Here is a 48336-nt window from a genome sequence, read left to right on the forward strand (position 1 = left end):
AGGCGGCCGGAGTCGAGGCCGGCGAGGGCGATCTTGAGGCCATCGCCCTCGGCGCCGAGGCGCCGCTCGACGGGGATGCGGACGCCGTCGAGGCGCATCGTCGTGGTGTGCGAGCCGGTCAGGCCCATCTTGCGCTCGGGCGGGTCGGCGGACAGGCCGGGGGCGTCGCCGGGCACGAGGAAGCACGAGATGCCGCGGGAGCCCTCACCGGTGCGGGCCATCACCTTGTAGAAGTCGGCCTGGCCGCCGTGGGTGGTCCACGCCTTGGCGCCGTCGAGGACGTAGTCGTCGCCGTCGCGCCGGGCGGTGGTGCGCATCGCAGCGGGGTCGGACCCGGCGTGGGCCTCGGAGAGGCAGTAGGCGCCGAGCAGGTCACCGGCGAGCATCTCGGGCAGCCACGCCTTCTGCTCCTCGGTGCCCTGGGTGTAGAGCCCGAAGCACGACAGCGCGTGCACCGAGACGCCGACCCCGACGCTGGCCCAGACCGCCCCGATCTCCTCCAGCACCTGCAGGTAGACCTCGTAGGGCACCCCGCCGCCGCCGACCTCCTCCGGGTAGGGCAGCCCGAGCAGGCCGGTCTTGCCGAGCACCCGGAACGCGTCGCGCGGGAAGGCCTCGGTGGCCTCGGCCTCCGCTGCCTGCGGCAGCAGCTCCTCGGTGCAGATCTGGCGCACCAGGCGCAGCAGGTCGGCGTGCTCGTCGGTGTCCAGGACGCGTCGGGCGGGCATGTCCCGACGATAGTCCGCGGGGGCGCGTGCTCGGATCTGGTCTGATGACGGCCATGAGCACCGAGGAGCAGGTCGTCCTGGTCGAGGCGCGCGACGGCGTCCAGGTCATCACCATCAACCGGCCCGCGGCCCGCAACGCGATCAACGGCGCCGTCGCCCACGGCATCGCGGCCGCCGTCGACGAGCTCGACGCCAGCGACGAGCTGCGGGTCGGCGTGCTGACCGGCGCGGGCGGCACGTTCAGCTCGGGCATGGACCTCAAGGGCTTCCTCAGCGGCGACCTGCCGCTGGTGGAGGGCCGCGGGCTCGGCGGCCTCACCGAGCGGCCGCCGCGCAAGCCGCTGGTCGCCGCGGTCGAGGGGTACGCCGTCGCCGGCGGGTTCGAGCTGCTGCTGGCCTGCGACCTCGTCGTCGCCGCCGAGACCGCCCGGCTCGGCGTGCCCGAGGTCAAGCGCGGACTGGTGGCCGGCGCGGGCGCGGCGATGCTGCTGCCGCAGCGGATCCCCCAGGCCATCGCGCTCGAGATGCTGCTCACCGGCGACCCGATCACCGCCGCCCGCGCTGCCGAGCTCGGCCTGGTCAACCGGGTCGTGCCCGAGGGCGGCGCCCTCGACGGCGCCCTCGCGCTGGCCGCCGCGATCGCCGCCAACGGACCGCTCGCCGTCGCGGTGTCGAAGCAGGTGGTGCTGCAGTCGTCCGACTGGTCGCTCGCCGAGCGCTGGCAGCGCCAGGGCGAGCTGATGATGCCGGCCTTCGTCTCGGCCGACGCCCAGGAGGGGGCGGCGGCGTTCGCCGAGAAGCGGCCGCCGAGGTGGACCGGTAGGTAGCGGCGGTCACCCCGCGAGGTGACCGGCGGGGTCGTCTCCTCTGCCTAGGTTCGGAGGCGTGACCCAGACCGACTCCTCCGGCGGGCCCGCCCCGCACGTCGTGGTGCTCTTCGGCGCCAACGGCGACCTCGCCCAGCGGATGATCTACCCCGCGCTGGCCGCCCTCGGTGCCGCCGGCCGGCTGCCGTCGGCGTACGCCGTGGTCGGCACGGGCCGGCACCAGCCCGACGACGACTACGCCGACATCGTCCGGACCTCGGTCGCCGACGCCGACGGCGACGCCGGGGACCTGCCCGACCGGGTGCGCTTCCAGACCTCCGACGCCGACGACGGCAGCGACCTCGCCGAGGTCGTGCGGAAGGTCGAGCAGGAGGTGGCCGAGGAGGCCGGCGTCGACGTCGACGACGTACGCCGGCTGATCTACCTCTCGGTGCCGCCGGCCTCGATGCCCGACATCGTCGCGATGCTCGGCCGCGAGGGTCTCGCCGAGCGGGCCCGGCTGGTGGTGGAGAAGCCGTTCGGCGTCGACCTCGAGTCGTCGCGCGAGCTCGACCGGGCCATCAAGGACGTCGCCGGCGAGGACGACGTCTTCCGCGTCGACCACTTCCTCGGCAAGGAGGCGGTGCAGAACGTGCTGGCCCTGCGGTTTGCCAACCGCGTCTTCGCCACGTCGTGGAACCGGGAGAACGTCGAGTCGGTGCACATCGAGGTGCCCGAGGCGCTCGGCCTCGAGGGTCGCGGCAGCTTCTACGAGACCGTCGGCTGCCTGCGCGACATGGTCACCACCCACCTCTCCCAGATCCTCGGGTTCGTGGCGCTCGAGCCGCCGGCCGACCTCACGGCCGACGCGGTCCGCGACGCCAAGGCCGCGGTGTTCGAGGCGCTGCGGCCGTTCACCAAGGACGACACGGTCTACGGCCAGTTCGACGGCTACCGCGACGACGAGGACACCGCCGACGACTCCGAGGTCGAGACCCTCGTCGCGCTCACCGCGTGGGTCGACACCGACCGCTGGCGCGACGTCCCGTTCCACCTGCGCACCGGCAAGGCGATGGCCGCCGACCGGCGGACGGTGACGGTGCGGTTCCGCGAGCCGGACCCGGGCCTGTTCGGCGACGCCGGCGACGAGCACCACCCGCACCAGCTGGTGCTCGACCTCGGCGACGAGCCCAAGGTCGCCGTCGAGCTGCGCGGCAAGAAGCCCGGTCCCGAGCTCGAGGTCGCGCCCGCGACGCTCACCCTCGACTACGCCGAGCACCCGCCGTCGGACGGCGGCCCGGTCGAGCAGCCGCTGGCGGCGTACGAGCGGATCCTGCTCGACGTCTTCCACGGCGACCAGCTGCTGTTCGCCCGGGCCGACGAGGTCGACCGGCTCTGGCAGGTGTGCGCCCCGCTGCTGGAGGACCCGCCCGAGGTGCAGACCTACGAGCCGGGCTCCTGGGGCCCGACGCCGCCGTGGGACCGCGCGTGACCGCCGACCCGGCCGAGCAGTGGCGCCCGATCGCCGCGCACGGCCTGATCGGTGACCTCCGCACCTGCGCGCTCGTCGCGACCGACGGCACCATCGATTGGTTCTGCGCGGGACGCTTCGACTCGCCCAGCGTCTTCGGCAGCCTGCTCGACCCCGGCGCCGGGTCGTGGTCGCTGGCCCCGGCCGACGGTGCGAGCGGCGGGACGACCCACCAGTTCTACCTGCCCGACTCCAACATCCTCATCACCCGCTTCCTGACCGAGGGCGGCGTCGCGGAGGTGCAGGACTTCATGCCGGTGCTGCGCGCCGACGACGTCGACCACCGCCAGCGGATCGTGCGCCGGGTCGTCGGCGTGCGCGGCACCACGGCGATGTCGATGCGGCTGTCGGCGCGTCCCGACTACGCCCGCGCCACGGCCGAGATCACCGAGCACGACGGCCGGCTGCTGCTGGCCGGCGACGGCGTCCGGCTGGGGCTCGTGGCGTCGGTGGCGCTCGACGTCGACGAGCACGACGTCCGCGCCGAGTGGGAGATCGCCACCGGCGAGACCGCGCTGTTCGTGCTCGAGGTGCTCGACCCCGACGACAACGTGCCCCCGCAGACCGACGTGGCCGAGACCGAGGAGCTGCTGGCCCGGACCACGGCGTACTGGCGCGACTGGCTCTCGCGGTCGACGTACCGCGGCCGCTGGCGGGAGATGGTCAACCGCTCGGCCCTGACCCTCAAGCTGCTCACCCACGAGCCCACCGGTGCGATCGTGGCGGCGCCGACGACCAGCCTGCCGGAGGAGATCGGCGGCTCGCGCAACTGGGACTACCGCTTCGTCTGGATCCGCGACGCCGCGTTCAGCCTCTACGCCCTGCTCCGGCTGGGGTTCACCGACGAGGCCGCCCGGTTCATGGAGTGGTTGTCGATCCGGATGGGCGAGGGCAACGGCGGCGAGTCCGAGCACCCCGAGCTCGGGCCGCTGCGGGTCGCCTACGACATCGACGGCAACATCCCCGAGGAGATCGAGCTCCCGCACCTGCGCGGCTACCGCGACTCGGCGCCGGTGCGGATCGGCAACGCCGCGACCGGCCAGCTGCAGCTCGACATCTACGGCGAGCTCATCGACTCGGTCTACCTGTTCAACAAGTACGGCCCCGGCATCAGCCACGCCGCGTGGTCGGACCTGCAGCGGGTGCTCGAGTGGGTGATGGACAACTGGGACCAGGACGACTCCGGGATGTGGGAGATCCGCGACCAGCCACAGCGGCACACCACGTCGCGGCTGATGTGCTGGGTCGCCGTCGAGCGGATGATGCGCACCGCCCGCCAGCGCGGCCTGCCCGGCGACATCGCCGCGTGGTCGCGGGTGCGGGACGAGATCTACGACCGGATCCAGGAGCACTGCTGGGACGCCGAGGTCGGCGCCTACATGCAGCACGAGGGGGCCGACAGCGTCGACGCCGGCGTGCTGCTGATGCCGATGGTCAAGTTCGTCGCGCCCCACGACCCGAGGTTCCTCTCGACGCTCAAGGTGATCGAGGAGCGGCTGGTCTCCGACAGCCTGGTCTTCCGCTACGACGTGGAGAAGTCGCCCGACGGGGTCGACGGCGCCGAGGGCACGTTCTCGATCTGCTCGTTCTGGTACGTCGAGGCGCTGACCCGGGTCGGCCGGCTCGACGAGGCCCGGCTCGCGCTGGAGAAGATGTTCACCTACGCCAACCACCTGGGGCTCTTCGCCGAGCAGGTCGGGCTCACCGGCGAGCAGCTCGGCAACTTCCCCCAGGCGTTCACGCACCTGAGCCTGATCAGCGCGGCCACCAACCTCGACGCCCGGCTCGGGTGAGCGACGGTTACGGTTCGCTGCATGGCTGAGTCGTTGTCGCGTGAGCTGATCCTGCCGGCCCGCCGGTTGTCGGTGCCGGAGAGACCGTCGGACCGTCAGCTGGCCGCGGCCGCGGCCCGCAGCGCCGAGGAGTGGAGCGTGACGCCGCGCGAGTGGCTCACCCAGCAGGTCGTCCGGCTCGCCGTGGCCGCCGTGCTCTCCTCGCAGGTCCAGCGCTCCGGCGAGGCCTACGCCGACCAGGCGACCCTCGGCCACGCCGCCCAGCTCTTCCGCCCGCACGTGCGGCTGGCCGAGCAGGCGTTCCGGATCGGCGTCATCGAGGCCGTCAACGCCGGCGTCCCGGCCGCCGCCGACCCGCTGCGCGAGGCGCTGCGCCGGCTCGGCGTGACCGGCCGCGAGCCCATGGTGATGGTCGCGCTCGGGCTCGACCGGGTGCCGACCAGCGCGACCGAGGAGTTCTGGAAGGCCGTCCGCGGCTCCACCACCGTCACCGCCGTCGTCGACGCGATCGCGGTCAACCACCACGGCGCCGTCGACATCGGCAAGCTCGACCGCCGCCAGCTCGCCCGCGCCGACGCGCTGGTGCTGGCCGGCGGCAAGGTCACGCCGGTGTGCCTGGTGCACCCGCCCGCGGGCAAGGGCGGCGGCTGGCTGCAGGTGCCGGTCGCGCTGACCAAGCCGCGGCGGCGTACGGCCGAGGAGCTGGCGCGCTCGGGCAAGGGCGGCACGGCCGAGGTCACGCTGCGCGCCGACGGCTGGACCGAGGTCTTCGAGACCGCGCTCGACGCCGTCGGTGCGGCCATGCACCAGCTCGACGGCGGCAGCCGTCCCAAGGGCCGGTCGTCGGCCGCCACCGAGTCGCTGGTCCAGCGGCTCGTCTCGGCGCGCAAGCGGCCGGTGACCGAGGTCGTCGCGTCGCTCCGCGCCGTCGACGAGTTCGTGCTCGAGATGTTCGACCACCAGGTGACGATGTCCGACGTCCGGGTCGCCGTCCCGGTGCTCGAGGACGAGGCCCTGTCCCAGCTCTGGCTCTCGCCCGAGGCCCTCGCCGGCCCGCTCGTGACCGGTGCCGCCGACCTGTTCCTCGGCGGCCGCGCCGAGCCGCGCCTCGAGCGCGGCGCCGGCCGGCCCGGTGGTGGGCGGCCCGGCGGTGGCGGTGGTGGCCGGCCTGGCGGTGGTCGTGGTCCGTCGGGTCAGCCGGGTCAGTCGGGTCAGCCCGGTGCGCCGGGCGAGGGTGGCGGTCGCACGCGCGGCAACCGGTCCGGTCGCGGCAAGGGCCGCGGCCCGGCACCGGCGGCGCCCGTCGACGCCCCGCCCACCGACGCCCCGCCCGCTGACGCGCCGGCCGTCGGCGCCCCGGCCGTCGGCGCCCCGGCCGTCGACGCCCCGGCCGTCGACGCCCCGCCGCAGCAGGAGGCTCCGCAGCCGTCGGCGCCGCCCGCCGAGGCCGGTCCCACGGCGGCCCCCGCACCCGTCCCCGACCCCAACCCCCCGGCGCCCGAGCCGGCGCCGGCGGCTACGCCCGACGACTGACGCTGGTCGAGCCGGGCGAGCGCCAGCGAGCCCGAGTCGAGACCCGGCGAGGTGGACAGCCTGCGGTGGTCTCGAGACAGGCGCCAGCGCGCCTTCCTCGACCACCGTTGGTCGGTGACCCACGCTGGTCGAGCCCGCGGTGGTGGCCGCCACTACCCTCACCGAGGTGATCGTCCGCCGCGCCCTCAGCTCCGTCGTGCACGCCGCGTGGGGGTGGGCGCAGCGGGTCGGCGACGTCATCCCCGGCACCCGCGTGGGTGACTCGTTCGGCAGCCTCGGTGAGGGCACCGCGATCGGCTTCCCGATGGCGACCCTGATGAACCCGGGATCGATCCACATCGGCCGCGAGGCCCTGGTCGGACGGCACGTGACGCTGTCGGTCGGCTACGGCGCCGACGACCCGGGCGCGCGCCCCCGCGGCCTGGTGATCGGCGACCGCTGCGTCATCGGCGCCCGCAGCACCCTGACCGCCCACGAGTCCATCGAGCTCGGCGACGACGTGTGGTTCGGCCAGGGCGTCTTCGTGTGCGACGCCAGCCACGGCTACCAGGACCCCGAGACCCCCATCGGTCGCCAGCTCGGCCCACACGCCCCGGTGCGCATCGGTGCGGGCACCTGGGTCGGCCACGGGGCGATCATCCTGCCCGGCACCACGATCGGCCGGAATGTCGTCGTCGCCGCCGGCTCCGTCGTCCGCGGTGTCGTCCCCGACCACGCCGTCGTCGGGGGCTCGCCCGCCCGCGTGCTGCGCCGCTACGAGCCGGGCCTCGGCTGGGTCACCCCGTCCGGCGACCTCCGCCCCGAGACCACCGCTGCCCTGAGCTGATCGTCGGGTCCTAGGGTCGGGGCGTGACCGACCTGGACCCGAGGACGCCGGTGCTCGTCGGCGTCGGACAGAGCTCCGAGCGCATCGACGACCCCGGCTACGAGGGGCTCTCGCACGTCGACCTGGCGGCCCGGGCCGCCCTGGCCGCCCTGGCCGACGCCGGCCTCGACCCGTCGGTGGTCGACGTCGTGGCCGCGACCAGGCAGTTCGAGGTGTCGACGCCGCTGACCGACGTGCCGTTCGGACGGTCGACCAACGTGCCGCGCTCGATCGCGCAGCGCATCGGGGCCGACCCGGCCCGCGCCGTCCTGGAGGTCGGCGGCGGGCACTCGCCGCAGAAGCTGGTGACCGAGCAGGCGCGCGAGATCGCCGCCGGCCGGGCCGACGTCGTCCTGGTGGCCGGGGGCGAGGCGATGTCGACGCAGCGGCACCTCGCCGGCGCCGACCCCGCGCCCGACTGGAGCGAGGACCCCGGCGGGCAGCTGGACGACCGCGGCTTCGGCCTGCGCGGGATGGTCTCCCGTCGGGCGCTCGTGCACGGGCTGCACGAGATCGCCAGCCTCTACGCGCTGGGCGAGAACGCCCGCCGGGCCGCGCGCGGCGAGTCCCGCGACGCGTACGTCGCCTCGATGGGAGCACTGCTCGCGCCGTTCACCCAGGTCGCGGCGGCCAACCCGCACGCGGTCGCGCCGGAGGTGCTCGACGCCGAGACGCTCGTGCAGGTCGACGAGCGCAACCGGATGATCACCGCGCCGTACCGTCGGCTGCTGGTCTCGCGCGACCTCGTCAACCAGGGCGCCGCGGTCGTGCTGACCTCGGTGGCGACCGCCCAGCGGCTGGGCGTCGACCCGTCGCGGTGGGTGTTCCTGCACGGCCACTGCGACCTGCGCGAGCAGGACCTCTTCGACCGCGCCGACCTGTCCGTCGCGCCCACCCAGCCCGTCGCGGTGCACGCCTCGCTCGGCATGGCCGGGATGGCGCTGGACGACGTCGACCACCTCGACCTCTACTCGTGCTTCCCGTTCGCCGTCTTCCAGCTGCTCGACGGGCTGGGGCTCGACCCCGACGATCCGCGCGGGTTCACGGTGACCGGCGGGCTGCCGTTCTTCGGCGGCCCCGGCAACAACTACTCGATGCACGCGATCGCCGAGGTCGTCGCCCGCACCCGGGCCGAGCCCGGCACGGTCGGCGTGGTCAGCGCCAACGGCGGCGTCCTGTCCAAGGTCTCCGTCGGCGTCTACTGCACCGACCCGGCGCCGTGGCGCGAGGGCGACGACGCCGCGATGCAGGACGCCGTCGACCGGCGCCGCGCCGTGCCGCTGGTCGACCAGCCCGACGACGGCTGGGCCACCGTCGAGACCTGGACCGTGCGGCACGGCCGCTCCCGTCGTACGGCGGTGGTGGTGGCGCGCGACGCCGCCGGACGCCGTTTCGTGGCGGCCAACGTGCCCGGCGACGACGAGCTCGCCGACTGGCTCGAGGGCGACCGGGAGCCGGTGGGCGAGCGGGTCTTCGTGCGCGCCACCGGCCCGGCCAACCGGGTGACGCTCACCCGCGAGCGGATGGACGAGCTGGTGCCGCGCCCGCCGGTCGGCTGGCGCGACTCCTACGAGCACGTCGCGGTCGCGCGCGACGGCGCGGTCGTCGAGGTGACCGTCGGCGACCTGCCGGCCGACGCCCACCACGAGCTGGCCGGGGTGCTCGACGCGTTCGAGGCGGATCGTGCGGCGGGGGTCCTGGTGCTGCTGGCGCCGGCCGGGCTGGCCGGCACGCCCGAGCACCTGCCGACCTCGGGCTGGGCCGGCCTCACCCACCGCCGTCTCGGCAAGCCGGTGGTGCTGGCCGTCGGCGGCGACGCCGTCGGTGGCGGCTGCGAGGCCGCGCTCGCCTGCACCGTCGTGGTGCTGTCCGACGACGCCGGCCTCGCCCTCGACCAGGTGCGCGCCGGCGGGGTCGCCGAGAACGGCGGGCTGGTCCGGCTGCCACGCCTGGTGCCGCCCCGGCTCGCCACGGAGCTCGCCCTCACGGGCCGCCGGGTGCCGGCCCGCGAGGCCCTCACGCTGGGGCTGGTCAACCGCATCGCCACCGACCCCGCGACCGCCGCCCGCGAGCTCGCCGCCACCCTCGCCTCCTTCCCGCCCCACGCCATCCGCGCCACCCTGCAGGTCCTCGACGACGCCGCCACCGAGCCCGACACCCTGGCCGCCGTACGCCGCCCGCGCCAGGTGTACGACGACGTGCTGGTGGGGGAGTAGTCCGCCCCGGTGGTTGAGGAGGTTGCGCTGGCAACCGTCTCGAAACCACCACTCGGCGACCGGCTGAGGGTGGTCTCGAGACGGGCCTGGCGGCCCTCCTCGACCAGCGTGGGTCGTCGTGGGTGCGTACGTCGCCGGGTCTCGACTCGGGCTCGCTGGCGCTCGCCCGGCTCGACCAGCGTGGGTGGCGGGAGGTGCCACCGGCGATTCCGGAGGTTGCGCCAGCGACCGACACCCCACGGTGGTTGAGGAGGTTGCGCTGGCAACCGTCTCGAAACCATCACTCGGCGACCGGCATGGGGGTGGTCTCGAGACGGGCCTGGCGGCCCTCCTCGACCAGCGTGGGTCGTCGTGGGTGCGTTCCTCGCCGGGTCTCGACTCGGGCTCGCTGGCGCTCCCCCGGCTCGACCAGCGTGGGTGGCGGGAGGTGCCACCGGCGATTTCGGAGGTTGCGCCAGCGACCGACACCCCACGGTGGTTGGAGGTTGCGCTGGCAACCGCCTCGAAACCACCACTCGGCGACCGGCGTGGGGGTGGTCTCGAGACGGGCCTGGCGGCCCTCCTCGACCAGCGTGGGTCGCCGCTGGCATGACCGCAGGTGGCTCACCCCGTGGTGGGTCTCCACCGACCTGCCAGGGTGGGTGGCATGGAGAAGCGCACCCTCGGCAGGACCGGTCGTGACGTGTCGGTCGTCGGACTCGGCACGTGGCAGCTCGGCGCGGACTGGGGCGAGGTGAGTGAGGACGACGCGCTCGACGTGCTGGAGGCGGCGGTCGAGTCCGGCGTGACGTTCCTCGACACCGCCGACGTGTACGGCGACGGGCGGAGCGAGCAGGTGATCGCGCGGTTCCTCGCTGCGCACCCGGGCTCGGACATCACCGTCGCCACCAAGATGGGGCGCCGGGTCGAGCAGGCGCCGGAGAACTACACCGCGGCCGCCTTCCGCGAGTGGACCGACCGGTCGCGGCGCAACCTCGGCGTCGACACCCTCGACCTCGTCCAGCTGCACTGCCCGCCGTCGGCCGTGATCGACGACGACGCGACGTACGACGCGCTCGACGCGCTGGTCGCCGACGGCACCATCGCGGCGTACGGCGTGAGCGTCGAGACCGCCGCGCAGGCGCTGGCCGCGATCGCGCGGCCGGGTGTCGCGTCGGTGCAGATCATCCTCAACGCGTTCCGTCGCAAGCCGCTCGACGAGGTGCTGCCTGCCGCGCACGACGCCGGCGTCGGCATCGTGGCGCGGGTGCCGCTCGCCTCGGGGCTGCTGTCGGGCCGCTACGACCGCTCCACCACGTTCGGGTCCGACGACCACCGCAGCTACAACCGCGACGGCAGCGCGTTCGACGTCGGCGAGACCTTCTCCGGCGTCGACTACGAGACCGGCGTCGACGCGGCCGCGACGTTCACCGAGCTCGTCGCCGAGGCCGGTCTCGACCTCACCCCGGCCCAGGCCGCGCTCGCCTGGGTGGTGCAGCAGCCGGGCGTCAGCACGGTCATCCCCGGTGCCCGCAACCGCGCGCAGGCCGAGTCCAACGCGGTCGCCGGTGCGGCCGCGCCGCTGCCGGAGGCGTTCCTCGACGCCGTCCGCGCGCTGTACGACGACCGGCTGCGGGCCGACATCCACCCCCGCTGGTAGGAGCCCCGGTCAGCGCCGGTCGAGCAGCAGCCGCAGGGCCGGCTCCTGCTCGACCAGCCACGGGCTGAGCGCCCACGGCGCCCGCTCGACGACCGACAGCAGGTCGGCGACGTCGACCCAGCGGTGCTCGGCGACCTCCTCGGCGTGCGGCACGGGCTCCCAGGTGGTCACCGCGGTGAAGACCGGGCAGACCTCGTTCTCCACGACGCCGGCGGCGTCGACGGCGCGGTAGCGGAAGTCGGGCAGCAGCGGCTCGAGGCCCGACACCGCCTCGGCCGGCAGGCCGAGCTCGTGCTGCGCGTGCCGGCGTACGGCGTCCTCGGGGGTCTCGCCGGGCCGCGGGTGCCCGCAGAACGAGTTGGTCCACACGCCCGGCCAGGTCCGCTTGCTCAGCGCCCGGCGGGTGACCAGCGTGCGCCCCTCGTCGTCGAGCAGGTGGCACGAGAACGCCAGGTGCAGGGGCGTGTCGGTGGTGTGGACGGTAGCCCGGGGCGCGGTGCCGATCGGGGTGCCGTCGTCGTCGAGGAGGACGACGACGTCGTCCGCGGTGAGGGCGGTCATGGCCACCAGCCTGCCACTCCACTCTAGGCGGGTGAGGCGGCGGCGACGGGACACCGGTAGGACGGACGCAGGAGGTTCCAACATGCGCATCGTGGTCACCGGGGCGACCGGCAACGTCGGCTCGGCAGTCCTGCGCCGCATCGGCGGCGAGCACCAGGTCGTCGGCCTGGCCCGACGGGTTCCGAGCGGGAGGTCGAGGGAGTGGCACAGCGTCGACCTCACCGACCCCGGGGACGAGCCGCGGCTGCGGGAGGCGTTCGAGGGCGCCGACGTCGTCGTGCACCTCGCCTGGGGGTTCCAGCCGTCGCACCGGCCGGACCGGCTCGCCGAGCTCGGCGTCGGCGGCACCAGCCGGGTGATCGACGCCGTCGAGCGCGCCGGGGTGCCGCACCTGGTGCACATGTCGTCGCTGGGCGCCTACTCGCCGCACACCGACGACGTGCCGGTCGACGAGTCCTACCCGACCGACGGCGTGCGCACCTCGATGTACAGCCGGCACAAGGTGGCCGCCGAGCGGCTCCTCGACGACCACGAGGCCTCGGGCACCGCCACGGTCGTCACCCGGCTGCGGCCCGGGGTCATCGGGCAGCGCGCGGCCGGCAGCGCCCTGCTCAGGTACGGCATCCCGGGATTCGTCCCGTCGGGCGTGCTCGGCCACCTGCCGGTGCTGCCGCTCGACAAGGGCCTGGCGTTCAACATCGTGCACGCCGACGACGTCGCCGACGCCGTGGCCCGGGTCGTCGACCAGCGCCCCGGCGGCGCCTTCAACCTCGCGACCGAGACGCCGGTCACCGCGCAGGTCATCGCGGACGCGTTCGGTGCCAGGCTGGTGCACGTGCCGTCGTCCGTGCTCCGCGCTGCCGTCTCGGCGTCGTGGCACGCCCGGGTGCAGCAGCTCGACCCCGGCTGGATCGACCTCGCGTTCGCGCTGCCGCTGCTCGACAGCGGCCGGGCCCGCCGCGAGCTCGGCTGGGCGCCGACCAAGGACGCCGCCGAGGTCTTCGGCGAGGTCCTGGCCGGGATGACCGAGGGCGCCGCGGGCGACACCGCGGTGCTCCGGCCCCGCTCCGTCGCGGCCGCCCTGCGTGATGCCGTGCGCGACGGTCCGGTCAGCCGCCGGGCCCGTCCGTGAGCGTGGGCGTGGCTCCCGCGCACGGGAGCACGGTGGGGGCCCTGGCCGGGGCCGCCCACGGTGGCCCGTGCGTCGCGGTCACCACGCTCGCCGCCCTGCTGGCCGTCGCGGCCGACCTCGACGCCCCGACCGCGGTGGTCGTCACCGCGGCGGTGTTCACCGGCCAGCTGACGATCGGGTGGGTCAACGACCTGGTCGACGCCCGCCGCGACGCCGAGGTCGGGCGCCAGGACAAGCCGCTGGCCGACGGGCGCCTCGACGCCGGGCTGGTGCGCGCCTGCCTGGTCGCGGCGGCAGTTGCCTGCGTGGCGTTGTCGTTCGCCGCCGGGTGGCGCGTCGGCGTCGTCCACCTCGCCCTCGTGGTCGGCATGGGCCACGCCTACAACCTCGGCCTCAAGGCCACCGTCCTCAGCTGGCTGCCGTACGCCGTCGCGTTCGGCACGCTCCCGGCCGTCGTCTCGCTCGCGGCGCCCGAGCCCGCGTGGGCCGCCTGGTGGCTGGTGGCCGCCGGGGCCGCGCTCGGCGTCGGGGCCCACCTGCTCAACGCGCTGCCCGACCTCGCCGACGACGAGCGCACCGGCGTCCGCGGCCTGCCGCACCGGCTCGGCGAGGCGGCGTCGCGCGTCACCGCCGCGGTGGTGCTGGCCGCCGCCTCGGTGCTGGCCGTGCTCGGGCCGGGCGACCCCTCGCTCCTGGCGTGGGCCGCGCTCGGCGCGGTCGCCGTGCTGGCCGTGACGGCGGCCGTGACCCGCGGCCGCACGCCGTTCCGGGCGGCCGTCGCGATCGCGCTGGTCGACGTCGTCCTGGTGGTGCTGGCGGCATGAGCGCCGGACGACCCGCAGCCACGATCACCATCGTCGGCGCCGGACCCGCCGGGGCCGCCGCGGCGCTCGGCGCCCTGGCCGTCGACCCGACCCTCGACGTCGAGCTGCTCGACCGCTCGCCCTTCCCGCGCGACAAGGCCTGCGGCGACGGGGTGGCCCCGCACGTGCTCGACCTGCTGGCCGAGGTCGGCGTCACCGGCCTGCTCGACGACCGCGAGCCCGTCACCCGGCTGCACCTGGTCCGCGGTACCCGCGGGGTCGTGCGCACGATGACCCGGCCGGCGTACGTCGTGCCGCGCCGCATCCTCGACGCGCGGCTCGTCGAGGCCGCCCAGGCCGCCGGCGCCCGGCTCACGCGACGCCGCGTCCGCAACCCCGCCGAGCTCGACGACGCCGCCGTGGTGGTGGGAGCCGACGGCGCCCACTCCGCCGTACGCCGCTCGCTCGGTCGACCGCAGGTGCCCACGGCGCTGGCGATCCGCGGCTACGCCCCCACGCCGGCCGACCAGCGCGGCACCCAGCGCATCGTCTTCGGCATCGGTGAGGTGCAACCGGCGTACGCCTGGTCGTTCGACCGCGGCGACGGCCTGGCCAACGTCGGCTACGGCGAGCTGCTGCAGGACGGCCGGCCGGCTCCCACCCGCGCCCACCTGCTCGCTCGGCTCGAGGCGCTGCTGCCCGGGAGCACGGGCGCCGGCACCGACTGGGTCGGCCACCACCTGCCGCTCTCGACCGCCCGCTGGCACCCGCCCGACGGCCGGGTGCTCCTCGCGGGCGACGCGGCCGGGCTGATCAACCCGATGACCGGCGAGGGGATCTTCTACGCCGTCGCCACCGGGATCGCCGCCGGACGCGCCGCCGCCGAGGCGGTCGCCGCCGGCGACCCGGGCAGCGCCGGACGACGCCACCGGCGGGCCACCCGGCCGATCCTCGCCCGGCACCTGCGGCACACCGCCCTGGCCGCCCGGCTGTGCCGGTCGGGCCGGGTGCTCGACGCCGGGCTGCGCGCCTCGGAGCGCGACCAGGGGGTCTTCGACGACCTCGTCGAGCTCGGCCTCGCCCGCGGCCGCATCACCCCCCGCCTGACCGCCGGGCTCGCCCGGTCCCTCGTGCCCCTGTCCTCGGCGAAGGAGAACCCGTGAAGATCCTCAGCGTGCGCGGCGCCCTGCCCGACCACCGCTACCAGCAGCAGGAGATCACCGACGCCTACGTCGACCGGATGGAGGCCGCGATCGACCGCCGCGTCGTCGAGCGCTTCCACGCCAACGCCGGCGTGCAGACACGCCACACCGCGATCCCCCTCGAGCAGTACGCCCACCTGAGCGACTTCGGTGACTCCAACGACGCCTTCATCGAGGCCGGCGTCGCCCTCGGCGCCCGCGCCGTCGTCGACGCGCTCAAGGCCGTCGACCTCACCCCCGCCGACGTCGACCTGATCATCAGCGCCACCGTCACCGGTCTCGCCGTCCCCTCGCTCGAGGCGCGCGTCGCGGCCGTCATCGGGCTGCGCGAGGACGTCGTCCGGATGCCGCTCGTCGGGCTCGGCTGCGTCGCCGGGGCGGCCGGCGTGGCCCGCCTCCACGACTACCTCGTCGGTCACCCCGACGCCGTGGCCGTGCTGATGGCCGTCGAGCTGTGCTCGCTCACGCTGCAGCGCGACGACCCGTCGGTCGCCAACCTGGTGGCCAGCGGGCTGTTCGGCGACGGCGCCGCGGCGGTCGTCGCCGCCGGCTCGCGCCGCGCCGCCGACCTCGAACGGCCCGACACCGGTCCGCGGCCCGAGGTGCTGGCCAGCCGCAGCCGGCTCTACCCCGACTCCGAGCGCACGATGGGCTGGGACGTCGGCGCCGGCGGTCTCAAGATCGTCCTCGACAGCACCGTCCCCGACCTGGTCCGCGAGCACGTCGGCGGCGACGTCGACCGGTTCCTCGCCGACCACGGCCTGACCCGCGACGACATCGAGTGGTACGTCGCCCACCCCGGCGGCCCCAAGGTGCTCGAGGCGATGGCCGAGGCGCTCCAGGTCGACCGCTCGGCCCTCGGCGTCACCTGGGACTCGCTGGCGCGCGTCGGCAACCTGTCGTCGGCGTCGGTGCTGCACGTCTTCGCCGACACCCTCGCCGACCGCCCACCGCGACCCGGCTCCCACGGCCTGCTGCTCGCGATGGGACCCGGGTTCTGCTCCGAGCTCGTGCTGCTGAAGGCTTGAGGCATGGGTCTCGAGATCTGGTTCACCGTCCTGGTGGTCGCCGTCGGCCTGGAGCGCCTCGCCGAGCTCGTCGTCTCCAAGCGCAACGCCGCCTGGTCCTTCGAGCGCGGCGGCGTCGAGACCGGGCAGGGGCACTTCCCGTTCATGGTGGTGCTGCACACCGGCTTCCTGGTCGGCGCGCTCGTCGAGGTGTGGGTACGCCGCCCCGAACCGCCGGCCGCGCTGGTCGTGGCCATGCTGGTCCTGGCGCTGGCCAGCCAGGCCCTGCGCTGGTGGTGCATCACGACCCTCGGGCGGCGCTGGAACACCCGCGTGATCGTCGTCCCCGGCCTCGCGCCGGTGACCGGCGGTCCCTACCGCTGGTTCTCCCACCCCAACTACGTCGCCGTCGTCGTCGAGGGCGTCGCGCTCCCGCTGGTCGGCGGCGCGTGGATCACCGCGCTGGTCTTCACCGTGCTGAACGCGGCCCTGCTGACCGTGCGGATCCGGGTGGAGAACCAGGCGCTGGCGGGGTTGCCGGCTTGAGGGGCCGTCCCACGCTGGTCGAGCCGGGCGAGCGCCAGCGACTCACGCTGGTCGAGCCGGGCGAGCGCCAGCGAGCCCGGGTCGAGACCCGGCGCGGTGCGCACCTTGCGGGGGTCTCGACTCGCGGAGACTTCGTCCCCGCGGCTCGACCACCGTGGGTCGGGCGTCGTACGGCGTGGTCTCGAGACGGCCGTGGCCGGCCTCCTCGACCAGCGTCGGTTGCGGTGGGGGCGCAGCCTGCGGGGGTCTCAACTCGCGGAGACTTCGTCCCCGCGGCTCGACCACCGTCGGCGATTGGCCGTCGTACGACGCTGGTCGAGCCGGGCGAGCGCCAGCGAGCCCGAGTCGAGACCCGGCGAGGTGCGCTGCCGACGGGGATCGTGCGTCGTACGGCGTGGTCTCGAGACGGCCGTGGCCGGCCTCCTCGACCAGCGTCGGTTGCGGTGGGTGCGCAGCCTGCGGGGGTCTCGACTCGCGGAGACTTCGTCCCCGCGGCTCGACCAGCGTCGGTCGTGCGTCGTACGGCGTGGTCTCGAGACGGCCGTGGCCGGCCTCCTCGACCAGCGTCGGTTGCGGTGGGCGCCCCCCGATGACGCGTCCCCTCGACCTCCTCGTCGTCGGCGGCGGGCCGGCGGGTCTCGCGACGGCGCTGCACGCCGCGCGCGTGGGGCTCGACGTCCGGGTCGTCGAGCAGCGGCGGGACACCATCGACAAGGCCTGCGGGGAGGGGTTGATGCCGGGGGCGGTCGACGCGCTGCGGGCGCTCGGCGTCGACCCCGACGGGCACCCGATCACGGGCATCGCCTACTGCGCGGCCGGGCGCGACGGGCGGGGTCGGCGGGCCGAGACGTCCTTCGGGGCCGGGCCGGGTCGCGGGGTCCGCCGCACCACGCTGCACGCCGCGCTGCGGGGCGCCGTCGACGCCGCGGGCGTCGAGGTGGTCCCAGGGCGGGTCGGGGAGATCAGCCAGGACGACGACGGCGTGCGCGTCGACGGCGTCCGGGCCCGGTACGTCGTGGCCGCCGACGGGCTGCACTCGCCGGTGCGCCGCAGCCTCGGGCTCGACGCGCCGACCCGGGGCCGGCCGCGCTGGGGACAGCGGCGCCACTACGCGCTGGCGCCGTGGACCGACCGCGTCGAGGTGCACTGGGCCCGCGACGCCGAGGCCTACGTGACCCCCGTCGCCGCCGACCTGGTTGGGGTCGCGGTGCTGTCCTCGACCCGGCGCGGCTACGACGACCACCTGGCCGCGTTCCCCGCGCTCCTCGAACGGCTCGCGGGCGCCGGGACCGCCTCGGAGGTCCGGGGCGCCGGGCCGCTGCGCCAGTCGGCGCGCCGTCGTACGGCGGGCCGGGTGCTGCTGGTCGGCGACGCCGGAGGCTACGTCGACGCGCTCACCGGCGAGGGCGTCGCGCTCGCCCTCGGGCAGGCCGGGGCGGCGGTGCGTGCGGTCGCCGCGGGCGACCCGGCGGCGTACGAGGCCGACTGGGTGCGCCTGACGCGGCGCTACCGCTGGCTCACCGCGGGGCTGGTCGCCGCGACCACGCCGCGTCCGCTGCGCGCCGTCGTCGTGCCCGCGGCGCGGGCGCTGCCGCCGGTGTTCGGGGCTGCCGTGAGCGCCCTCGCGCGGCCGGTGCGCTAGGCGGGAACGGTCCTGCCTCTCCCGAGGGGTGGTGTGACCGGGTCGCGCCGGGTGGCACCTTCTCCGCAGGCGCCGGGTGACCATCGGACACTCGGCGCCGCCAGACCGGCTCCAGTCCCGGTCGCGTCCTCGTGACCGCCTCTCCCAGTGCGCCCTCGCGCACGGAACGGACGAACCATGCCCGCCATCCTGTTCGGATCGATCAGCACCCTGGCCGACACCTCCGAGATCCAGCGCGACGCCTTCAACCAGGCCTTCGCCGAGCACGGCCTCGACTGGCGGTGGGACCAGGAGGAGTACGCCGGCCTGCTGGCCTCCAACGGCGGCCGCGACCGCGTCGCCGACTACGCCCGCGCCCGGGGCGAGGAGGTCGACGCCGACGCCGTGCACGCCACCAAGTCGCGGATCTACCAGCAGACCCTCACCTCGACCGACATCGCGCCGCGCGCGGGTGTCACTGACGTCATCCGCGACGCCAAGCAGCAGGGCCTCAAGGTGGGTCTGGTGACGACCACGTCGGGCGACAACCTCGACGCGCTCGGCCGGGCGCTGGCCGGCAAGGTCTCCTTCGCCGACCTCGACGTCGTGGTCGACGTGTCCCGGGTGCAGGCCCGCAAGCCGGACGCCGAGGCCTACACCTACGCCCTGCAGCAGCTGGGCGAGGAGCCCGCCGACTGCGTCGCCATCGAGGACAACCTGGGTGGTGTCGTGTCCGCGGAGGCCGCCGGCGTCCCGGTGGTCGCGTTCCCCAACGGCAACACCGCCGGGCACGACTTCGGGTCGACCCGCCGGGTGGAGGCCCTCTCCCTCGAGGACCTGCGCTCGTGACCGCGGTCGTCGGCGAGCCGACCGCCCGGCTGACCGCCACCGAGACGGCGTTCCGCATCGAGGCGTACGAGAAGATCGACTACACGCTGCAGTACGTCGCGGGCGTCTTCGACGTCGACCGCCCCGAGCTCGCCGACACCTTCCGCGCCCAGGGCCGCTGCCTCATGGTGGTCGACGAGAACGTCCTGCGGCTGCACGGCGCGGCGGCCGAGGAGTACTTCCGGGTCCACGACATCGCCCTGACCGTCGTCCCGGTGCGGATCGCCGAGACCGCCAAGTCCCTGCGCACGCTGGAGACGATCGTCGACGCGTTCGCCGACTTCGGCCTCAACCGCAAGGAGCAGGTGCTCGTCGTCGGCGGCGGGCTGACCACCGACGTGGCCGGCTTCGCGTGCGCGGTGTACAAGCGCACCACCGACTACGTGCGGATCCCGACGACCCTGATCGGCCTCATCGACGCCAGCGTCTCGATCAAGGTCGGCGCCAACCACGGCAAGCACAAGAACCGGTTGGGCGCCTACCACGCCTCCAAGCAGGTCTTCCTCGACTTCTCGATGCTGCGCACGCTGCCCGTCGACCAGGTCCGCAACGGGATCGCCGAGATCATCAAGATCGCGACGGTCTCGCACCGCGGCATCTTCGAGACCCTCGAGAAGTACGCCGACGACCTGCTGCACACGTCGTTCGGGCACGCCGTCGGCGCGGAGCACCTGCGTGAGGTGGCCGACCGGGTCACCTACGACGCCATCCACACGATGCTCGAGCTCGAGGTGCCCAACCTGCACGAGCTCGACCTCGACCGGGTGATCGCCTACGGCCACACCTGGAGCCCGACGCTGGAGCTGGCACCCGACCCGCCGCTGTTCCACGGCCACGCGATCAGCGTCGACATGGCGTTCTCGGCCACCATCGCCGAGCAGCGTGGCTTCATCAGCGCCGCCGAGCGCGACCGGGTCCTGACCCTGCTCAGCTCCGTGGGGCTGGCCATCGACAGCCCGTTCTTCACCGCCGACCTGCTCGAGCGGGCCACCCGGTCGATCCTGCAGACCCGCGACGGGCTGCTGCGCGCGGCGGTGCCGGACCCGATCGGCACCTGCCGCTTCGTCAACGACCTCACCGTGCCCGAGCTCGTGGAGATCCTGGAGGTGCACAAGGCGGTCGCCGCCGGCTACTCGCGCGGTGGCGAGGGCGTCGAGCAGTACACCGCCCGCGAGTCATGAGGCCGGTGACGCCGGTCGGCATCGCCGCCGCGCTGATCACCGGTCTCGACGACTACGTCGCCCGGTGCACGACGCCGGCCTCGCCGGCGCTGGTCGCGCTCGAGGAGCGCACCCGGTCGGTGGCGTGGGAGGGCGGCCTCGAGGAGGAGATGCTGTCCGGCCACGTCGAGGGTGCCTTCCTGCGGATGCTGGTCGCGCTCACCCGCTCCCGTCGGGTGCTCGACATCGGCATGTTCACCGGCTACTCGGCGCTGGCCATGGCCGAGGCGCTCCCCGCCGACGGCCGCCTGGTGGCGTGCGAGGTCGACGAGCGGGCCGTGGCCGTCGCGCGGGAGGCGTTCGCGGCGACGCCCGCGGGGGCGCTCGTCGACGTCCGGCTCGGCGACGCGACCGTCACCCTGCACGGGCTCGCCGACGCCGGCGAGGAGTTCGACCTCGTCTTCCTCGACGCCGACAAGGCCGGGTACGCCGGCTACCTCGACGTCCTGCTCGACCGCGGGCTCCTCGCCGACGGCGGGGTGGTCGCGGTCGACAACACCCTGCTGCAGGGCGAGCCCTGGTCGGGCGCGACCCCCTCGGCCAACGGCGCCGCCATCGCGGCCTTCAACGAGCGGCTCGCCGCCGACCCGCGGGTCGAGCAGGTGCTGGTGCCGCTGCGCGACGGCGTGACCCTGGTGCGGAGGGTCTCGTGACGGCGACGGCGGCCTCGACCGACGGGACATCGGGGGCCGACGGTGGTCGAGCCGCGGGGACGGAGTCTCCGCGAGTCGAGACCCCCGCAGGGTCGGCACCCACCGTGGACGAACACCTCACCGGGTCTCGACTCGGGCTCGCTGGCGCTCGCCCGGCTCGACCAGCGTCCGGCGCTCGCCCGGCTCGACCAGCGTCCGGCGCTCGCCCGGCTCGACCGGCGTCGGTGGTGGCGACCGCGGCCAGGACGCTCGGCGCGATCGCGCTGCTGGAGGCGACGCTGCCGCTCAACCTGCTCCTCACCGGCGTCGCGGTGGCGCGCCGCGGCGCGCGCCCGGCCCGCGGCGCGGATCGGCGCACGGTGCTCGTCAGTGGCGGGAAGATGACCAAGGCGCTGGTGCTGGCGCGGTTGTTCCACGCCGCGGGGCACCGCGTCGTCCTGGTCGAGACCGCGCGCTACCGGCTCACCGCCCACCGCTTCTCCCGCGCCGTCGACACGTTCCGCGTGGTGCCCGACCCCACGTCGCCGGACTACGCCGACGCGCTGCTGCGGGTCGTCGAGGAGGAGGGCGTCGACGTGTGGGTGCCGGTGTCGGCCCCGGCGTCGAGCCTGCCCGAGGCTCGCGCCGCCGAGCTGCTGGCCGGTCGCTGCGAGGTGGTGCACCTCGACACCGACACGCTGCGCCGCATCGACGACAAGGGCACCTTCGCCGAGATGGCCGAGGCGGTCGGGCTGCCCGTGCCGGCGACGCACCGGGTCACCGACGCCCAGCAGGTGCTCGACTTCGACTTCGACGCCCACCCCGGGCCGTGGGTGCTCAAGAGCGTCCCCTACGACCCGGTGCGCCGCCTCGACCTGACCCCGCTGCCCCGTCCGACGCCCGAGGAGACGGCGGCGTTCGTGCGCGACCTGCCGATCTCGGCCGACGAGCCGTGGATCCTCCAGGAGCTGCTGGAGGGCACTGAGTGGTGCACCCACGGCACGGCCCGCGACGGCCGCCTGCAGGTCTGGGCGTGCTGCCGCTCGTCGGCCTGGCAGCTGACCTACGAGCAGGTCGAGCACCCCGCGGTGCGCGCCTGGGTCGAGCGGTTCGTGGCGGCGTACGGACTGACCGGGCAGGTGTCCTTCGACCTCATGGAGGACGCCGACGGCACCGTCCGGGCCATCGAGTGCAACCCGCGCACCCACTCGGCGATCACGCTGCTCGCCGGCCGCCCGGAGGTCGCTGCGGCCTACCTCGACGACGGCGCGGTGGCGGTCGAGCCGCCGGTCGGGGGGCGGCCGACGTACTGGCTGCACCACGAGCTGTGGCAGGCCCTGCGGCACCCCCGTTCCGCACCGGGGCGCGTGCGCACCATCGCCCGCGGCACCGAGGCCGTGCTCGACGGTCACGACCCGCTGCCGTTCCTGGCCCTGCACCACCTGCACCTGCCGTCGCTGCTGCTTCAGAACCTGCGAGCCGGTCGGCCGTGGCTCAAGGTCGACGTCAACATCGGCAAGCTCGTCGAGCCGGCGGGGGACTGACGTGCGCTACCTGCACCTCACCGGCTCCGCCGTCGACCCGTTGCTCGACGACGTCTCGCGGCTCTACGCGCGCGGCTGCCTCGCCGCCCTCGCGGGCACGGTCGGGGACGCCGACGAGCACGTCGTCGCGCACGTCTCCCCGGGCGGCGCCTGGCGCTTCCCCGCCACCCTCGACGACGCCGCACTCGCTGCGGCCCCTCCGCTGACCTTTGCCGAGGCCGTCGGCCACCTGGCCGCCCTCGACGTCGACGTCGCGCTGCCCCAGATGTTCTGCCGCCCCGGCATGACGACCTACCGGGGGCTGCTCGACCTGCTCGGCATCGCCTACGTCGGCAACCGGCCCGAGACCATGGCCCTCGGAGCCGACAAGCCCCGTGCGTCGGCGGTGGTCGCGGCCGCGGGGGTCCCGGTGCCCGACGCGCAGGTGGTCAGCCCGGGGGACCCGTTGCCGCTCGCGCTGCCCGTCGTGGTGAAGCCGACCGACGCCGACAACTCGCTCGGGGTCACGCTCGTGCGCGACCCGGCGGCGTACGACGACGCCGTGGCCTCGGCGTGCGCCCACGGCTCGGACGGGCGGGCGCTGGTCGAGACCTACGTCGAGCTGGGGCGCGAGGTGCGGTGCGCCGTCGTCGACCTGGGCGACGGCCTGGTCGCCCTGCCGCTCGAGGAGTACGCCGTCGACGCCGTCACCAAGCCCGTGCGCGACCACGACGACAAGCTGCGCCGCGACGCCGACGGCGAGCTCGGGCTGGTCGCCAAGGACGCGGCGCACGCCTGGGTCCTCGACCCCACCGACCCGGTCACGGCCCCGGTGCAGGTCGCCGCCCTGCGCGCCTACGACGCCCTGGGCTGCCGCCACCACGGGCTCTTCGACTTCCGCGTCGACCCGGCCGGCGTGCCGTACTTCCTGGAGGCCTCGCTCTACTGCTCCTTCGCCCCGACCTCGGTGGTCGTGGTGATGGCGGCGGCCGCCGGACTACCCATGCCGGAGCTGCTCGGCGCGTCCGTACGGCTCGCGACCGGGTACCGATCCTCGACCGAAAGGTGAGCCCCTGATGCAGACCGAGATCCTCGACCCCGTCGGCGTGCGGGTGACCGGCGTCGCCGTCGCCGACGACCCCACCGGGCCCGTGGGCCCGCTCCGCGCGCTGCTCGCCGAGCACGGCGTCGCCGTCCTGCCCGGCCAGGTGCTGGACGACGACGACTTCCTCGCGTTCCTGCGCGGGTTCGGCGACCTCGCGTTCACCGCGGGCGAGGCACCCCTCGACGGCTACCCCGACCTCAACGTGATCAGCAACGTCGGGCGCTGGGACTCCGCCGCGCCCCCGAAGAGCTCGTTCCACGTCGACACCAGCTACGTCAGCCGACCACCGGCCTACACGGCGCTGCGGACCGTCAGCGTGCCGCAGCAGGGCGGTGCCACGCAGTTCACCAACCAGTACCGCGCGGCCCGCACCCTGCCGGCCGAGCTGCGTCGCCGGGTCGAGGGCCGCACGATCACCCACGTCGTCACCGGCGTCGAGCTCGGCCCCGACGAGGAGCGTGCCGCCGCCCACCCGATCATCAGGCCGCACCCGGTCACCGGCCGCGAGTCGCTCTACCTGACCGCGCCGGCCCGCTGCGCCGCGGTCAGCGGGCTCGACCAGGACGAGTCCGACGAGCTCGTCGCCCTGCTCCTCGAGCACTCCACCCGGCCCGACAACACCTACGACCACGCCTGGACCCAGGGCGACCTCGTCGTGTGGGACAACGCCTGCGTGCTGCACCGGGCCGACCACGCCGGCGTCGTGGGCGACCGGGTCATGCACCGCGGCATGGTGGCGACGTACGGGTGAGCCGCTCGCACCTCGCCGACCTGGTGGACCGCACCGCCAGCACGGCCAGCACCGTCAGCACCGCTCGCACCGGCCGGCCGCGCGTGCGGTCGGTCCTGCCGGTCCCGCGCCACCTGCTGCTCGGCGATCCCCGGCACGGGGTGACGCGGTACGCCGCCGCGCTCGCCGCGGCGTGCGGCGCACCGGTGGTGCGGGGCACCGAGGGCCTGGGGGGCGGCCGGGAGCCCGTGCACCTGCACCTGACCGACCGGCTGCTGGCCGCGCGTCCCGACCGCGCCGCGGCCGTGGTCGAGCGGCTCGCGCGCGAGGTGGCGCTGACCGTGACGCTGCACGACGTGCCGCAGCCGACCGACGGCCCGGTGTTCCGCGAGCGGGCGGCGGCGTACGGGCGGGTCGTGCGGGCGGCCCGCGCCTGGGCCACCAACTCCGACCACGAGCGTGACCTCGTCGCCCGGTGGTGCGACCCCGACGCCGCGGGGACCACCGTCCCCCTCCCGGTCCTGGCGCCGCCGGCGGCCGGCGGTGCGCGGCTGCCGGCCGCCCCGGTGGTCGGCATCTTCGGGTTCGTCTACCCGGGCAAGGGGCACCGCCAGGTGGTGCGGGCGGCGAGCGCGCTGTGCCGCACCGGCACCGAGGTCGGGGTGCTCGTCGTGGGCGGACCGGCCGCCGGGCACGACGACGAGGTCGAGGACCTCCGCCGGATGGCCGAGGTGCGCGGCGTGCCGCTCGACGTCACCGGCCACCTGCCCGACGACGAGGTCGACGACGTGCTGCGGTCGGTCGCCGTGCCCGTGGTCGCCCACCGCAACGTCTCGGCCTCGGGCAGCCTCAACTCCTGGCTCGCCGCCGGTCGCCGTCCGCTCGTGCGCGACGGCGTCTACGCGCGCGAGATGGCGGCGCTGCGCGACGGGACCGTCGCACTGTTCCGCGACGACCGCCTGGCCGACGCGATCGGCAGCGCCCTGCGCGCGCCGCGGTCGACGTGGGTCGACCCCGGCGTCGACCTCCGACCCGGCCTCCGCGACACCGCGCTCGCCTACCGCGCCTGGTGGCGCACGATCGGCACGGCCCGGTGAGGCCGTTCCACGGCGGCACCGTGCCCGGCAACCGGTGGGACCTGGCCGGACCTCCGGCCACCGGCCTGCGGGTCTCGGCCGTCGTCTGCCACTACGAGCAGCCGCGCGAGCTCGCCCGCACCCTGGAGGCGCTCGCCGCGCAGTCCCGGGTGCCCGACGAGGTGGTGGTGACCGACGACGGGTCGGCGGTGCCGCCGACGGTGCCGGACGGCGTCCGGCTGGTGCGGCAGGCCGACCACGGGTTCCGGGCGGCCGCCGCCCGCAACCGCGGCGTCGAGGCGACGACGGGCGACCTCCTCGTGCTGCTCGACGCCGACACCACGCCCGAGCCAGGGTTCGTCGCGGCGATCACGGACCTGCCGGCGCGGCTGCCCGAGTGCCTGGTGGTGGGACGCCGCCGCCACGCCGACCTGTCCGGCGACGGGCGCGAGCTGCCCGAGCCCGAGTGGCTGCGCGAGGCCTACCGCGACACCGCCGACCTCCTGCACGCCGACCACACCAGCCACCGGTTCGTGATCGCCGCGGTGCTCGCGTGCTCACGGTGGTGGTGGGACGAGGTCGGCGGCTTCGACGAGTCGTTCACGGCGTACGGCGGCGAGGACTGGGAGATCGCGCACCGCTCGTGGCTGGCCGGCGGCCTGCTCGCCCACCGGCCCGACGCCGTCGCCTGGCACGACGGCGTCGACGCCGGCGCGCGCGACCGCTCGGACGCCGCGGTGCTGGCCGAGACGGTCGCCGTGGCCGACCGGGTCGCGGGGCCCGGCACCGCCTGGCGGGGACTGCTGCGCGGCCCGGCGGACCTGATCGTCACCTGTGCGCCGGCGCTGGCACCGACCGAGCTGCTGGTCACCGTCGACAGCCTGCTCGCGGCGGTGCCGACCGCCCGGGTGCGGCTGACCGACGAGCAGCGGGCGCTGGTGGGCGACGACCGTCGGGTGCTGCCAGCCGACGCGTCGCTGGTCACGGCGCGGCTCCACCTCGACCTCCGGCACGGCGTTCTCGGCGACGCGCGGGCGTGGCGCAGCACCCTCGACGGGCTAGAGGGCCACGGCAGCCGGTCGGTGGACGGCGTCGGCGAGCTGACCGACCTGCGCCTGCACCGCCGCGCCGTCCGCTGGGGACGCGCCGACCTGGCCCCGGTCCACCCCGAGCCGGACCACCGGCTCGCCCCCTGGCAGCCCCGCCACACGCTGGAGGCCTGGCACGGCGGATGGGCTCCCTGAGCGTCGTCCGCCCGCGGACGTGGCACGATCCCAGCCATGCAGCCCGCCCCGCTCGAGCGCGTGCAGCAGCGCGGACGCCGCAGCCTGGGGGAGCGGTGGCAGCGCTTCCGCGACAAGCGGTGGCAGGTGGCGCAGTGCGCGGCCGCGGCCGGGGTGGCCTGGTTCCTGGCGAACGACGTGCTCGGCCACGACGTCCCGATCTTCGCGCCGATCGCGGCGGTGGTGAGCCTCGGGACGTCGTACGCGCAGCGGTGGCGGCGGGTCGCGGAGGTGACCGCCGGTGTCGCGATCGGCGTGCTGCTCGGGGACCTGCTGGTGCTCTGGCTGGGCTCCGGTGCCTGGCAGATCGCGCTGATCGTCGGGCTCGCGATGACGACCGCGGTGATGCTCGACGCCGGCACGCTGTTCGTCAACCAGGCCGCGATCCAGTCGGTGTTCGTGGTCGCGCTGGTGCCGACCACCGGTGACTCGCTGGTGCGGTGGACCGACGCCCTGATCGGTGGCGCCGTGGCGCTGGTGGCGGCCACCGTCGTGCCGGCGGCACCGCTGCGGCGTCCGCGCGAGCAGGCCGGCCTGGTGCTGGAGAAGGTCGCCGAGCTGCTGCGCGGTGCCAGCGCGGTGCTGGTCGACGGCGACGTTGACCGCGGCCTCGACCTGCTCGACGACGCCCGCTCGACCGACCACCTCGTGCGTCGGCTGCAGGCGGCGGCCGACGAGGGGATGGCGGTGGTGGCGTCGTCGCCGTTCCGGGTGCGGCACCGGCACGGCATCAGGCGGATGGCCGAGATCGTCGACCCGCTCGACCGCGCGCTGCGCACCACCCGGGTGCTGGTGCGGCAGGTGGCGGTGTCGGCCTACCACCACCGTCCGGTCCCGCGCACCTACGCCGTGCTGGCCGACGACCTCGCCGGGGCCGTCGACGCGATGGTCGCCGAGCTGCACGCCGACCGGATGCCCGAGGCGGTGCGGGGCCGCCTGCTCGAGCTCGGGCGCCGGACCAGCGCCGTCGAGCGTTCTGACGAGATGACCGCCGAAGTGGTCCTCGCCCAGCTGCGCTCGCTCATCGCCGACCTGCTGATGCTCACCGGCATGGCCCAGCTGGAGGCCACCGACGCGTTGCCTCCGCCGCCCCGTTGAGCGGGATCAGGCGTTCTCACCCTTCGGGGCCCTCGCTCTCGGGGTGATCCCCGCCGGTGCCGTTCCTGGCAGCGTCAACGGGGTCATGGACCTCCTCGCCTCAGCCCCGCCACCGTGCCCGACCCCCGCGCCGCATTCGGCCACCGGGCGTCCAGCCACCGCGGAGCTGCTCGGCCTCCGGGCGGGCGTCGAAGACGTTGCCCGGGTCGGCGGGCGACTCGGGCCCGCGCAGCACGACCTGGTCGACCATGCGGCCGACGAGGCGGTCGTAGACGGCCGGCACGAGCCGGAAGCCCGCGACGGCCATCAGGTTGGGCGGACCGACGTGCTCGACCCGGCGCGGCTTGTCCAGGCTCCTGACGACCGCCGCGGCCACGCGTTCCGGGGTCGCGACCGGCGGCGGGGCCGAGCCCTGGCGGCCGGCGTACGTCGCGGCCTGGCGGTAGATGGGCGTGTCGACGGCGCCGGGCAGCACCAGGCTCACGTGCAGCCCGCGCTCGCGGCGCACCTCTGCCTGCAGGGTGCGCACCAGGCCGAGCTGGCCCCACTTGGCGGCGCAGTAGCCGCCCATCGACGGCACCGCGATCTCGGCCAGCAGCGAGCTGACCACGACCAGGTCGCCGCCCCCGGCGGTCCGCAGCCGCGGCAGCACCGACCGGGCGACGTTGGCGAGGCCGCCGACGGCGACGTCGACCAGCCGGCTCAGCACCTCGGCCGGCAGCTGCTCGACGGTGCCGTAGGCCATCGCCTGGGCGGTGGTCACCGCCCCGTCGACCCCGCCGTACGCCGTCACCCCGGCCGCCACGGCGCGCTCGACAGCCTCGGCGTCGGTGACGTCGGCCGCAGCGACGACCGCCGGGCCGGGCAGGCTCGCCGCGACGGTGCGCAGTCGCGCCTCGTCGCGGGCGACCAGGACCAGCCGGTCGCCGCGGGCGCTGAGCTGCTGCGCGACGGACAGACCGATGCCGCTGCTGGCGCCGAAGACCACGATCGATCGGGCCACGGCTCAGCCCTTCTCGAGGCTGGACTCCTTGTGGGCGGCCCTCGCCCCCGACTTGTCCGACTCGACGATCCAGTACGGCTCGTCGTCGCTGGCCTTGAACTTCTGGCCGTCGTGCTGGAACTCCGCCGTCCTCTTCTCCACCGCCTTCCCGACCGTCTTGCCCTGAGAGGTGTTCCAGTGGACCTTGTCTCCCTTGCTGATGCTCATGCGATCGACGCTAGCCGCGTCGACCCGTGCCCCGTGCTCACCCGTAGGGGAGGGTCGTCGTGCTGACCTGGCTGCTCGTGCCGGCCCGCAAGCCCGGGCTGGTCGTCGTGGTCACCGGTGCCTCCAGCGGCATCGGTGAGGCCACCGCGCTCCGGGCCGCGGGCGAGGGGCACCACGTGGTCCTGGTGGCCCGTCGCGAGGACGCGCTGGCCGACGTCGCCGACGCCTGCCTCGAGGCGGGGGCCGCGTCGGCCGACGTGGTCACCGCCGACGTCGCCGACGACGACGAGGTCGCCGCGATGGTCGAGGACGTCCTCGGGCTGCACGACCGGATCGACGCGGTCCTGCACTGCGCCGGCGTGGTCAGCTACGGCCGCACCGAGGACACCTCGGCGGCCGACTTCGCCCAGGTCGTCACCACCAACCTGCTCGGCGCCGCCTCGGTCGCCCGCCACGTCGTCCCCGTGCTGCGCGAGCAGTCCCACGGCGACCTCGTGCTGGTGGGCTCGCTGCTGGGCCACATCGCGATCCCCGAGATGACGCCGTACGTCGTGAGCAAGTGGGGGGTGCGCGCGCTCGCGCGGCAGCTGCGGATCGAGAACGTCGACATCCCGGGCGTGCGGATCAGCCACGTCGCACCCGGCAGCGTCGACACCCCGATCTACGCCAAGGCGCTCGACGACGACGGCGACGCGCACTCCCCGCCGCCGCTGAGCATCAGCCCGGAGCGGGTCGCCAAGGTGGTCCTCGACCAGGTCGGCCCGCGCCTGCCGGGCACCGGTGGCGAGGTGCAGACCGCGCTGCTGAACTACCCGATGATGGCGGCGTTCCGGCTGGCGCCGTGGGCCTACGACCGGCTGGTCGGGCCGATGTTCCGGCTGGCGTCGAGCCGGCCGGCCGACTGAAAGTCGCCCGTGCGGGTGGGGTTCGGACCGGACCGCGCGGATACCGTCTGTGATGCCGTCGACCTCGGACTCACGCAGCATCGTGGCCGTCGGCAATCCTGATCCCGGTTCGGCTGGCGCTGGCCACCGGGGTTCGTCTGAGGCTCCTCCGCCGCTCCCCGGCCGGTGGGGTCTCAGTCGTTTTTCCGCAAGCGTCGAGCGTCACGAACCCAGCGAAGGAGATCGCGCATGAGTGACCCGCACGACGACGACGGCACCCGCAAGGTGGCCGAGCTCGTCGACCAGGCCCGCATCAGCATGCTCACCACGATGACCGCCGACGGCCGTCACGTCAGCCGGCCCATGGCCCTGCAGGACGTGGAGTTCGATGGCGACCTGTGGTTCTTCGCCATGAGCGACTCGGCCAAGGTCGCCGAGATCACCACGCACCCGCAGGTCAACGTCGCGTTCTCCGACGACGAGCACCAGGCCTGGGTCTCGGTCTCGGGGACGGCGTCGGTGGTGCACGACCGCGCGAAGATGGAGGAGCTGTGGGCCCCGCCGCTCAAGGTGTGGTTCTCCGACGGGCTCGACACCCCGGGCATCGTCCTGGTCAAGGTGCGCGCCGAGACCGCCGAGTGGTGGGAGGCGTCGAGCTCGCGGGTCAAGCGGCTCATCGGGGCGGTGCGGGCCGCCACCACGGGCCAGCCCGAGAAGTTCCCCTCCGACAACCAGACGGAGCGGCTGGCATGAGCGCCCGGAGGGTCGACCCCGACCAGGCCGCCGAGACCGACCGCACGACCGGTGAGGACGACACGATGAGCGAGCAGCAGCGGGAGCGGGCCCGCGACACCCGCGAGGACAGCGAGCACGTCGAGTCACCGACCGACCTCACCGGCAAGTCGAAGAAGTTCGTGCTGAAGAAGACCTTCTCCGAGTTCAGCGAGGACCAGTGCACCGACCTCGCCGCCGCGCTCACCTACTACGCCGTCCTCGCGCTGTTCCCGGCCGCCATCGCCCTCACCTCGGTGCTCGGCCTGGTGGGCCAGGGCACCGCCGCCGTCGACGAGGTCCTGAAGATCCTCGGGCAGATCGGCGCCGGCGGCGTCGTCGACTCGATCGGGCCGACCCTGCGCGACCTCAGCTCGTCCCAGGCCGCCGGCCCGGCGTTCGTCCTCGGTCTGGCGGGCGCGCTGTGGTCGGCCAGCGGCTACGTCGGTGCCTTCGGCCGCGCGATGAACCGGATCTACGAGAAGGGCGAGGGCCGGCCGATCTGGAAGCTGCGTCCGGCCATGCTGCTGCTGACCGCGGTCCTCGTGGTGCTGGTCGCCGTCGTCCTGGCCGCGCTGGTGCTCACGGGCCCGGCCGCGCAGGCCGTCGGTGACTCGATCGGCCTCGGCGACACCGCCGTCACCGTCTGGAACATCGCCAAGTGGCCGGTGCTGCTGGCGATCGTCGTGCTGATCGTCGCGATGCTCTACTACTTCACCCCCAACGTGAAGCCGCAGAAGTTCAAGTGGATCAGCATCGGCGCCGTCATCGCCATCCTGGTCTGGGTGCTGGCCAGTGCCGCCTTCGGCTTCTACGTCGGCAACTTCTCCTCCTACGACAAGACCTACGGCGCCCTGGCCGGCGTCATCGTGTTCCTGCTGTGGCTCTGGATCACCAACCTGGCGCTCCTCCTGGGCGCCGAGCTCGACGCCGAGCTCGAGCGGGGGCGCGAGCTGCAGCGCGGCGAGCCGGCCGAGGACGACATCCTGCTGCCGCACCGCGACACCAAGAACCTGGAGAAGAAGGCGGAGAAGGACCGCAAGCGCACCGAGGAGGCGAAGGCGATCCGCCGCGGCGAGAGCTGACGTTCCGCTGGCCGGGGATTCCGCACGGCTCCCGCACCGGCTCCCAGCACCGGCCGCTCACCCGTCGGGGGTGGGCGGCCGTCGTGCGTGCCGGGTACCGGACGTGGTCCCACGTCCTACCCAGAGGAGCCGACTCATGGCCCACACACCGCACGAACCGCCGCACGATCCGACGGTCGACCGGTCGGCCGACCGTCCGCTCGACCGGTCGACGCACGAGCAGGCGACCGTCCCCCAGGCCGACGAGCAGGTCGTCTACCGCGTGGACGACCGCGACCCCGGCACCGCCCTGCACCAGGACAAGAAGTTCGACCTCCCCGCCACCCTCGGGGGCGCGCTGGCGATCCTCGGTGCGCTGCTGCTGCTCTCCGCCCTGGTGAGCGCCGTCGTCGGCACCATCGGCTACCAGAGCGACGTCGGCGACCAGGACCTCTCGGTCGGCGGGCTCATCGCCGGTCTCGTCGTGCTGTTCCTGGCCTGCCTGGCCGGGGGCTGGGTCGCCGGCCGCATCGCGCGGCGCCGGGGCGGCCTGCACGGGCTCGTCGCCGTGCTGTGGATCGTCCTGCTCGCCGCGATCCTGACGGCGCTGGCCGCGATCTTCGGCGACGACCTGGACGTGACCGACGAGGTCGGCCTGCCGTCCTGGTTCTCCGACGACGCCTGGACGGTCGCGGCGATCGTGACCGGCGTCGTCGCCCTGGCGCTGGCCCTGGCCGGCGGCTACCTCGGCGGCCTGCTCGGCGGACGCCACCACCGCGACGAGTCGGTCAACCTGGTCGCGACGCGGCGCTCCGTGCGCGAGCGTCCCGGCGGCATCGTCCCCGGACGGGGTGCCCGATGAACAGCGGACGGCACGCCGACGAGGGTCCCGAGCACGTGACCGGCCACCTGAGCGACCACCCGAGCGACCAACCCACTCAGGAGGTCGTCCGCAGCGAGGAGCGGGCCGAGGTCGGCACCGAGCTGCACGAGTCCGGGCGGGTGCACGTGCGCAAGCACGTCGAGACCTTCCCGGTCTCCGAGACGATCGAGCGCGACGTCGAGCACGCCGACACCTCCGAGCGCGCCCCGGCCACCGAGGGCGACACCGGCGAGGTGCTGACGCTGCCCGACGGGTCGGTCTCGATCCCGGTCTTCGAGGAGGTGCTCGTGGTGACCAAGAAGCTGGTCGTGCGCGAGCGCGTCATCGTGCGCAAGCACACCGTCATCGACGAGCACGTGATCGAGACCGAGCTGCGCCGCGAGCACGTCACGGTCGACAGCGAGGGCGACGCCCACGTCGAGGACCGTACGGCGATCCCGCCGGCCGACGGCCCGCTGCCCGGATGACCGCCCCCACCCGGACCGCCCGTCGTACGGCGCGGTTCGTCAGCGAGGACCGCGTCACCTGGCGCGAGGCGATGGAGGGCAGCCTCACGCTCAGCACGGCCGCCGCGATCACGGTCGGCCTGCTGGTCGCGTGGCGGCTGCTGCGCCGGTCCGACTGACCGGGCGTTCACCCCTCTGGAGCGGGTCGAGCCGCGAGGCCGGGGTTACCGGCTGTTGCACGCATCACCAGGTACCACCACGAGAGGACGAGACATGATCAACGAGACTCAGATCCAGGACGTCGCCGGGAGCACCGCCTACAGCAGCGACGGCAACAAGATCGGCAAGGTCGGCCAGGTGTTCCTGGACGACCAGAGCGGACGTCCCGAGTTCGTCACGGTCAACACCGGGCTCTTCGGCACCAAGGAGAGCTACGTGCCCGTCACCGACGCGTCCTTCGAGGGCGACCGGCTGACGCTGCCCTACACCAAGGACCAGATCAAGGACGCGCCCCAGGTCGACCTCGACGGCAACCACCTCGACGCCTCCGAGGAGCACCGGCTCTACGAGCACTACGGCCTGACCTGGACCAGCGACGCCGACTACAACGCCGGCTACGACTCCGGCGTCGACCGCGGTGTGGACACCGAGGTCGGGCACGACACGTCCGGCCCCACGACCGACTCCGCGATGACCCGCTCCGAGGAGCACCTCGAGGTCGGCACCACCCAGCGCGAGGCCGGCCGCGCCCGGCTGCGCAAGTACGTCACCACCGAGACCGAGACCCGCACGGTGCCGGTGCGCTCCGAGCACGCCGTGGTCGAGCGCGAGCCGATCACCGACGCCAACGCGGGCGACGCCCTCGACGGTCCGGCCATCTCCGAGGAGGAGCACGAGGTCGTGCTGCACGCCGAGGAGCCCGTGGTCAGCAAGACCGCGGAGCCCGTCGAGCGGGTCCGTCTCGGCACCGAGACCACGGTGACCGAGGAGACCGTCACCGAGGACGTGCGCAAGGAGAACATCGAGGTCGAGGGCGACGCGGACGACCGTCGGCGCTGAGCCCCACCTGCAGCACCGCACCACCGCACCACCGCACCACCGCACCACCGCACCACCGCAGCACTGCGCGACCCGGTGACCGGGTGACCAGGTGCGGCGGGGACTTCACCCCTTCGAGGTGGGTCTCCGCCGCCCGGTCACCCAGCGGGATGTGTCCCGCGACGTGGGGCCGTCGCTAAGTTCGACGTCGTACGGACGATGTCTTCCCGTCCGTGCCACGCACGCGTCACCGCTGGAACAACCGGCGATCCTGCGTTCTTCTCCGGAGAGCCACCATGTCTGTCGACTTCCGCATCCCCGACCCCGCCGTCCTGACCGACGTCTCCACCGCGCCGACCAGCACCGACGAGCCGCTTCGTGATCCCGAGCTCGAGGTGGTCCTCACCCCGCTCGGCGCTCGTGGGGCCGGTACCCACTTGAGCCGTGCCGAGCGATCGCGTCGTACCGACCAGCTGCTCCGGCTCTCCGCCCGGGCCGACGACGAGGGTGAGCGCCTCGCGCTCCTCGACGAGATCGTGGTTCTCAACTGCCGCGTCGCCGACGCCGTCGCGTCCCGCTACCGCGGCCGCGGCGTCCCGCTCGAGGACCTCCAGCAGGCGGCGTACGAGGGCCTGGTCAAGGCCGTCCACCGCTTCGACGCCACCCAGGCCGAGGACCTGCTGACCTTTGCAGTCCCGACCATCCGGGGCGAGGTGCAGCGCTACTTCCGCGACCGCTCGTGGATGGTGCGCCCGCCCCGCCGGGTGCAGGAGCTGCAGGGCCGCGTCAACGCGACCATCGCCCGGCTCTACGACCAGCTCGGCCGCGAGCCGCTCGACCGCGAGGTCTGCGCCGAGCTCGAGATCGACCTCGACGAGTACGCCGAGGTGATCACGGCGTTCGGCTGCTTCAACCCGCCCAGCCTCGACCGCCCCCTCGGCGAGGACCCGGGCGCCGCCACGATGGGCGACCTCCTTGCCGACGAGTCCGAGGGCGAGTCGGCTGTCGAGGCCCGCTGCCTCCTGCAGCCCGCCGTCCGCGACCTCGACGGCCGCGCCCAGCGCGTGCTCTTCCTGCGCTTCTACGAGGAGCGCACCCAGCGCGAGATCGGCGAGGAGCTCGGCCTCACCCAGACCCAGGTCTCCCGCCTCCTCGAGCGCGTCCTGCGCGACCTCCGCCGCGCCGTCCAGCCCGACGACCTGCCCCGCCGCGACCGCGACCGCTACCAGGCCCGCTCCGCCTGACCGACCGTCGTACGACGTCCGCTCACCGACGGGGCTTCGTACGACGGCCAATCACCGCCGGGGCTTCGTACGACGGCCAATCACCGACGGTGGTCGAGCCGCGGGGACGAAGTCTCCGCGAGTCGAGACCCCCGCAGGGTCGGCACCTGCCGTCACCGACGGTGGTCGAGGAGGCCGGCCACGGCCGTCTCGAGGCCACTCCCGCAGGGTGCCTACCTCGCCGGGTCTCGACTCGGGCTCGCTGGCGCTCGCCCGGCTCGACCAGCGTGGGTCGCCGACAGTGCGTCGTACGACGGGCGGTCACCGACGGTGGTCGAGCCGCGGGGACGAAGTCTCTGCGAGTCGAGACCCCCGCAGGGTGCCTACTTCGCCGGGTCTCGACTCGGGCTCGCTGGCGCTCGCCCGGCTCGACCAGCGTGGGTCGCCGACAGTGCGTCGTTCGACGGCTGATCACCGACGGGGCGTCGTACGACGGCTGATCAGCGACGGTGGTCGAGCCGCGGGGACGAAGTCTCTGCGAGTCGAGACCCCCGCAGGGCGGGCACCTCGCCGGGTCTCGACTCGGGCTCGCTGGCGCTCGCCCGGCTCGACCAGCGTGGGGGGGCGTCGTACGACGACCGGTCACCGGCGGTGGTCGAGCCGCGGGGACGAAGTCTCTGCGAGTCGAGACCCCCGCAGGGTGCGTACCTCGCCGGGTCTCGACTCGGGCTCGCTGGCGCTCGCCCGGCTCGACCAGCGTGTGTCGCCGATAGTGCGTCGTACACGGCCGCTCACTGACGGTGGTCGAGCCGCGGGGACGAAGTCTCTTCGAGTCGAGACCCCCGCAGGGTGCTTACCTCGCCGGGTCTCGACTCGGGCTCGCTGGCGCTCGCCCGGCTCGACCAGCGGGGGTCACCGACGGGGCGTCGTACGACGACCGGTCACCGATGGTGGTCGAGCCGCGGGGACGAAGTCTCTGCGAGTCGAGACCCCCGCAGGGTGCTTACCTCGCCGGGTCTCGACCCGGGCTCGCTGGCGCTCGCCCGGCTCGACCAGCGTGCGTCACCGACGCTGGTCGGGCGTCTCGGCGGGCGAGGCGGTCTCGGTGCGCGCCCGGCGTTGCTTCGTCGCGTACCGCTCAGCCAGGTCCGGCAGGTCGGGGTAGCGGCGTTCGATGAGGGCGATCCGCTTGGCCCGGCTCCAGTTCTGCACCTGCTTCTCGCGGGCGAAGGCGGCGTAGATGCTCTCGTACTCCTCGACGTGCACGAGCTCGACCGGTCGGCGTCCTCGCCGGCGGGTGTAGGCGGCACCCTCGCCCTCCTGGTGCTGCCAGAGGCGCAGCTCGAGGTCGGTGGTGCTGCGGACGTAGAACGAGTCGTCCGCGCAGCGGAGGATGTAGACGTAGGCGTTGACGGTCATGCGGGTCAGGGTGCGGCGCTCCTCGGGCTCGTGCCACCGGCGCGGTGCGGTCTGTGGATGGAGGCGCGCGTGGTCCGGGTGGCCTGTCTCCCTGCGGGGGTCTCGACTCGGGCTCGCTGGCGCTCGCCCGGCTCGACCAGCGTCGGTTGCCGGGTCGCACTCGGCTCGGCCAGCGGCAGGCAGTCTCTGGTCGGGTGAGGTGTCGGGGCGCCGGCTCGCCTAACGTCGCCTTGTGTCCGCCCTGTCCTCGTCCTCGCCGTCCGGTCGGGGTCAGCGACGCGAGCGACGGGTGGGGAGCGTGACGCGGGGTCCGGGGCCGAGCTCGGGCTGCACGCCCCGGCGTCCCCACCACACCCACCACACCATCGACTGGGTCACCAGCGAGAAGCCGAAGAGGAAGTCCTCCACCGGCGCGTGGCCGATCCGCCAGCCGAGGATGGCGTCATCGTCGTAGTCGAAGACGCCGCGCGACGTGAGCCACTCGTTGGTCAGCAGCTGGAAGAACAGCACGATGGCGTAGGACACCCAGTAGGCGCGGCGGGTGAGCAGTCGCGTGCGCAGCACCCACAGGTCGAGCACGACCGTGACCGCGATCCCCAGCAGCGACGCCTCGGTGTGGGTCACGACTCGTCCGCCGGCGCGCGCTCGTCGCCGACGGTCCACCCGCGCACGCTGCGCACCGCCTCCAGGGTCAGCACCGACGCCAGCGGCACCACCACGAAGAACAGCACCTCCTCCAGCGGCAGCCGGCCGAGGCCGAGCTCGACGTCGATGCCGAGAGTCTGTGAGGAGTCGAAGAACCAGTGGCCGGCGCGCACCGCCAGCACGTCCCACACCAGGAACGGCAGCCCGGCGCACAGCAGCACCAGCCCCAACCGGAGCGGACGGACGTACACCCGGGTGCGGAACAGCACCTCCAGCGGCAGCGTCGCCAGCACGACGAAGGCCAGCATCGCGGCGTACGTCAGCTCCGACACCGTCCCATCGTGCCTGGAGCCGTCGTGAGCGGCACCACCCGCCGGGTCGTGGGGGAGGTGCGCGGCATCGTCAGCCACACCGGGACCCTCCTCGGCGCCCGCGACCTGGCCGGCGCGTCGGCGGCGCTGACCTTCTACGCCGCGATCGCCGTGGTGCCGTGGCTGCTGCTCGCCACCTGGACCACGACCTGGGGCGGCGACCCCGACGCCGCCGAGCGTCGGCTGCTGTCCCTGCGGGTGCTGGTGCCGCCCGACATGGGCGCCCGACCGGCGTACGACGCCCTGGTTACCGCCGGAGCCCACCTCGGCGTCGTCGGCGCCCTCGTCACCCTGCTGCCGGCGACCTTCTACGGCGAGGGCATCCGGCGGGCCTGCCTGGCGCTGCGTCCGGAGTCGGAGAGCTGGACCGGGTGGCGCGCGAGGCTGGCGATCGCGCCGGCCCTGCTGGCGCTGGCGCCGCTGACCTGGGCGGCCCTCGCGGTCGCCGACCGGCTGGTGCCCCTCTCGCCGGAGGGCGGGGGCGACGGCCTCGTCGACCGGTTGGTGCGCATCGTCAGCGGGTTCACCGTGATGTGGCTGGTGCTCAGCGTGCTGCTGACCTGGGTGCTGCACGCGGTCGCCCCGGGGCGGCCGCGGTGGTGGGTGGCCGCGGCGGGCGGGCTGGCGACGGGGTCGTTCCTGGCGGGGTTCCTGCACGGGTTCCAGCTGTTCCTGGCCATCCCGGTCGACGTCGGCGTCCCGTTCGGCGGGATCGGCGTGGTCGGTGGCGTGGTCGCGGCAGGGCTGTGGCTCTACGTGCTGCACGTGGTGCTGCTGGGCGGCTGGGCCGTCACGCAGTCGATGGAGGAGAGGGTGGCCTCGTGACCGGCGCCGACGTCGTGCCGGGCCCGGTGGAGCTCCGGCTGTGGCGCGTCGACCGCGTCGCCCCCGCGCTGCTGCGGATGGCGACGGGTCGCGCGGGTCTGCGGCGTACGCCGGGACTGCGGTTCGCCAAGCTGCTCGGCACCGGCTCGGGCCGCACGTTCACCCCGCGCGACGCCGACCCGCACCACTGGGCGCTGCTCACCGCGTGGGACGACGAGCCCACCGCGGAGCGGTTCGCCCGGGGCCGGCTGGTCCGATCGTGGGACGACGCCGCGCCCGAGCGGCTCCTGGTGCGGATGACGACGCTCGGCTCCCGCGGCCGCTGGTCGGGGGCCGAGCCGTTCGCCCCGGACCCCACGGTGCGGGCGTGGGACGGACCGGTCGCGGCGATCACCCGCGCCCGGCTGCGTCCCACCCGCGCGCTGTCCTTCTGGCGCGCGGTGCCGCCCGTCGTCCACGACCTCACCGCCGCCCCCGGCCTGCGGCTGGCCGTCGGCGTGGGCGAGGCGCCGGTCGGGCTGCAGGGCACGTTCTCGCTGTGGGGGTCGAGCCGCCACCTCAGCGACTTCGCCTACCGCAGCCCGGCCCACCAGGCCGCCGTCGCCCACACCGAGCCGGCCCGGTGGTACGCCGAGGAGCTCTTCGCCCGGTTCGCCGTGCACGACGTCAGCGGCACCTACCGCGGGAGCACCCCATGACCGGCGCGACCACGACCACCGGCGCCGGCGCGGGGGCGGCGGTGCGCTCGACCCGTCCCGCCGCCGTCCTGGCCGCCGGTGCGGTGCTCGTGCAGATGGTCTTCCCGTTCGTGGGCAGCGACTCGCTGCCGCTGACCACCGCCAGCGTCGTGCTGCTGGCCTCCGCCGCGGTCGTCCACGCGGCGCTGAGCCGGGGTGCGGCCGCCGCGGTGGCCCTGGTCGTCGTCGCGGGCGGCGGCGGGCTGGTGGCCGAGGCGGTCGGCGTGCGCACCGGGTTCCCGTTCGGCGACTACGCCTACAGCGGCACGCTGGGGCCGCAACCGCTCGGCGTACCCCTGCTGGTGCCGCTGGCCTGGGTGATGATGGCGTGGCCGGCGGTTGTCGTTGCGCACCGGCTCGTCGGCGGTCGCGGGTTGGTCGTGCGGGTGCTCGTCGGGGCCGCCGCACTCAGCGCCTGGGACGTCTTCCTCGACCCGCAGATGGTCGACGCCGGCCACTGGGCCTGGGCGCACCCCGACCCGGGCCTGCCGGGGGTCGACGGCATCCCTCTCACCAACTTCGCCGGCTGGCTGCTGGTCTCGGCCCTGGTCTGCCTCGCGCTCGACCGGTGGGCCGCCGCACCCGGGCCCGACGGCGTCCCCGTCGCGGTCTACCTGTGGACCTACGGCTCGTCGGTGCTCGCGCACGCGGCGTTCTTCGGGCGACCGACGGTCGCGCTGGTGGGCGGGCTGCTGATGGGCCTGGTGGCCGTGCCGCTGGCGGTCGCGACGTGGCGCGGGCGCGCCGGGTGAGCCCGACGCGCTGGCTGGTCGCCGCCGGGACCGGGCTGTCGGTGGCCTCGCTCGGGCTGACCCTCGACAACCTCCGTCGCATCCGCACCCCGCCCGCGGCGTCCACGGCCGACACCGACCTGGGCCGGGTCGCCGTCCTGCTGCCGGTGCGCGACGAGGTGGCCCACGTCGGTCCGTGCGTCGAGGCACTGGTGGCCGCCGCCGGGTCGGCGCGGGTCGTCGTCCTCGACGACGGGTCGACCGACGGCACCGCCGAGGTGCTGGCGCCGTATGCCGCCGCGGGGACGGTCGAGGTCGTCACCGGTGTGCCGACGCCCGCCGGCTGGCTCGGCAAGCCCTGGGCCTGCCACCAGCTCGCCCAGCACGTGCCCGACGCCGACGTGCTCGTGTTCGTCGATGCCGACGTCCGGCTGCGCGACGACGCCGTCGCCGCCACGATGGCGCTGTTGCGCGAGGCCCGGCTCGACCTGGTCTGCCCCTACCCGCGCCAGGAGGCCCACGGACCGGCCGAGCGGCTCGTCCAGCCGCTGCTGCAGTGGTCGTGGCTCAGCACCCTGCCGCTCGGCCTCGCCGAGCGGTCGCCGCGGCCGTCGCTGGGCGCGGCCAACGGCCAGCTGCTCGCCGTCGACGCCGCCACCTACCGCCGCGCCGGCGGCCACGGCGCCGTCCGCGCCGAGGTCCTCGAGGACATCGCGCTGCTGCGGGCGGTCAAGGCCGCCGGCGGTCGCGGCGTGGTCGCCGACGGCAGCCGGATCGCCACCTGCCGGATGTACGACGGGTGGCCCGAGCTGCGAGCCGGCTACGGCAAGTCGCTGTGGGCGGCGTTCGGCAGCCCGGCCGGCGCGGCCGGCGTGCTGGCGCTGCTCGGCCTGGCGCACGTCGTCCCGGCCGCCGCCGCCCTGCGCGGCTCGCGCGTCGGCCTCCTCGGGTACGCCGCCTCGGTGGCGGCGCGGGCGGCCGCGGCGCGACGTACGGGAGGGCGGGTGCACCCCGACGTGTGGGCCCACCCGGTCTCGGTGCTGGTGCTCGCCGGCCTCACCGCCGACTCGTTCGCGGGCCGCCGCCGGGGCCGGCTGCGGTGGAAGGGCCGGGCCGTCGAGGTCGCGCCGTGAGCACGGTCGTCGTCATCGGAGCCGGCGTCGGCGGGCTCGCCGCGGCCGCGCGGCTCGCGGCGCTCGGGCACCGGGTGACCGTCGTCGAGCAGGCCGACGAGGTCGGCGGCAAGCTCGGCACCTGGTCGCACGAGGGCTTCCGCTTCGACACCGGGCCGTCGCTGCTGACCATGCCGCACCTGCTCGAGGAGACCTTCGCGGCCACCGGCGCCCCGCTCGCCGACGTGCTGGCGCTGGAGCGGCTCGACGTCGCCTGCCGCTACCGCTTCCCCGACGGGGTCGTGCTCGACCTGCCCGGCGACCTCGCGGAGGTGCCGGCCGCGCTCGACGCCGCTCTCGGCCCCGGCCGCGGCGCGCAGTGGTCGGAGTTCCTGCGTCGCGCGGAGCGGATCTGGGACGTCACCCACGAGCCGTTCCTCGAGTCGCCGGTGCGGGCCCGCGACCTGGCCCGGCTCTCCGGACGCCTCGACCACGTCGGCGTGGTCGCCCCGTGGCGCAGCCTGCGCGGGCTGGGGGCGGCGTACCTGCGCGACCCCCGGCTGCGGATGCTCCTCGACCGCTACGCCACCTACACCGGCTCCGACCCGCGCCGTGCGCCCGCGGCCCTGGCGACGGTGCCGTGGGTCGAGCAGACGTGGGGCTCGTGGCACGTGCCCGGCGGGCTGCACCGGATCGCCGAGGCGCTGCGCGACCGTGCGGTCGCGCTCGGGGTCGAGCTGCGCCTCGGGACCGAGGTCGACGAGGTCGTCGTCCGCGGCGGGCGGGCGGCCGGCGTACGGCTCGTCGACGGGACCACGCTCGCCGCCGACGTCGTGGTCGCCAACGCCGACGCCGCCCAGGTCTACGAGCGGCTGGTCCGCGCGGCCCCGGCCCGCGGCGCGGCCGCCCGGCTGCGTCGTACGACGCCGTCGCTGTCGGGGTTCGTGCTGCTGCTCTCGGTGGACGCCCCGGCCGGCGGCGAGCGGTCGCCGCACCACCAGGTGCTCTTCGCCGAGGACTACGACGACGAGTTCGACGCGGTCTTCGGGCGGAACGGACCCGCCCGGCCGGTGCCGCGCCCGACCGTCTACGTCAGCGCCCCGCACGACCCGGCCCTCGCCCCGCCCGACGGCGAGGGGTGGTTCGTGCTGGTCAACGCCCCGCGCCACGACCCCGGGACCGGCACCGACTGGGACGAGCCCGGCCTCGCGGCGTCGTACGCCGACCAGGTGCTCGCCGTGCTGGCCGACCGCGGCCTCGACGTGCGCGACCGGGTGCGGCACCGCGAGGTCCGCACGCCCGCCGACCTGGCCCGCGCCACGCTCACCCCCGGCGGGTCGATCTACGGGACGTCGTCCAACGGCCCGCTCGCGGCATTCCTCCGCCCCGCCAACCGCTCCCCGGTGCCGGGGCTCTTCCTCGTCGGCGGGTCGTCCCACCCCGGCGGCGGCCTCCCCCTCGTCCTGCTCTCCGCCCGGATCGTGGCCGGCCTCGTCGGCCCCGGCTCGACCGCACGGGCGGGCACCTAGCCGGGTAGTGGTCTCGAGACGGGCCTGGCGGCCCTCCTCGACCAGCGTCGGTCACCGACGGTGACCACCGGTGGTTGAGGAGGTTGCGCTAGCAACCGTCTCGAAACCACCTGAGGATGCGCACCTCGCGGTGCTCGACCGGCGTCAGCGCAGAGCGCGGTGGAGGGCCCGGAGCAGCTGGGCCAGGGCGACCAGGGCGAGGGCGAGGCCGACGGCCGTGGCGGTGATGGCGAGGACGTCGCCGTCGACGTCGGGCAGGACGTCGAGGCCGAGGCGCCGGGCGGCCCACTCGGCGGCGCAGGACAGGCAGGCGAGGGTGGTCACGATGACCCGGGTCGGGCGCTCGGAGACCGTGACGGCGCCGGGTCCGTCGAGGCCGGTGGTCTGGGCGGCGGCCCGTGCGGCCTCGTGGACGAGCGTCACGGCGCCCAGCAGCGCGCCGAGCCACAGCGGGGCGCCGAGCGCCACCAGGGCCGCGACCAGCAGCAGGTCGCCGATCCGATCGGCGGTGGCGTCGACGACCCGGCCCCAGGACGACGCGGTGCCGCGTCGCGAGGCGACGGCACCGTCGACGCCGTCGAGCAGCCCGGCCGCCACGGCGAGCACCGCGGCCAGGAGCGGCCACCCGGCGCCCGCGGCGGCGAGCAGCGGCACAGCCGCGGTGACCAGCACCCCGCCGAGGCTGACCAGGTCGGGCGAGACCCCGCGCGCGGCGAGGGGCGCGGCCATCCGGTCGGTGAGCCGCACCCAGCCCGAGACCCACACCGAGCCGCGGGGGTCGAGGCCGTCGTGGCGCCGCGACCATGCGGCGTACGCGTCGTCGGACGCGGGTCCGGGCTCGGTCACGGCGTGAGCGCCGGCGCGGCCACCGGCTCGACCGAGGGTCCGGTCGAGCGGTCGCCCCGCAGGCGCTTGAGCACCAGCTCGGCGCTGATCAGGCACATCGGCAGGCCGACACCCGGGACCGTGCTGTAGCCCGCGTAGTGCAGGCCCTCGACCTTCTTGGAGGTGTTGCCGGCGCGGAAGAACGCGCTCTGGCGCAGGACGTGGGCGGGACCGAGCGCGCCGCCCTGCCAGGAGTTGAGGTCGCTGGCGAAGTCGGCGGGCCCGATCGTGCGCCGCAGCACCACCCGCTCGGCCAGGTCGGGGACGCCGGCCCATTCCGAGACCATGGCCACAGCGCGGTCGGCCACCTCGTCGACCACGGCCTGGGTCATCGACGGGTCGGCGGGGACCGGCACCAGGACGAACAGGTTCTCGTGGCCGTCGGGCGCGACCGTGCTGTCGCTGGCGGAGGGGCGGCAGACGTAGATCGAGGCCGGGTCGGGGACGCGGGTCGGCGTACCGAAGATCGCGTCGAAGTTGGTCTGCCAGTCGGCGGTGAAGAACAGCGAGTGGTGGGCGAGCTCGGGCAGCGCCCCGCGCACCCCGAGGTTGACCAGCACGGCCCCGGGACCGGAGACGGCCTTGTCCCACCACGACTCGGGGAAGGTCTGCAGGTCGCGGGGCAGCAGCTCGGTCTCGAGGTGGTGCAGGTCGGCGGCGCCGACCACGACGTCGGCGGGAAGGGTGTGCTCGCCGGTGGCGTCGGCGTACCGCACGCCGCGGACGGTGGCGCGCTTGCCGCGCCGCCCGGTCCGGGGGGCGACGTCGATGCCGGTGACGGTGCACCCGGTGCGCAGCCGGGCGCCGTGGCGCTGCGCCTGGTCGGCGATCGCCTCGACGAGGCGGGTGAACCCGCCGGCCGGGTAGCGGACGCCGTCGGCCAGGTCGAGCCGGCTCATCAGGTGGTACATCGCGGGTGCGCGGTCGGGGGAGGAGCCCAGGAACACCGCGGGGTAGCCGAGCACCTGACGCAGCCGCGGGTCGGCGAACCGCCGGGCGACGTAGGACTCGAGCGAGCGGGTCAGCAGACCGGCGAGCCGGGGTGCGTTGCGCACCAGCGGCCAGCCCGTGTAGGCGCCGACGGAGTCGAAGCTGGTGTAGAGGAACCGCTCGAGCGCCAGGTCGTAGACCTCGCGCGCGTTGTCGAGGTAGTCGCCGAGAGCGGCGCCGGCGCCGGGCTCGATGCTCTCGAAGAGCGCCCGGTTGTCGGACTCCTCGACCGCGACGTCGATGCTCGGGTGCTCCTCGAAGAAGACCCGGTAGCCGGGGTCGAGCGTCTCGAGGTGCAGCTGGGCCTCGGTGCTGGTGCCGAGCATCGCGAAGAAGTGGTCGAAGACCTCGGGCATCAGCCACCAGGAGGGGCCGGTGTCGAAGCGGAAGCCGTCGCTCTCCCACGACCCGGCGCGGCCGCCGAGCTCGTCGCGTTGCTCGAGCAGGTCGACGTCGTGCCCGTCGGCGGCGAGGAGGGCGGCGGTCGCCAGACCGGCGACCCCGCCGCCGATCACGACCACCCGGCTCATCGTGGGAGTCCGCCCCGCAGGACGACGGCCGCGACGAGCCGCGCCTTGACCGGCTGCGGCACCCGCACCCGCTGGTGGCGCAGCACCGCGGCCGGGGTGGCCCGCAGCCGGACCGAGAGCTCGGCGAAGAGGTCGTGCGCCGCGCAGACGGCCACCCGGCTCGAGCGCGGCAGGTGCGGCACCACGCGGGCGGCGGCGGCGAGGTCGGCGTCGATGTCGTCGAGCAGCACGTCGCGCTGGGCGTCGGTGAGGCTGACGGGGTCGATGCCGGGGAAGTAGCTGCGGCCCAGGCTGTCGTGGTCGTCGCCGAGGTCGCGCAGGAAGTTGACCTTCTGGAACGCCGCGCCGAGCCGGCGCGCGCCGGACGACAGGTCGTCGTACTGCTGGGCGGCGTGGGGCTCACCGGCCAGGAACGCCCGCAGGCACATCAGCCCGACGACCTCCGAGGAGCCGTAGACGTAGGCATCGAAGCTGCCGGCGTCGTGCACCTGGCGCTCGAGGTCGGTGTGCATGGAGGTGAAGAAGGGCTCGACGAGGCCTGGCTCGATCCGGCAGGCGCGAGCGGTGCGGGCGAACGCGTGGACCACCAGGTTGCTGCTGTGGCCGGTGCTCATCGCGACGAGCGTCTCGGTGCGCAGGGTCTGCAGGGCCGTTGCCTGCTGGGACCGCGAGCCCCCGGGGCGCGGCGCGTCGACGATCTCGTCGGCCACCCGTACCAGCGCGTAGACGTTGCGCACGTGGTGGCGCACCGACGGGCCGAGCAGCTTCGAGGCCAGACCGAACGAGGAGGAGTAGGCGTCGATGACCAGCGCAGCACTCGCGTCGGCGACGCGGTCGTAGTCGTCGCTCGCCGACCGCACGGTCGGTGGCACCAGCATCTGCTCTCCTCGATCGGCGGGAAGTCCCATGGTTACCCGGTGGGCGGGTAGGAGCGCTCACCCCAGGGGAGAGGCACCGACCCCTGGGTCCGGCGCCGGTCGGCGCCTTCACCCGCAGGGTCGACGTAGTTCGGAGCCGACCCGGCCTACGGTCGTGTGATGTACGACGCAAACTGCCCCCACTGCGAAGGACGGCTGCTCCCCGTCCTTCACCGTGCGTCGTCGGCCCCGGAGCGAGGACCGCTCTCGGCCGACCCGCCGGTCCGTCTCGAGTGCCCCACCTGCGGCGTGCCCTGGGCCGCCCTCAGCTCGCCGGGCGGTGGCTAGCCGGCGGCCACCCTTCTGGGCGGGACCCGCCGTGGCGGTGGGGTACCGGGCCGCATGAGCGAGACCTCGGACCCGACCACACCCCAGCCCGGCGACCGCACCGCCACCACCACCGCCACGGGGGACCGGCCGTTGGCCCTCGTCACCGGCGCCTCGAGCGGGATCGGCTACCACGTCGGGCTGGAGCTCGCCGGGCGCGGCTTCGACCTGGTCGTGTGCGCCGAGGACACGGAGATCCTCGCCGCCGCCGACGCGATGCGTGCCGCCGGGGCGACCGTCGAGGCCGTGCGTCGCGACCTCCGCGACCCGGACGCCGTCGCCGACCTGCACGCCCGCGCGACGTCGTCCGGTCGGGCCCTGACGGTCGCCGTCCTCAACGCCGGCGTCGGTCAGGGTGGCGCGTTCGTCGACACCGATCTCGCCGACCAGCAGGCCGTCATCGACCTCAACGTGACCTCGACGGTGCGCCTCGCCCACCTGGTGCTGCGCGACATGGTCGCCGCCGACCACGGCCGGGTGCTCCTCACCTCCTCGGTGGCCTCGGAGATGCCCGGGTCGTTCCACTCGGTCTACAACGCCTCCAAGTCGTTCGTGCAGTCGTTCACCGAGGCGCTGCAGGACGAGCTCGAGGGCACCGCTGTCACCGTGACCGCGCTGATGCCGGGGCCCACCGACACCGAGTTCTTCGCCCGCGCCGACATGCTCGCCACCAAGATCGGCACGTCGAAGAAGGACGACCCCGCCGTCGTCGCCCGGCAGGGCGTCGACGCCCTCCTCGCCGGCGACCTCCGGGTCACCGGCGGCGGCCTGGTGACGCGCGTCCAGGACCTCGCCAGCCGGGTCACCCCCGACCGGGTCAAGGCTGCACTGCACCGACGGGTGGCGGAGCCGGGGTCGGGGGGCTGAGGGTCTCGGTCGCGAGTTGGGCTGGGTCGGGCGGGGGGTCGGGGGTCGCGCGGGTGGGCCCGGACCTCGCGGGCAGAACTGGCGGGGTTCGGGGGTGAAGTTTCGGCCTCGGGGTGCGGGTTTCCCCGGGCGGTCTCTAGGTCCCAGTGCAACACCTTGATCTGGGGGTGTTGAGGGTGCCGCATGGTGTGGCTGTTGGGGGCGTGGTCCGCGAGGCGTTCTGGGGGTTGCTCAGGGCGGGTGTTCATCCCGATGCCGCGGCGTTGGAGGTGGGTGTGTCGGTGTGGGCTGGGCGTAAGTGGCTGGCTGATGGTGGCGGGGTGATTCCTCCACCTTCACGGGCCGGGCAGCCCGGGCGCCGCTATCACCGTCTGAGCGCGGAGCAGCGCGAGACGATCGGATTGATGTCGGCTGCTGGCCGCGGGGACGCCGAGATCGCGGTGGCCGTGGGCTGTGACCGGTCCACGGTGTGGCGTGAGCGGCGCCGCAACGCCAACGCCGGCGGGGACTATCGTCCCTCCACGGCACAGCGCAAGGCTGAGGCCCGGGCGTCGACCACGCACCGCACGACCTCAAAGCTAGCCACGCCGGGGCCGTTACGTGACTACGTCATCGCCGGGCTGCAGGCGTTGTGGTCACCACAAGAGGTCGCGGCAAGGATCAAGATGGACCACCCCGAAGACCCCGCGATGAGGGTTTGTGCCGAGACGATCTACCAGTCGCTGTTCGTCCAGGCCCGCGGCGGCCTCAAACGCGAGCTGACCGTCCACCTGCGCACCCAACGCCAGCGCCGCACGCCCCGGGCCAGGTCCAGCCACGACGAACGGCGCGGGAAGCTGGTCGAGACGATCCCCATCAGCCAACGCCCCGCCGAGGCCATCGACCGAGCCGTCCCGGGCCACTGGGAGGGCGACCTCATCGTGGGTCGCGACAACGGCTCGGCCATCGGGACCCTGGTCGAGCGCGCCAGCCGCTACGTGCTGCTGATCCACCTGCCCGGACGCCGGACCGCCCAGGCGTTCTACGACGCGATCGTGCCGACCATCAACACCCTGCCCACCGAGCTGAAGCGATCCCTGACCTGGGACAACGGCAAAGAGATGGCCATGCACCGCCAGATCACCCTGGCCACCGACATGGCCGTCTACTTCGCCGACCCCCACTCACCGTGGCAACGCGGCTCGAACGAGAACACCAACGGCCTGCTGCGTCAGTACTTCCCCAAAGGAATCAGCCTGCGCCAGTTCGACCCCGACCACCTCGCCACCGTCGCCCGCCAACTCAACGGCAGACCCCGCCAGACCCTGGACTGGCGAACCCCAGCCGAGACCCTCAATGACATGCTCGGCCGACCGTTCGAACCACCGGTGTTGCGTTAGGACCTAGAGACCGCC

General features: G+C 74.6%; 47 protein-coding genes (1 of these 47 only partly in view). 37 read left to right on the forward strand and 10 right to left on the reverse strand.

Translation table 11 applies throughout. The features are described from left to right. Positions 1 to 728, reverse strand: the 5' portion of a protein-coding gene (locus tag AC4MBH_RS18010; protein ID WP_491796597.1) for an acyl-CoA dehydrogenase family protein. 442 nt of this gene lie to the left of the window's left edge; only the first 728 of its 1170 coding nucleotides appear in the window; it begins with the start codon at positions 726 to 728; its stop codon lies off the left edge, out of view. A 53-nt stretch (positions 729 to 781) separates the two neighbouring features. On the opposite strand from AC4MBH_RS18010, the gene AC4MBH_RS18015 reads away from it, so the two are divergent. The 7 genes from AC4MBH_RS18015 (at position 782) to AC4MBH_RS18045 (ending at position 11111) form a co-directional block, all read left to right on the forward strand. After that, complete coding sequence (locus tag AC4MBH_RS18015; protein ID WP_491796598.1) at positions 782 to 1555, forward strand: crotonase/enoyl-CoA hydratase family protein; 774 nt, start codon at positions 782 to 784, stop codon at positions 1553 to 1555. A gap of 58 nt (positions 1556 to 1613) precedes the next feature. Further along, a complete protein-coding gene (locus AC4MBH_RS18020) occupies positions 1614 to 3026 on the forward strand; it encodes a glucose-6-phosphate dehydrogenase (RefSeq protein ID WP_491796600.1) in 1413 nt (470 codons plus the stop codon). Beyond that, positions 3023 to 4858 (forward strand): glycoside hydrolase family 15 protein, encoded by a 1836-nt coding sequence (locus AC4MBH_RS18025; RefSeq protein ID WP_491796602.1) that lies wholly within the window; start codon positions 3023 to 3025, stop codon positions 4856 to 4858. Before AC4MBH_RS18020 ends, AC4MBH_RS18025 begins: the two co-directional genes overlap by 4 nt. 21 nt (positions 4859 to 4879) lie before the next feature. Further along, the gene (locus AC4MBH_RS18030; protein ID WP_491796604.1) at positions 4880 to 6391 is read left to right on the forward strand and encodes a hypothetical protein; all 1512 of its coding nucleotides are present in this window, start codon (positions 4880 to 4882) and stop codon (positions 6389 to 6391) included. A gap of 166 nt (positions 6392 to 6557) precedes the next feature. Next, positions 6558 to 7217, forward strand: coding sequence for an acyltransferase (locus tag AC4MBH_RS18035; RefSeq protein WP_491796606.1), 660 nt, complete (start codon positions 6558 to 6560; stop codon positions 7215 to 7217). Positions 7218 to 7240: 23 nt separating this feature from the next. Further along, a complete protein-coding gene (locus AC4MBH_RS18040; protein ID WP_491796608.1) occupies positions 7241 to 9472 on the forward strand; it encodes an enoyl-CoA hydratase-related protein in 2232 nt (743 codons plus the stop codon). Positions 9473 to 10118: 646 nt separating this feature from the next. Continuing rightward, positions 10119 to 11111: an aldo/keto reductase gene (locus AC4MBH_RS18045; RefSeq protein ID WP_491796610.1), complete on the forward strand. Its 993-nt coding sequence runs from the start codon at positions 10119 to 10121 to the stop codon at positions 11109 to 11111. A gap of 9 nt (positions 11112 to 11120) precedes the next feature. Here AC4MBH_RS18045 and idi read toward each other — a convergent pair whose 3' ends face one another. Next, complete coding sequence (gene idi, locus AC4MBH_RS18050; protein ID WP_491796612.1) at positions 11121 to 11672, reverse strand: isopentenyl-diphosphate Delta-isomerase; 552 nt, start codon at positions 11670 to 11672, stop codon at positions 11121 to 11123. Positions 11673 to 11754: 82 nt separating this feature from the next. Here idi and AC4MBH_RS18055 point away from each other — a divergent pair, with 82 nt between their 5' ends. The 15 genes from AC4MBH_RS18055 (at position 11755) to AC4MBH_RS18125 (ending at position 27538) form a co-directional block, all read left to right on the forward strand. Next, on the forward strand, positions 11755 to 12804 hold the full coding sequence (locus tag AC4MBH_RS18055; RefSeq protein WP_491796614.1) for an NAD-dependent epimerase/dehydratase family protein: 1050 nt from the start codon (positions 11755 to 11757) through the stop codon (positions 12802 to 12804). A gap of 8 nt (positions 12805 to 12812) precedes the next feature. Continuing rightward, entirely contained in the window at positions 12813 to 13628 is an 816-nt protein-coding gene (locus AC4MBH_RS18060; protein WP_491796616.1) for a UbiA family prenyltransferase, read from the forward strand. Next, on the forward strand, positions 13625 to 14770 hold the full coding sequence (locus tag AC4MBH_RS18065; RefSeq protein WP_491796618.1) for an FAD-dependent monooxygenase: 1146 nt from the start codon (positions 13625 to 13627) through the stop codon (positions 14768 to 14770). The genes AC4MBH_RS18060 and AC4MBH_RS18065 overlap by 4 nt, the downstream gene beginning before the upstream one ends. Continuing rightward, a complete protein-coding gene (locus tag AC4MBH_RS18070) occupies positions 14767 to 15837 on the forward strand; it encodes a type III polyketide synthase (RefSeq protein WP_491796620.1) in 1071 nt (356 codons plus the stop codon). Before AC4MBH_RS18065 ends, AC4MBH_RS18070 begins: the two co-directional genes overlap by 4 nt. Before the next feature lie 3 nt (positions 15838 to 15840). Then, the gene (locus tag AC4MBH_RS18075; protein WP_491796622.1) at positions 15841 to 16362 is read left to right on the forward strand and encodes an isoprenylcysteine carboxyl methyltransferase family protein; all 522 of its coding nucleotides are present in this window, start codon (positions 15841 to 15843) and stop codon (positions 16360 to 16362) included. A gap of 589 nt (positions 16363 to 16951) precedes the next feature. Continuing rightward, on the forward strand, positions 16952 to 18004 hold the full coding sequence (locus tag AC4MBH_RS18080) for an NAD(P)/FAD-dependent oxidoreductase (RefSeq protein ID WP_491796624.1): 1053 nt from the start codon (positions 16952 to 16954) through the stop codon (positions 18002 to 18004). A gap of 177 nt (positions 18005 to 18181) precedes the next feature. Beyond that, positions 18182 to 18832 (forward strand): HAD-IA family hydrolase, encoded by a 651-nt coding sequence (locus AC4MBH_RS18085; protein WP_491796626.1) that lies wholly within the window; start codon positions 18182 to 18184, stop codon positions 18830 to 18832. Beyond that, positions 18829 to 20052 carry a sedoheptulose 7-phosphate cyclase gene (locus tag AC4MBH_RS18090; protein WP_491796628.1) on the forward strand — a complete coding sequence of 408 codons (1224 nt, stop codon included), beginning with the start codon at positions 18829 to 18831 and terminating at the stop codon, positions 20050 to 20052. Before AC4MBH_RS18085 ends, AC4MBH_RS18090 begins: the two co-directional genes overlap by 4 nt. Next, positions 20049 to 20744, forward strand: a complete 696-nt coding sequence (locus AC4MBH_RS18095; protein ID WP_491796630.1) for an O-methyltransferase — start codon at positions 20049 to 20051, stop codon at positions 20742 to 20744. The genes AC4MBH_RS18090 and AC4MBH_RS18095 overlap by 4 nt, the downstream gene beginning before the upstream one ends. Positions 20745 to 20971: 227 nt before the next feature. Then, a complete protein-coding gene (locus tag AC4MBH_RS18100; RefSeq protein ID WP_491796632.1) occupies positions 20972 to 22267 on the forward strand; it encodes an ATP-grasp domain-containing protein in 1296 nt (431 codons plus the stop codon). Between the two features lies 1 nt (position 22268). Then, positions 22269 to 23315, forward strand: coding sequence for a D-alanine--D-alanine ligase family protein (locus AC4MBH_RS18105; RefSeq protein ID WP_491796634.1), 1047 nt, complete (start codon positions 22269 to 22271; stop codon positions 23313 to 23315). Positions 23316 to 23322: 7 nt separating this feature from the next. Continuing rightward, positions 23323 to 24102, forward strand: a complete 780-nt coding sequence (locus AC4MBH_RS18110; RefSeq protein ID WP_491796636.1) for a TauD/TfdA dioxygenase family protein — start codon at positions 23323 to 23325, stop codon at positions 24100 to 24102. Next, the gene (locus tag AC4MBH_RS18115) at positions 24099 to 25178 is read left to right on the forward strand and encodes a glycosyltransferase family protein (protein WP_491796638.1); all 1080 of its coding nucleotides are present in this window, start codon (positions 24099 to 24101) and stop codon (positions 25176 to 25178) included. The genes AC4MBH_RS18110 and AC4MBH_RS18115 overlap by 4 nt, the downstream gene beginning before the upstream one ends. Then, entirely contained in the window at positions 25175 to 26401 is a 1227-nt protein-coding gene (locus AC4MBH_RS18120) for a glycosyltransferase family 2 protein (protein ID WP_491796639.1), read from the forward strand. The genes AC4MBH_RS18115 and AC4MBH_RS18120 overlap by 4 nt, the downstream gene beginning before the upstream one ends. A 36-nt stretch (positions 26402 to 26437) precedes the next feature. Beyond that, positions 26438 to 27538: an FUSC family protein gene (locus AC4MBH_RS18125; RefSeq protein WP_491796641.1), complete on the forward strand. Its 1101-nt coding sequence runs from the start codon at positions 26438 to 26440 to the stop codon at positions 27536 to 27538. Between the two features lie 100 nt (positions 27539 to 27638). Here the strand turns inward: AC4MBH_RS18125 and AC4MBH_RS18130 are convergent, their stop codons facing one another. Further along, entirely contained in the window at positions 27639 to 28541 is a 903-nt protein-coding gene (locus AC4MBH_RS18130) for an SDR family NAD(P)-dependent oxidoreductase (RefSeq protein WP_491796643.1), read from the reverse strand. A 3-nt stretch (positions 28542 to 28544) separates the two neighbouring features. Continuing rightward, positions 28545 to 28748, reverse strand: a complete 204-nt coding sequence (locus AC4MBH_RS18135) for a hypervirulence associated TUDOR domain-containing protein (RefSeq protein WP_491796645.1) — start codon at positions 28746 to 28748, stop codon at positions 28545 to 28547. Between the two features lie 59 nt (positions 28749 to 28807). Between AC4MBH_RS18135 and AC4MBH_RS18140 the strand changes: the two genes are divergently transcribed. The 8 genes from AC4MBH_RS18140 (at position 28808) to AC4MBH_RS18175 (ending at position 35078) form a co-directional block, all read left to right on the forward strand. Next, positions 28808 to 29653: an SDR family NAD(P)-dependent oxidoreductase gene (locus AC4MBH_RS18140; RefSeq protein ID WP_491796647.1), complete on the forward strand. Its 846-nt coding sequence runs from the start codon at positions 28808 to 28810 to the stop codon at positions 29651 to 29653. 228 nt (positions 29654 to 29881) lie between these two features. Further along, a complete protein-coding gene (locus tag AC4MBH_RS18145) occupies positions 29882 to 30385 on the forward strand; it encodes a pyridoxamine 5'-phosphate oxidase family protein (RefSeq protein WP_491796649.1) in 504 nt (167 codons plus the stop codon). Then, positions 30382 to 31488: a YihY/virulence factor BrkB family protein gene (locus AC4MBH_RS18150; protein ID WP_491796651.1), complete on the forward strand. Its 1107-nt coding sequence runs from the start codon at positions 30382 to 30384 to the stop codon at positions 31486 to 31488. The genes AC4MBH_RS18145 and AC4MBH_RS18150 overlap by 4 nt, the downstream gene beginning before the upstream one ends. A gap of 136 nt (positions 31489 to 31624) precedes the next feature. Beyond that, positions 31625 to 32329, forward strand: a complete 705-nt coding sequence (locus tag AC4MBH_RS18155) for a TIGR04086 family membrane protein (protein WP_491796653.1) — start codon at positions 31625 to 31627, stop codon at positions 32327 to 32329. Beyond that, positions 32326 to 32817: a YsnF/AvaK domain-containing protein gene (locus tag AC4MBH_RS18160; RefSeq protein ID WP_491796655.1), complete on the forward strand. Its 492-nt coding sequence runs from the start codon at positions 32326 to 32328 to the stop codon at positions 32815 to 32817. The genes AC4MBH_RS18155 and AC4MBH_RS18160 overlap by 4 nt, the downstream gene beginning before the upstream one ends. Further along, the gene (locus tag AC4MBH_RS18165) at positions 32814 to 32975 is read left to right on the forward strand and encodes a hypothetical protein (RefSeq protein ID WP_491796657.1); all 162 of its coding nucleotides are present in this window, start codon (positions 32814 to 32816) and stop codon (positions 32973 to 32975) included. Before AC4MBH_RS18160 ends, AC4MBH_RS18165 begins: the two co-directional genes overlap by 4 nt. Before the next feature lie 94 nt (positions 32976 to 33069). Further along, on the forward strand, positions 33070 to 33855 hold the full coding sequence (locus tag AC4MBH_RS18170; protein ID WP_491796658.1) for a DUF2382 domain-containing protein: 786 nt from the start codon (positions 33070 to 33072) through the stop codon (positions 33853 to 33855). Between the two features lie 275 nt (positions 33856 to 34130). Beyond that, the gene (locus AC4MBH_RS18175) at positions 34131 to 35078 is read left to right on the forward strand and encodes a sigma-70 family RNA polymerase sigma factor (RefSeq protein WP_491796660.1); all 948 of its coding nucleotides are present in this window, start codon (positions 34131 to 34133) and stop codon (positions 35076 to 35078) included. A gap of 1041 nt (positions 35079 to 36119) precedes the next feature. On the opposite strand, the gene AC4MBH_RS18180 is transcribed toward AC4MBH_RS18175, so the two are convergent. The 3 genes from AC4MBH_RS18180 to AC4MBH_RS18190 all read right to left on the reverse strand — a co-directional run bounded on the left by AC4MBH_RS18180 (position 36120) and on the right by AC4MBH_RS18190 (position 37453). Next, positions 36120 to 36476, reverse strand: a complete 357-nt coding sequence (locus AC4MBH_RS18180; RefSeq protein ID WP_491796662.1) for a GIY-YIG nuclease family protein — start codon at positions 36474 to 36476, stop codon at positions 36120 to 36122. A 270-nt stretch (positions 36477 to 36746) separates the two neighbouring features. Then, positions 36747 to 37100, reverse strand: a complete 354-nt coding sequence (locus tag AC4MBH_RS18185; protein WP_491796663.1) for a lycopene cyclase domain-containing protein — start codon at positions 37098 to 37100, stop codon at positions 36747 to 36749. Next, on the reverse strand, positions 37097 to 37453 hold the full coding sequence (locus AC4MBH_RS18190) for a lycopene cyclase domain-containing protein (protein ID WP_491796665.1): 357 nt from the start codon (positions 37451 to 37453) through the stop codon (positions 37097 to 37099). Before AC4MBH_RS18190 ends, AC4MBH_RS18185 begins: the two co-directional genes overlap by 4 nt. 9 nt (positions 37454 to 37462) lie before the next feature. Between AC4MBH_RS18190 and AC4MBH_RS18195 the strand changes: the two genes are divergently transcribed. The 5 genes from AC4MBH_RS18195 to AC4MBH_RS18215 are packed head-to-tail and all read left to right on the forward strand — an operon-like array spanning position 37463 to position 42426. Then, complete coding sequence (locus tag AC4MBH_RS18195) at positions 37463 to 38317, forward strand: YhjD/YihY/BrkB family envelope integrity protein (RefSeq protein ID WP_491796667.1); 855 nt, start codon at positions 37463 to 37465, stop codon at positions 38315 to 38317. Further along, on the forward strand, positions 38314 to 39015 hold the full coding sequence (locus AC4MBH_RS18200; protein WP_491796669.1) for a hypothetical protein: 702 nt from the start codon (positions 38314 to 38316) through the stop codon (positions 39013 to 39015). The genes AC4MBH_RS18195 and AC4MBH_RS18200 overlap by 4 nt, the downstream gene beginning before the upstream one ends. Further along, positions 39012 to 39806 carry a carotenoid biosynthesis protein gene (locus AC4MBH_RS18205; RefSeq protein WP_491796671.1) on the forward strand — a complete coding sequence of 265 codons (795 nt, stop codon included), beginning with the start codon at positions 39012 to 39014 and terminating at the stop codon, positions 39804 to 39806. Before AC4MBH_RS18200 ends, AC4MBH_RS18205 begins: the two co-directional genes overlap by 4 nt. Continuing rightward, positions 39803 to 40918, forward strand: a complete 1116-nt coding sequence (locus AC4MBH_RS18210) for a glycosyltransferase family 2 protein (protein WP_491796673.1) — start codon at positions 39803 to 39805, stop codon at positions 40916 to 40918. The genes AC4MBH_RS18205 and AC4MBH_RS18210 overlap by 4 nt, the downstream gene beginning before the upstream one ends. Then, entirely contained in the window at positions 40915 to 42426 is a 1512-nt protein-coding gene (locus AC4MBH_RS18215; RefSeq protein ID WP_491796675.1) for a phytoene desaturase family protein, read from the forward strand. The genes AC4MBH_RS18210 and AC4MBH_RS18215 overlap by 4 nt, the downstream gene beginning before the upstream one ends. Positions 42427 to 42570: 144 nt before the next feature. Here the strand turns inward: AC4MBH_RS18215 and AC4MBH_RS18220 are convergent, their stop codons facing one another. The 3 genes from AC4MBH_RS18220 to AC4MBH_RS18230 are packed head-to-tail and all read right to left on the reverse strand — an operon-like array spanning position 42571 to position 45709. Then, on the reverse strand, positions 42571 to 43272 hold the full coding sequence (locus AC4MBH_RS18220) for a CDP-alcohol phosphatidyltransferase family protein (protein WP_491796677.1): 702 nt from the start codon (positions 43270 to 43272) through the stop codon (positions 42571 to 42573). Continuing rightward, entirely contained in the window at positions 43269 to 44831 is a 1563-nt protein-coding gene (gene crtI / locus AC4MBH_RS18225; RefSeq protein ID WP_491796679.1) for a phytoene desaturase family protein, read from the reverse strand. Before crtI ends, AC4MBH_RS18220 begins: the two co-directional genes overlap by 4 nt. Then, positions 44828 to 45709 carry a phytoene/squalene synthase family protein gene (locus tag AC4MBH_RS18230; protein ID WP_491796680.1) on the reverse strand — a complete coding sequence of 294 codons (882 nt, stop codon included), beginning with the start codon at positions 45707 to 45709 and terminating at the stop codon, positions 44828 to 44830. The genes crtI and AC4MBH_RS18230 overlap by 4 nt, the downstream gene beginning before the upstream one ends. A gap of 381 nt (positions 45710 to 46090) precedes the next feature. Here AC4MBH_RS18230 and AC4MBH_RS18235 point away from each other — a divergent pair, with 381 nt between their 5' ends. Next, entirely contained in the window at positions 46091 to 46942 is an 852-nt protein-coding gene (locus AC4MBH_RS18235) for an SDR family NAD(P)-dependent oxidoreductase (protein WP_491796682.1), read from the forward strand. Positions 46943 to 47118: 176 nt separating this feature from the next. Then, positions 47119 to 48321, forward strand: coding sequence for an IS30 family transposase (locus AC4MBH_RS18240; RefSeq protein WP_491793048.1), 1203 nt, complete (start codon positions 47119 to 47121; stop codon positions 48319 to 48321). Positions 48322 to 48336: the final 15 nt, after the last annotated feature.

It is taken from the genome of Nocardioides sp. WJ219 (assembly GCF_058559815.1).

Excerpts from the sequence above, each read along its gene's own strand:
- AC4MBH_RS18015 (WP_491796598.1), top strand. The coding sequence starts at position 782 with ATGAGCACCGAGGAGCAGGTCGTCCTGGTCGAGGCGCGCGACGGCGTC.
- AC4MBH_RS18030 (WP_491796604.1), top strand. The coding sequence starts at position 4,880 with ATGGCTGAGTCGTTGTCGCGTGAGCTGATCCTGCCGGCCCGCCGGTTG.
- AC4MBH_RS18045 (WP_491796610.1), top strand. The coding sequence starts at position 10,119 with ATGGAGAAGCGCACCCTCGGCAGGACCGGTCGTGACGTGTCGGTCGTC.
- idi (WP_491796612.1), bottom strand. The coding sequence starts at position 11,672 with ATGACCGCCCTCACCGCGGACGACGTCGTCGTCCTCCTCGACGACGAC.
- AC4MBH_RS18055 (WP_491796614.1), top strand. The coding sequence starts at position 11,755 with ATGCGCATCGTGGTCACCGGGGCGACCGGCAACGTCGGCTCGGCAGTC.
- AC4MBH_RS18065 (WP_491796618.1), top strand. The coding sequence starts at position 13,625 with ATGAGCGCCGGACGACCCGCAGCCACGATCACCATCGTCGGCGCCGGA.
- AC4MBH_RS18075 (WP_491796622.1), top strand. The coding sequence starts at position 15,841 with ATGGGTCTCGAGATCTGGTTCACCGTCCTGGTGGTCGCCGTCGGCCTG.
- AC4MBH_RS18080 (WP_491796624.1), top strand. The coding sequence starts at position 16,952 with ATGACGCGTCCCCTCGACCTCCTCGTCGTCGGCGGCGGGCCGGCGGGT.
- AC4MBH_RS18085 (WP_491796626.1), top strand. The coding sequence starts at position 18,182 with ATGCCCGCCATCCTGTTCGGATCGATCAGCACCCTGGCCGACACCTCC.
- AC4MBH_RS18095 (WP_491796630.1), top strand. The coding sequence starts at position 20,049 with ATGAGGCCGGTGACGCCGGTCGGCATCGCCGCCGCGCTGATCACCGGT.
- AC4MBH_RS18110 (WP_491796636.1), top strand. The coding sequence starts at position 23,323 with ATGCAGACCGAGATCCTCGACCCCGTCGGCGTGCGGGTGACCGGCGTC.
- AC4MBH_RS18125 (WP_491796641.1), top strand. The coding sequence starts at position 26,438 with ATGCAGCCCGCCCCGCTCGAGCGCGTGCAGCAGCGCGGACGCCGCAGC.
- AC4MBH_RS18135 (WP_491796645.1), bottom strand. The coding sequence starts at position 28,748 with ATGAGCATCAGCAAGGGAGACAAGGTCCACTGGAACACCTCTCAGGGC.
- AC4MBH_RS18145 (WP_491796649.1), top strand. The coding sequence starts at position 29,882 with ATGAGTGACCCGCACGACGACGACGGCACCCGCAAGGTGGCCGAGCTC.
- AC4MBH_RS18150 (WP_491796651.1), top strand. The coding sequence starts at position 30,382 with ATGAGCGCCCGGAGGGTCGACCCCGACCAGGCCGCCGAGACCGACCGC.
- AC4MBH_RS18155 (WP_491796653.1), top strand. The coding sequence starts at position 31,625 with ATGGCCCACACACCGCACGAACCGCCGCACGATCCGACGGTCGACCGG.
- AC4MBH_RS18160 (WP_491796655.1), top strand. The coding sequence starts at position 32,326 with ATGAACAGCGGACGGCACGCCGACGAGGGTCCCGAGCACGTGACCGGC.
- AC4MBH_RS18165 (WP_491796657.1), top strand. The coding sequence starts at position 32,814 with ATGACCGCCCCCACCCGGACCGCCCGTCGTACGGCGCGGTTCGTCAGC.
- AC4MBH_RS18170 (WP_491796658.1), top strand. The coding sequence starts at position 33,070 with ATGATCAACGAGACTCAGATCCAGGACGTCGCCGGGAGCACCGCCTAC.
- AC4MBH_RS18175 (WP_491796660.1), top strand. The coding sequence starts at position 34,131 with ATGTCTGTCGACTTCCGCATCCCCGACCCCGCCGTCCTGACCGACGTC.
- AC4MBH_RS18180 (WP_491796662.1), bottom strand. The coding sequence starts at position 36,476 with ATGACCGTCAACGCCTACGTCTACATCCTCCGCTGCGCGGACGACTCG.
- AC4MBH_RS18205 (WP_491796671.1), top strand. The coding sequence starts at position 39,012 with ATGACCGGCGCGACCACGACCACCGGCGCCGGCGCGGGGGCGGCGGTG.
- crtI (WP_491796679.1), bottom strand. The coding sequence starts at position 44,831 with ATGAGCCGGGTGGTCGTGATCGGCGGCGGGGTCGCCGGTCTGGCGACC.
- AC4MBH_RS18230 (WP_491796680.1), bottom strand. The coding sequence starts at position 45,709 with ATGCTGGTGCCACCGACCGTGCGGTCGGCGAGCGACGACTACGACCGC.
- AC4MBH_RS18235 (WP_491796682.1), top strand. The coding sequence starts at position 46,091 with ATGAGCGAGACCTCGGACCCGACCACACCCCAGCCCGGCGACCGCACC.